At 51.8% G+C, this 57,671-nt stretch carries 55 protein-coding genes and 1 pseudogene (2 of these 56 cut by a window edge); 6 read left to right on the forward strand and 50 right to left on the reverse strand.

What is annotated here, in order from left to right:
• From B4C79_RS09400 to B4C79_RS09530, 27 genes and pseudogenes are all read right to left on the reverse strand, one after another.
• Positions 1-262, reverse strand: partial view of a hypothetical protein gene (locus B4C79_RS09400; RefSeq protein WP_291739098.1) — the beginning only. 332 nt of this gene lie to the left of the window's left edge; only the first 262 of its 594 coding nucleotides appear in the window; the start codon lies at positions 260-262; the stop codon falls past the left edge of the window.
• A gap of 13 nt (positions 263-275) precedes the next feature.
• Positions 276-1,256 carry a type III secretion system translocon subunit SctE gene (locus tag B4C79_RS09405; RefSeq protein WP_291739097.1) on the reverse strand — a complete coding sequence of 327 codons (981 nt, stop codon included), beginning with the start codon at positions 1,254-1,256 and terminating at the stop codon, positions 276-278.
• Positions 1,257-1,266: 10 nt separating this feature from the next.
• Positions 1,267-2,310, reverse strand: coding sequence for a hypothetical protein (locus tag B4C79_RS09410; protein ID WP_291739096.1), 1,044 nt, complete (start codon positions 2,308-2,310; stop codon positions 1,267-1,269).
• Between the two features lie 131 nt (positions 2,311-2,441).
• Positions 2,442-2,660 carry a hypothetical protein gene (locus B4C79_RS09415; RefSeq protein ID WP_105027899.1) on the reverse strand — a complete coding sequence of 73 codons (219 nt, stop codon included), beginning with the start codon at positions 2,658-2,660 and terminating at the stop codon, positions 2,442-2,444.
• Between the two features lie 36 nt (positions 2,661-2,696).
• On the reverse strand, positions 2,697-2,888 hold the full coding sequence (locus B4C79_RS09420; protein WP_105027898.1) for a hypothetical protein: 192 nt from the start codon (positions 2,886-2,888) through the stop codon (positions 2,697-2,699).
• A 12-nt stretch (positions 2,889-2,900) separates the two neighbouring features.
• Positions 2,901-3,119 carry a hypothetical protein gene (locus B4C79_RS09425; protein ID WP_105027897.1) on the reverse strand — a complete coding sequence of 73 codons (219 nt, stop codon included), beginning with the start codon at positions 3,117-3,119 and terminating at the stop codon, positions 2,901-2,903.
• Between the two features lie 5 nt (positions 3,120-3,124).
• Positions 3,125-3,469, reverse strand: coding sequence for a hypothetical protein (locus B4C79_RS09430; protein WP_291739095.1), 345 nt, complete (start codon positions 3,467-3,469; stop codon positions 3,125-3,127).
• Positions 3,457-3,969 (reverse strand): hypothetical protein, encoded by a 513-nt coding sequence (locus tag B4C79_RS09435; RefSeq protein ID WP_291739094.1) that lies wholly within the window; start codon positions 3,967-3,969, stop codon positions 3,457-3,459. Before B4C79_RS09435 ends, B4C79_RS09430 begins: the two co-directional genes overlap by 13 nt.
• Positions 3,962-4,312: a hypothetical protein gene (locus B4C79_RS09440; protein ID WP_291739093.1), complete on the reverse strand. Its 351-nt coding sequence runs from the start codon at positions 4,310-4,312 to the stop codon at positions 3,962-3,964. The genes B4C79_RS09435 and B4C79_RS09440 overlap by 8 nt, the downstream gene beginning before the upstream one ends.
• Positions 4,312-5,511, reverse strand: a complete 1,200-nt coding sequence (locus tag B4C79_RS09445; RefSeq protein ID WP_291752207.1) for a hypothetical protein — start codon at positions 5,509-5,511, stop codon at positions 4,312-4,314. Before B4C79_RS09445 ends, B4C79_RS09440 begins: the two co-directional genes overlap by 1 nt.
• Position 5,512: 1 nt before the next feature.
• Positions 5,513-7,210 (reverse strand): type III secretion system outer membrane ring subunit SctC, encoded by a 1,698-nt coding sequence (gene sctC, locus B4C79_RS09450; RefSeq protein ID WP_291762587.1) that lies wholly within the window; start codon positions 7,208-7,210, stop codon positions 5,513-5,515.
• Between the two features lie 32 nt (positions 7,211-7,242).
• A complete protein-coding gene (locus B4C79_RS09455; protein ID WP_105027891.1) occupies positions 7,243-7,899 on the reverse strand; it encodes an HrpE/YscL family type III secretion apparatus protein in 657 nt (218 codons plus the stop codon).
• Positions 7,900-7,904: 5 nt separating this feature from the next.
• Positions 7,905-8,597 (reverse strand): hypothetical protein, encoded by a 693-nt coding sequence (locus tag B4C79_RS09460; RefSeq protein ID WP_291739090.1) that lies wholly within the window; start codon positions 8,595-8,597, stop codon positions 7,905-7,907.
• Positions 8,590-9,381, reverse strand: coding sequence for a type III secretion system inner membrane ring lipoprotein SctJ (gene sctJ / locus B4C79_RS09465; RefSeq protein WP_291739089.1), 792 nt, complete (start codon positions 9,379-9,381; stop codon positions 8,590-8,592). The genes B4C79_RS09460 and sctJ overlap by 8 nt, the downstream gene beginning before the upstream one ends.
• The gene (locus B4C79_RS09470) at positions 9,378-9,800 is read right to left on the reverse strand and encodes a hypothetical protein (RefSeq protein WP_291762578.1); all 423 of its coding nucleotides are present in this window, start codon (positions 9,798-9,800) and stop codon (positions 9,378-9,380) included. Before B4C79_RS09470 ends, sctJ begins: the two co-directional genes overlap by 4 nt.
• Positions 9,801-9,850: 50 nt before the next feature.
• Entirely contained in the window at positions 9,851-10,897 is a 1,047-nt protein-coding gene (locus tag B4C79_RS09475; protein ID WP_105027887.1) for an EscU/YscU/HrcU family type III secretion system export apparatus switch protein, read from the reverse strand.
• Positions 10,894-11,694: an EscT/YscT/HrcT family type III secretion system export apparatus protein gene (locus B4C79_RS09480; protein WP_291739088.1), complete on the reverse strand. Its 801-nt coding sequence runs from the start codon at positions 11,692-11,694 to the stop codon at positions 10,894-10,896. The genes B4C79_RS09475 and B4C79_RS09480 overlap by 4 nt, the downstream gene beginning before the upstream one ends.
• Entirely contained in the window at positions 11,687-11,950 is a 264-nt protein-coding gene (gene sctS, locus B4C79_RS09485) for a type III secretion system export apparatus subunit SctS (RefSeq protein ID WP_105027885.1), read from the reverse strand. Before sctS ends, B4C79_RS09480 begins: the two co-directional genes overlap by 8 nt.
• A 3-nt stretch (positions 11,951-11,953) precedes the next feature.
• Complete coding sequence (gene sctR / locus B4C79_RS09490; RefSeq protein ID WP_105027884.1) at positions 11,954-12,610, reverse strand: type III secretion system export apparatus subunit SctR; 657 nt, start codon at positions 12,608-12,610, stop codon at positions 11,954-11,956.
• Positions 12,591-13,832 carry a FliM/FliN family flagellar motor C-terminal domain-containing protein gene (locus tag B4C79_RS09495; RefSeq protein WP_291739087.1) on the reverse strand — a complete coding sequence of 414 codons (1,242 nt, stop codon included), beginning with the start codon at positions 13,830-13,832 and terminating at the stop codon, positions 12,591-12,593. The genes sctR and B4C79_RS09495 overlap by 20 nt, the downstream gene beginning before the upstream one ends.
• Positions 13,829-14,239, reverse strand: coding sequence for a hypothetical protein (locus B4C79_RS09500; protein ID WP_291739086.1), 411 nt, complete (start codon positions 14,237-14,239; stop codon positions 13,829-13,831). The genes B4C79_RS09495 and B4C79_RS09500 overlap by 4 nt, the downstream gene beginning before the upstream one ends.
• Positions 14,240-14,243: 4 nt before the next feature.
• Positions 14,244-15,647 carry a FliI/YscN family ATPase gene (locus tag B4C79_RS09505; RefSeq protein WP_291739085.1) on the reverse strand — a complete coding sequence of 468 codons (1,404 nt, stop codon included), beginning with the start codon at positions 15,645-15,647 and terminating at the stop codon, positions 14,244-14,246.
• The gene (locus B4C79_RS09510) at positions 15,644-16,591 is read right to left on the reverse strand and encodes a hypothetical protein (protein WP_291752209.1); all 948 of its coding nucleotides are present in this window, start codon (positions 16,589-16,591) and stop codon (positions 15,644-15,646) included. Before B4C79_RS09510 ends, B4C79_RS09505 begins: the two co-directional genes overlap by 4 nt.
• 2 nt (positions 16,592-16,593) lie before the next feature.
• Positions 16,594-18,720: a flagellar biosynthesis protein FlhA gene (locus B4C79_RS09515; RefSeq protein WP_146106608.1), complete on the reverse strand. Its 2,127-nt coding sequence runs from the start codon at positions 18,718-18,720 to the stop codon at positions 16,594-16,596.
• Positions 18,721-18,823: 103 nt separating this feature from the next.
• Positions 18,824-20,128 carry a hypothetical protein gene (locus B4C79_RS09520; RefSeq protein WP_291739083.1) on the reverse strand — a complete coding sequence of 435 codons (1,305 nt, stop codon included), beginning with the start codon at positions 20,126-20,128 and terminating at the stop codon, positions 18,824-18,826.
• Between the two features lie 134 nt (positions 20,129-20,262).
• Positions 20,263-23,961: pseudogene (metH, locus tag B4C79_RS09525) on the reverse strand (methionine synthase); the annotation flags it as partial.
• 305 nt (positions 23,962-24,266) lie between these two features.
• A complete protein-coding gene (locus B4C79_RS09530) occupies positions 24,267-24,791 on the reverse strand; it encodes a YgjV family protein (protein ID WP_171097080.1) in 525 nt (174 codons plus the stop codon).
• A gap of 197 nt (positions 24,792-24,988) precedes the next feature.
• On the opposite strand from B4C79_RS09530, the gene B4C79_RS09535 reads away from it, so the two are divergent.
• From B4C79_RS09535 to B4C79_RS09550, 4 genes are all read left to right on the forward strand, one after another.
• The gene (locus B4C79_RS09535) at positions 24,989-28,060 is read left to right on the forward strand and encodes an ATP-binding protein (protein ID WP_291740932.1); all 3,072 of its coding nucleotides are present in this window, start codon (positions 24,989-24,991) and stop codon (positions 28,058-28,060) included.
• 80 nt (positions 28,061-28,140) lie between these two features.
• Positions 28,141-28,902 carry a TerC family protein gene (locus B4C79_RS09540; RefSeq protein ID WP_291740930.1) on the forward strand — a complete coding sequence of 254 codons (762 nt, stop codon included), beginning with the start codon at positions 28,141-28,143 and terminating at the stop codon, positions 28,900-28,902.
• A 102-nt stretch (positions 28,903-29,004) separates the two neighbouring features.
• Positions 29,005-29,571 carry a histidine phosphatase family protein gene (locus B4C79_RS09545; RefSeq protein ID WP_291740928.1) on the forward strand — a complete coding sequence of 189 codons (567 nt, stop codon included), beginning with the start codon at positions 29,005-29,007 and terminating at the stop codon, positions 29,569-29,571.
• A gap of 146 nt (positions 29,572-29,717) precedes the next feature.
• A complete protein-coding gene (locus tag B4C79_RS09550) occupies positions 29,718-30,284 on the forward strand; it encodes a fasciclin domain-containing protein (RefSeq protein ID WP_291740926.1) in 567 nt (188 codons plus the stop codon).
• 106 nt (positions 30,285-30,390) lie between these two features.
• Here B4C79_RS09550 and B4C79_RS09555 read toward each other — a convergent pair whose 3' ends face one another.
• Positions 30,391-31,266, reverse strand: coding sequence for a DMT family transporter (locus B4C79_RS09555; RefSeq protein WP_291740924.1), 876 nt, complete (start codon positions 31,264-31,266; stop codon positions 30,391-30,393).
• 74 nt (positions 31,267-31,340) lie between these two features.
• Between B4C79_RS09555 and B4C79_RS09560 the strand changes: the two genes are divergently transcribed.
• Positions 31,341-36,320 (forward strand): PAS domain S-box protein, encoded by a 4,980-nt coding sequence (locus B4C79_RS09560; protein ID WP_291740923.1) that lies wholly within the window; start codon positions 31,341-31,343, stop codon positions 36,318-36,320.
• Positions 36,321-36,404: 84 nt separating this feature from the next.
• Complete coding sequence (locus B4C79_RS09565) at positions 36,405-36,749, forward strand: PepSY domain-containing protein (RefSeq protein ID WP_291740921.1); 345 nt, start codon at positions 36,405-36,407, stop codon at positions 36,747-36,749.
• Here the strand turns inward: B4C79_RS09565 and B4C79_RS09570 are convergent.
• From B4C79_RS09570 to B4C79_RS09675, 22 genes are all read right to left on the reverse strand, one after another.
• Positions 36,746-38,056 (reverse strand): sensor histidine kinase, encoded by a 1,311-nt coding sequence (locus tag B4C79_RS09570; RefSeq protein WP_291740919.1) that lies wholly within the window; start codon positions 38,054-38,056, stop codon positions 36,746-36,748. The genes B4C79_RS09565 and B4C79_RS09570 overlap by 4 nt on opposite strands.
• A complete protein-coding gene (locus tag B4C79_RS09575; protein ID WP_171097067.1) occupies positions 38,053-38,721 on the reverse strand; it encodes a response regulator transcription factor in 669 nt (222 codons plus the stop codon). The genes B4C79_RS09570 and B4C79_RS09575 overlap by 4 nt, the downstream gene beginning before the upstream one ends.
• Before the next feature lie 5 nt (positions 38,722-38,726).
• Entirely contained in the window at positions 38,727-39,035 is a 309-nt protein-coding gene (locus tag B4C79_RS09580; protein ID WP_291740916.1) for a PepSY domain-containing protein, read from the reverse strand.
• A 48-nt stretch (positions 39,036-39,083) separates the two neighbouring features.
• Positions 39,084-39,932, reverse strand: a complete 849-nt coding sequence (locus B4C79_RS09585) for an EamA family transporter (RefSeq protein WP_291740914.1) — start codon at positions 39,930-39,932, stop codon at positions 39,084-39,086.
• Positions 39,929-40,696, reverse strand: coding sequence for a phosphonate metabolism protein PhnP (gene phnP / locus B4C79_RS09590; RefSeq protein ID WP_291752215.1), 768 nt, complete (start codon positions 40,694-40,696; stop codon positions 39,929-39,931). The genes B4C79_RS09585 and phnP overlap by 4 nt, the downstream gene beginning before the upstream one ends.
• Positions 40,687-41,253 (reverse strand): phosphonate metabolism protein/1,5-bisphosphokinase (PRPP-forming) PhnN, encoded by a 567-nt coding sequence (phnN, locus tag B4C79_RS09595; RefSeq protein ID WP_291742522.1) that lies wholly within the window; start codon positions 41,251-41,253, stop codon positions 40,687-40,689. The genes phnP and phnN overlap by 10 nt, the downstream gene beginning before the upstream one ends.
• Positions 41,246-42,445 (reverse strand): alpha-D-ribose 1-methylphosphonate 5-triphosphate diphosphatase, encoded by a 1,200-nt coding sequence (locus tag B4C79_RS09600; protein WP_291742524.1) that lies wholly within the window; start codon positions 42,443-42,445, stop codon positions 41,246-41,248. Before B4C79_RS09600 ends, phnN begins: the two co-directional genes overlap by 8 nt.
• Positions 42,442-43,152: a phosphonate C-P lyase system protein PhnL gene (gene phnL / locus B4C79_RS09605; protein WP_291742527.1), complete on the reverse strand. Its 711-nt coding sequence runs from the start codon at positions 43,150-43,152 to the stop codon at positions 42,442-42,444. The genes B4C79_RS09600 and phnL overlap by 4 nt, the downstream gene beginning before the upstream one ends.
• 15 nt (positions 43,153-43,167) lie before the next feature.
• Positions 43,168-43,998, reverse strand: coding sequence for an ATP-binding cassette domain-containing protein (locus B4C79_RS09610; protein ID WP_291742530.1), 831 nt, complete (start codon positions 43,996-43,998; stop codon positions 43,168-43,170).
• The gene (locus B4C79_RS09615; protein ID WP_291742532.1) at positions 43,995-44,933 is read right to left on the reverse strand and encodes an alpha-D-ribose 1-methylphosphonate 5-phosphate C-P-lyase PhnJ; all 939 of its coding nucleotides are present in this window, start codon (positions 44,931-44,933) and stop codon (positions 43,995-43,997) included. The genes B4C79_RS09610 and B4C79_RS09615 overlap by 4 nt, the downstream gene beginning before the upstream one ends.
• Positions 44,920-46,050, reverse strand: a complete 1,131-nt coding sequence (locus B4C79_RS09620; protein ID WP_291752217.1) for a carbon-phosphorus lyase complex subunit PhnI — start codon at positions 46,048-46,050, stop codon at positions 44,920-44,922. The genes B4C79_RS09615 and B4C79_RS09620 overlap by 14 nt, the downstream gene beginning before the upstream one ends.
• Complete coding sequence (gene phnH, locus B4C79_RS09625) at positions 46,050-46,613, reverse strand: phosphonate C-P lyase system protein PhnH (protein ID WP_291742538.1); 564 nt, start codon at positions 46,611-46,613, stop codon at positions 46,050-46,052. Before phnH ends, B4C79_RS09620 begins: the two co-directional genes overlap by 1 nt.
• Positions 46,606-47,076, reverse strand: coding sequence for a phosphonate C-P lyase system protein PhnG (gene phnG / locus B4C79_RS09630; RefSeq protein ID WP_291742541.1), 471 nt, complete (start codon positions 47,074-47,076; stop codon positions 46,606-46,608). The genes phnH and phnG overlap by 8 nt, the downstream gene beginning before the upstream one ends.
• Before the next feature lie 10 nt (positions 47,077-47,086).
• On the reverse strand, positions 47,087-48,112 hold the full coding sequence (phnE, locus tag B4C79_RS09635; RefSeq protein WP_291742544.1) for a phosphonate ABC transporter, permease protein PhnE: 1,026 nt from the start codon (positions 48,110-48,112) through the stop codon (positions 47,087-47,089).
• A gap of 23 nt (positions 48,113-48,135) precedes the next feature.
• Positions 48,136-48,939, reverse strand: coding sequence for a phosphonate ABC transporter ATP-binding protein (phnC, locus tag B4C79_RS09640; protein ID WP_008248407.1), 804 nt, complete (start codon positions 48,937-48,939; stop codon positions 48,136-48,138).
• A gap of 11 nt (positions 48,940-48,950) precedes the next feature.
• On the reverse strand, positions 48,951-49,895 hold the full coding sequence (locus tag B4C79_RS09645) for a phosphate/phosphite/phosphonate ABC transporter substrate-binding protein (protein WP_291742554.1): 945 nt from the start codon (positions 49,893-49,895) through the stop codon (positions 48,951-48,953).
• A gap of 29 nt (positions 49,896-49,924) precedes the next feature.
• Positions 49,925-50,653, reverse strand: a complete 729-nt coding sequence (phnF, locus tag B4C79_RS09650; protein ID WP_291742557.1) for a phosphonate metabolism transcriptional regulator PhnF — start codon at positions 50,651-50,653, stop codon at positions 49,925-49,927.
• A gap of 154 nt (positions 50,654-50,807) precedes the next feature.
• On the reverse strand, positions 50,808-51,323 hold the full coding sequence (locus B4C79_RS09655; protein WP_291742560.1) for a hypothetical protein: 516 nt from the start codon (positions 51,321-51,323) through the stop codon (positions 50,808-50,810).
• Between the two features lie 96 nt (positions 51,324-51,419).
• Positions 51,420-54,557 carry an efflux RND transporter permease subunit gene (locus tag B4C79_RS09660; RefSeq protein WP_291762581.1) on the reverse strand — a complete coding sequence of 1,046 codons (3,138 nt, stop codon included), beginning with the start codon at positions 54,555-54,557 and terminating at the stop codon, positions 51,420-51,422.
• The gene (locus B4C79_RS09665; RefSeq protein ID WP_291752491.1) at positions 54,554-55,945 is read right to left on the reverse strand and encodes an efflux RND transporter periplasmic adaptor subunit; all 1,392 of its coding nucleotides are present in this window, start codon (positions 55,943-55,945) and stop codon (positions 54,554-54,556) included. The genes B4C79_RS09660 and B4C79_RS09665 overlap by 4 nt, the downstream gene beginning before the upstream one ends.
• Positions 55,942-57,267: a TolC family protein gene (locus tag B4C79_RS09670; RefSeq protein WP_171097059.1), complete on the reverse strand. Its 1,326-nt coding sequence runs from the start codon at positions 57,265-57,267 to the stop codon at positions 55,942-55,944. The genes B4C79_RS09665 and B4C79_RS09670 overlap by 4 nt, the downstream gene beginning before the upstream one ends.
• Before the next feature lie 92 nt (positions 57,268-57,359).
• A protein-coding gene (locus B4C79_RS09675; RefSeq protein WP_171097057.1) for a hypothetical protein crosses the window boundary here: on the reverse strand, positions 57,360-57,671 show its 3' portion. It continues 6 nt past the right edge of the window; 312 of the gene's 318 nt are visible here — the last part of the coding sequence; the start codon falls outside the window, past its right edge; the stop codon is at positions 57,360-57,362.

Raw genomic sequence — 57,671 nt, forward strand, 5'->3', positions numbered from 1 at the left:
TGAATTCAAAAGCACCGGTTTGAGTATCAATACGGTGCAACTCAAGTTTCAACCCTTTTTGTCTTGCACTTTCAAAAAGAGCAATGAACATTGCATTTTCAGGACTGGAAAGAAAACCAATCGCCTTTGCATCCCGATAGGAAATAACTCCAGCATCAATATACTTTTGCACCGTAGGAGGCACTGGCCCATCAGGTATATCGTCCTCTTCATCAAGCGTAATCAAGCCAGAACCTGAACTTTCACCAACACTGGAAACCATAATAATTCCTCCTTTAAACCAAGTTCATTTTTTCGATTTGCTTCACGTAATCGCTGATCAATTTCTTGAATGAGATCGCATCTTCTCTGGAGAGATCCAGACCTTGAACAACCAAATCAATAAATGCCATCAATTTGTCAATTGAAACTTGCGATGTTGACACCTGGTACTTGAGCACCCCGTTGGTCAACTCACCTGCATTCATACCAGCCAATGAAGTCATGTCCGCGGCAAAAACAATCTTGCGCATGTTCTCGGTGACAAAGTTTTTGAGAGCCAACAAGAAATCATCAATGGCCTTTGCAGACACATCCACGGCTTTAACAACTGCACCCGACACGCCGGCACCTTGACCCGCTGCCACATTTGCAGCGCTGGTTCCGCGGAGCATCTGTACAAATTTGCTGCCGACGTCTGCCATTACTCGACCCAGTGCTGCCGCGCCCATGGCAGTGAGCACCATGATTGCAACCACAACCACCGCCATGATGATTGCCGCTGCCCACACAGGAAGGCCCATATCTTTCAGAACATTAAAGATCTCTTTGAATGCCTGACCAACCAGGGACTCGTTGCCTGTCGCATTGGCAATCATGGGCTCCAGAAACATCGCAACCGCAATAACCAACATGGCCACAGCAAAGGGCGTTGGATTGATCAACACCATGATGGCAGACAGGATGAGGGCAAAAACACCGAGAATTTTCAGAAATATTTTCAGGCCCTTCATCCGCTCTTGCTTCTTCAGCTGCTCCAGATTCTTCTCCAGAACCTCCATCATGTGGGCGGCTTTGTTTTTATCGCCGTCTGAAAGGACTTCGAAAAAATTTTTCATGGCCTCCCTGTTGTTCTCCATCATCCACAGCATGATGCGAAGAATTTTGGCAGCGTACTCCTCGGAGCCAACCTCACCTGTTGCTCCCACTTCATCAGTGGAATCAATTGAACCATCAAACTCCAAACCTGAAGAACCAACCCCAGCAGTTGCTGTCATTCGAATCTCCTTAGCCGCGCGCGGCGTCTGTACTCACCTGAGCAAGCATTGAAATCAATGTTTGAGCGATGCGGTTGATTACACCGAGTCGGTCACGTGCCTCAGAGGCCTTTGATTCATAAAGCGCCTTATTGGTATCGTCTTTGTTCGCTGCAGCCAGTGTGGCCATGTCGGTGTAAAACACATCGTCGGCCTTGGCCACATCGGCAAAATAATCGGTTCCAATTCTTACCCTGTCCATCGGACTAACATCACCGTCCAACGCAGTGGCTGCTTTGGTTGCAATTTCCGAACGGGCGTTAAAGTAACCAAGCAGTGGATCATCAGCAATTTTTATGTCAATTTCCTCGGCACTCAACCCTTGTTCGGCATAAAGTTCCCGAAGTTCCGCCTCGCGTCGTGTGGCAAGTTCTTTAAACAAATCTGCTTCAGCTCTCAACGTGGTTGGGTCCAGCGCCTTCAAATCAGCAAAGTTGATTTTTTCCAGGTCTTCCATATTCATCGTGCCAAGGCTGCCCTCGGAATACTTCAGCTTGTCGGCAACATCCGTCAGATAGCTGACCCTGTTCAAATGCATGGTCCGCTCGCTACTACCATCAGCATACGAATCTGCCATTTGCTGTTCGTGGGCTGCAGTAAACCTCAGTCGGCTTTCCAAACTCAGATTAGGGTTGGCAGTTAAAGCTTCATGCTTTTGCGCCAGTGGGGAGCCTTCCGTAGTAACCCCAATGTCCTTGAGATCACTCAGTAACTCACTCAAAGCATTTGGATCTGTCTGTGAGGCACTCATGCACACATCCAAACGTGCTTGCAGATCATTGATCTGAGCACTTACTTTCTTTAATTGTGCCGGCGTGATTGCGCCAACCTGTCCCAGAAACTGAACCTTCAACTCGAGCAAGCGAAGCTGTTGGCCCGGGGAAATATTTCCGGAATTTTGAAGTGACTCCAGGTGTTCAATTTCATCAAGCGTTGCTTGCTGTGAATCCGACCAACCTCGAGCAGGTGGGGTTTGAGTGGCGTTATCGAAAGAAGTGTCGATATCTTCTGCCAAGGGATTGCCCGAATCAGCACCCAAAGGACTGGGCTGAGAATCCGGGGGTGTATTCGGTATTGCCATGATTTATTCTCACAAAAATCGAATAAAAAAACGCCCCGCAGTGATTCGGGGCGCTGCGAGTGTAATTACTTGTTGCCAGCCTGCTGCGCGCCTTGATTAAAGCTTGAGTTGGTTGCAGCAACGGAACCCACGGTGATCACCGTCTCCGTCATAATGCCTTGAGCCTTGAATGCGCCGGCCAGCGTACCTTTCTTTGCAGATTTCACGGCCGCCTTGGCCCCGCCAGCCAAAACCGCGTCTGCTGTTTTACCAAAGCCTGCACTTGATGCAATGATGTAAGCCATAACTTTCTCCAGAAAATAATTAAAAATGACCTTGGATCAACTACCTTGAGTGGATTGAAACGCCTGATTCACTTGCTCGTCAGTCAGCACCTTCATGCCGATAAACTGAGCCTGAAACAATCGATCTTTCGCCCAGTCGGGCAGGTCATCCCAACTCTCAATTCTTCCACCTTCCCCCCCATCGGCAGTAACTGCTGCAGGGGTTGCTCCCACGCCTTCAGCTGGCATTTTCACCTCCCTTCACTTGTTGACAATACTCTTCAAAGGCTCAGAAACATCCTTCACCAAATTGGCTGCCTGGTTCCACAACACAGACATGACCGTGGTCTCCGCCTGCAACATGAAAACGTCTTGCATATTTCCACCAAAATTAGGATCCTCGATACGCTCGATGATCCGCTGCATTCTTCCATCAGCCAGTTTGGCCACTGCTTGCGAGGGTCCGTAGATAGTCGACATAATTGTTATTGCTGCTTGTAAATTTGTTCAAAAGACTCGGAGAGTTTTCCACCCACCTTCCCACTCAACTGAAGCTCAACAGAATGCATGGCACTCACATGTGACGCTTCAATCAACTTAACCAGTTCATCACTCCGATCAAACTTACGCATTTCTTTTGTAACGTCCACTCGGCTTTGTTGATGAGCGTCTTCTGCCTTTTGAACCAGGGTTGTCAGCACGTTACTTTGTGATGCACTTTCCGACTCCACCAACTTCTGAAAAATCTTTCCATTCTCAAGGCTGAAACTATTGGGGCCCTTGCCTCCAGTTCCAGATACCAGTCCTGTCATTGCGCTCAATTCTTGCATGTGATTTGCACCTCAAAATTTTTGCCGAACTGCTGACCCAATCTACTTGCCACGAGCTTTTGGAGAATCGAGATATGCTGAACTGGCAGCGGTTGCTCTACAACCACATGCAACAACACAACATTTGAACTCAGTTTTACTTCGACTTTGGCAGATCCAAAATCATCGGACTTGATGTAAAACTGCTCTTCCAACTCCACATTTTTTTTATTGCCTTCCTGTTTATTAAGTGAAGAATTGGAGTTCAAAGTTCCCTCAAAATCAGTACTTTGCGTAACTGCTTGTTCATCCAACAACATTGAGAAAAATGTATTCTCAAGATCATGTTTCTCAACCATCGATTTCTGTCCTGTGCCTGCTTTTGAGATTCCATTTTTCGAGAACTCAGGCTTAAGCATCCGCTCACTCCACTCGATTCCCTGTTCTCTTCGTGTTTGTCTGTTTCGATTGGGATCTGGTGATGCTGAAGCAGGTGAGGTTTCACTAAACACTTTAATCATCCAGATTCCCCAATTTAAGTTCTTGTAAAAACCGGCTCAGAAACTCGGTGTGCATTGACGTATTGACCAACTCCCAACCCGAGGCAACAGTCACCCGGCATCCACAGCATGGCTCTAGAAACGCCTCCAGTTGATAACCGCGGCCTAGCGACTTCTGGCGATTGATTCTCTCGATGCCTCGAACGAAACTGGTGCGATCCAATGGCAAAGATTCCGAGACCATGAACAGTTGTTGACCGCTTACGATTCCATTCACTTTTTCAGTACCCAACATCCAGGAGTCGATCTGGGCAAGTTCGACAATGTCATCAGTACCAATCTCCGGATCATTTTTTTGAAGCATCACTTCACCTCTGCATCAGCTGCCTTAGTGTGATAGCTGCTTTTAAGTGCAGAATTAATTTGCAGCACCAATTGGGAAAATGTTTTCTCGTTCTGTCTACCCAAAAAAATCATTCCTCGCTGAATAAATCCTCGAAGATTCATGCAATAAATTTGGGTGCCTTTTACCACCGGACTCATCGACTCAAACAGCCTGCTCAGCTTGTTGGCCGATCCCACACCGGTAGATCCGGACAAACCAACCAGTTCCAGCAGTACCTTTGCCGATTCGGGTACTTTTTCAACACCAGCTTTGAGGCAAACGGTTTTGATCCGATCCAGGTCAGCAACGCTGGTGCTGATCAGATCAATCTGTCGAATTCGTGACTGAATGAAGTGCTGACGTTGGGCAGTTAGCTCCAGCGGATACTGCGTGCGCTCCCGATCTGACAACAGTAACCACTGCTCCCTGAGAACCTTCAGTTTCACCAAAAGGCGATTTGGATCGCTGGCAATGAGGCGCGAGAGAAACCCGTAGATCTCCAGAGAGCCCAGGTCTTCATTTTTAGTCAGCATTCTGTTTGCAGCCATCAACTGCCGATGGCCAATTTTCAATGGCCCCGATGCCATGGTGGTTACTGCCATCGTGATGAGAAAATCATCTAACGATTGATTGTGTGCGGCAAGAATCTGATCTCGTTTTGTCTTGATCTGCGAAAGGGTTTCAGAGCCAATCGCGTAGCGCTCCGCATCAAGCAAAGTGATTTGCAGCAGCAGAAATTTAAGGGCTGTTTTTTGATCGGGCGATACCGTACCCAGTTCATCAATAATACTGGTGGTGTGCTGCTCAGTAGCAGCAATCAAGGAATGGATACAAAGCTCAAGAAACTTTTCGTCACCCGTGGTCAACGACTTGAATTGGTCCCTGAACTTTCTAGTTAATTTTTCATCATCAAGTTCACGTCCTTTCAAGGAGAAAGACGCGGCCTGTTCTGCACTCGATATCTGCAATTCAGCAACCGGACGAATTGCACTGGCATGCAAAGCTGCGCCAGATGGCATCGATTCATTCAGTTTTGCCTGGTGTTTAACCGACCTGGACTGGATTGCCTGCTTTAACAGATGCCGTAGAGCCCCGCTTCGCTGCGCCTCGGCGGCATCGACCAGTGGATTGGATTGCCCCTGAGGCAAAGGCCTGATGTGACCAATGTCTACGCTCATTTTACTGCCTCAAGGAAATGGACTGTTGTGGCAAGCGGCCTAGGTTCAACGATGGCGTCATTTTGAGATTCTCATCATTCTCGAGTCGGAAATTTTCCTTAATCGTGTCGATGGCGCGTTTTGTTGAACTTCTCCCATCGGGTGGTAGCTCGATGACGCGAGGCGTGATCAGGAATAACCTCACCATGGTTTGCTTTTGCTTTTCGGTGTAAGAAAATGCCTTTCCAATGAAGGGCAGGTCACCAAGCAAAGGCACCTTGTAGTTGTTCGAATTTTCACTATCGCGGTTGTAGCCACCGATTAACAAGGCTTTCTCAACATTGACCACGGCCTGGGTACTCAACACTGTGTTTCTGACAGTAGGTGAACCCTCACCTGCCTGAGTCAAACTTCCGTCTTGAATGTCTACCCGCAGGAATATTTCCTCTCCGCTGTCTTTCCTGACAAGCCTCGGGGTGACTTGCAGAAGGCTGCCTGCCGTGACCGGCACAATTTGCGCAACACGCTCGCCAGTCACTCTCAAATACTGAGTTTCCGACAGATCAATAAACGCAGGGATGTTGTCTTGAGTGACGATGTTTGGCCTTGCCAATACCTTGGCATTTTGATCTGCGATCAAGGCGCGAATTCTTGCGAGAAAACGCCCAGGGTCTACCACCGAACTCGCACCGCTGTAGAGCGATACGGTTCCAAGCTCAATGTTCTCGCCCGGAAAATCATACTGAACGCCACCAGCGCGAAGTCCAAACTCCATACCGAGTTCATCCAGCGTCGCTTTATCAACCTCGACCAGCATGGCTTCTACTTCCACCATGGCGATAGGCGCATCGAGTTGCTCGATCAGTTTTCGATAGTACTCATATCGAGACCTGGTATCACGTATGACAATTGAGTTTGTTCTTGGATCTGCCGTCACGGAAAACGGGCTTATTTTTGAATCCTCTTTTTGCGCTTTGGAGGGAATATCAGTACGCCTGGTGGATGTCTGATTCTCAACAAAATCCTGTTGACCGATAGACCCCGCTGGCTTTAATGGATCCAGGTGGGTTGTTCGATTGACTGGTGTAGGTACTGTGGTTCCAACCGAAGAGTGATTCTTTAAGCCCAGCAGTTCCAGCAACACTGTAAGCGCGCCTTTTGATACAAAAGTTCGATCCCTCAAGTTGATCTCTCTGTCCTCAACTGAAGCATGCTTTAGCGTAAAAACCATCAGATCAGGCTCATCCTGCCCGGGCTCTGGTCGCTCTCGGCCAAAGGCGGATTCAAGTAGTTTCAGATAAGCCAGTGGGCCTGATGCGATCAGTTCATCGTGTTTCTCGTTGTACACCACACTGAATTGTGGGTAATGAAGGCCTGAGTTTTTGAGAAGATCTTCCCAATCTGTCAAAGGGGGAAAATCACCGACATAGATTTTTCTGGTTTTCCAGTCCCTGGCCCGATACAGATACACCGAGGAACCATTTTGAAACCAGTTCATCTGATAGGCTGCTGTGAAATAACCCATCACATCTTCCACGGAACTCACTTTGAATCGACCGCTAACCGGCGTGGAAGGAAGATCCGAAGTAATCAGTTCTCTCCCAAAGAGCCCCAACAAATACGATATGACGCGTGACGGCCGCTCATCCTTGGCGATGTAAATAACAGGTTCTGTTTTTTGGGCTGTGTTCGCATACGCTGGTAATGTGAACACCGCCATCAAGAAAGCGATCAATATTGCTCTAAGTTGAATCATGACTGACCTTGCTTTAAAGTTGCTTGGGCATCGAAATAGCCTTTAAGCGATAGAAGTTCTTGCCCCAAAATTGCAAGCCAGTTCTCGACTGAAACATCGATATACGACTCACCGGCAGAGTCAACAACCAGCCGATCTGGTGCAACGGTGGAGTCTGGGATAACCTGCCACTTGCTCAATTTCAGTAAAGAAGAAAACTTCTCTGCTATCAAGGTCTCTACCAGCTCAACTTGCCCGGGATGAACTCGAAGGGTAAAACTGGATCGTGACTGGATTTTCCCGAGAAGTAATTCAATCAAAGCGTTGAGCCTGGTTTTCTCGGGAGCCTCTTTGATGAATTGCGCAATGGCCATTCGACTCACCTCCATACATGCCATGGCTGAGTTGGTCTCAAGCTCCATGCGTCTTTTCTCGAATAGGTTTAAGAACTGTTGAAGATCATTCTGGCCACGTTTTGCGACGTCTTCTATGACCTCGGTTCTCTGGGTTTCAATCTCCAATTTCGCGCGATCCCTCATCTCCTGGATATGACGATGCGCTGTTGCGACCAGCGTTTGATAATCAGAAACCTGATCCATCAGCGAACCCTTAATCCAGTTTCCAGTGAACTGAAAATCAACAGGAACATCGATCTCGCGAAGTAAGCCAAGCATGGTGTCTATGCCTCATTCAAATCAAGCAAGGGAATCTCAAACTGCTGAACAAAATTTCCGATAATTTTCTCAATCGCGGGATCAACCCAGGATTCAAATTCCTGAAGAAGATCATCTCTGGACAACAACGGAACTTCATGAATATAGGCAGCGACCTGATCTGAAACACCAAGCAACCAGCGTTGATAGAAAACCGGAGAAAATTTTCGAAGATACAAACCGAGAACAATCAATATGGCCTGATTGATTTTCACAGCCTCACTTTGTACTCGCTGCAACGAAGTCACAATATTGATTCGAATGGTTTCCAGTCCAGGAGAAAGCGTTCGGAAAGTAGAAATCAAGTCACGAATAACTTCGGTATTGTGCACACCATGCAACTGCTCCCAGTCACTGGGTCTTGCTGTCAAGATAGAGTCATCCAGAACCAGGCAGGCGAACTGCGAAAGCTCACTTTCCATCTCAGCGTGATCAACCAAACCCAGGATCAAACGACTGGGTGCAGCAGTCATTTGGCTATCTGGCAAGCAAGAGAGATTCATTAATCGTCGAATCTTGATGATTACCGAAGGCTCATGCCTGTCTGCCCACACGATACCTTGGGCCTTCAGCCATTTGATTTTGTCTGGATGCATGCCTTCACATGGGTTGGTCCACCAACGCCACCACTGTGCAGCGATGTTTTCGTCATCAATCATCGACAGAACCTCGCTTGAAGACATGCAAAAACTTTGGCCAGTTTTTCTGATCTGCCACAGAGAGGTAAACGGCGCCCATCGACAAAAGCCACAAGCCGATGAGTGTGTAGATCACCATGAGAAAAGCCACGCGGTCCTCTGGCATCAAGGCCATCGGGCCATACCAGATCAGGGGCAATCCCTTTTCAAGGTACTCATTGGAGGGAATTGCGACAATTGAAATTCGTTCGGCATTTCCACCACCAACACCCGGAATACTGCTACTGACCAGCTCACGGATTTTGGAAATGTATGCCTGAAACGGCGAGTCTGTTTTGTGCTTTACAAAAACAGCCACCGACGATGGGATCAACTGCTCACCGGGTGCCGGGCGCTCTGGCAGGACCAAGTGGACTCTGGCGGAAATCACGCCATCAATGGTGAGAAGCGTTTGCTCCAACTCTTGTGAAAGGGCAAACAGGTAGCGTGCCTTCTCCTCGAGTGGGGAACTAATCATGCCGTCCTTCTTGAATATCTCACCAATGGTGCCTCGTTTGCTTTTTGGCAAACCTCGAGCTTTCAGGACCAGAAGCGCGTCACCGGACATACGCTGGGGAACACTGATTGAGATACCGTTCTTGCCTTGTTCTTTCTGGGCAGGAATACCCGAGTCAAGAAGGACCGCGTAGATTTCGTTTGCATCTGCCTCGTTGAGATCCTGGAACAGGGCAATTCGAGACCCGCATGCCTGCAAGGTAACAGCCGCCATAATCATCACGAGGAGTTTAATCAGATTGAACCTCATGGGCGCCCCCTGGTCAACGATCCCAACTCTTCGCCAAATTCTGTTGCTCGCTGAGATGCGTAATTGGTTTGCATGAAATAGGTGTCCCCATCCACTTCGAGTCTCAATATGGACTCGGTGAGATTGAACAGATGGTCACCGTTGGACTGAATTTCCTGGCTGTTTAGCTTGGCTGCAACAGCCATGCCTTCAATGATTTGATCCAGTCCGTGAACATCATTCAGAAGTGCTGCACCAATTTCCCCTCGTTCAGGTCCAGGCGTTTTTGTTGTATTCATTCCAGGTTGAGTTGGGCTTGAAGCAACGCGCATGCCTTCCAGCAATAGAGCAAAGTGGGATTGATCTGCGGTACTTGCCACCGACGCCCTTGAGGATGAAAGAACAAACGGCAGTTGCGAGGGTATGTGAAGATCATTCATCTTGTTCTCAAATAGAAGTACTCGTGTTCTAAGTGAGAAAAAAGAGTCTGTTAGTTCCGTGGCTTTGACAAAGAGAAAACCAGTTTGAAAACCGCTGCTGCCAGTTCCAGGTGTGGGCGCTGAATGTATTCATCTTCATCGCAGTCGGAATAGATCATTCGGGCTAACCGTACATTCTCAACGACAGGAATTTTGTGCTTGGCAGCAAGCTCCCGAATGAGTTTTGCGTCTTCATCAGCGCCAATGGCGAGAACATAAGGTAAATCGTGCACGCCTGGCTCGTAGTCAAGTGCAACAGCAAGGTGGGTGGGGTTTGTCACCACCACTTTGGCATTTGGAACCCGCTGTAGCGAGGCATTCAATAATCGCCGATGCCCCTGTTTGATATAGCGCTTAACCTCTGGATTACCGTGAATTTCCTTGTTCTCATCCTTGACTTCGTTTTTACTCATGCGCATTTGCTTGAGATGATCAAAGTAGGTTGCAATCCAATCAATTGCAGAAAGACTGATAAACAAACCCAGAATGATTGTGACCGCCTGCTGCAACAGATCCCACATGAGAGTGAGCATGACATCCAAACCAGCCCTATAGCTGTAGACGATGTCCTGGAGATTGAATATGGCAACGTAGTAAATGACGACTGCAAGCAATATACTTTTAACAACTGAAATCACCAGTTGAACCAACGATTTTTTTGAAAACATATTTTTGATCGTTGGAATTGGATTCAGCTTTTTAAATGACGGCATGGCCGCTTCAGGAGCAATTACCAAACCGGTTTGAGCCCAGGTACCAACAATCCCGACAAGAACTGCTACTGCAACGATTGGCATTACGATTTCAAGAAAAAGATTGATCGCGAGATTGGAGATTTCTGAATTGAGCGTGAATTTTCGGGAGAATCCGGCAGCGATTGTAGAGTCAATTAATTCAAGAAACCCATTGAAGTAATGAACCATGACTGAAAACAACAACATGTAAATGAAAGTCAGCCGAAAAAGTGTCAAGACATCTTTACTAACCGCTACCTGACCTTTCTTTTTACTGTCTTCTTTCTTTTTTTCTGTGGGTAACTCGGTTTTTTCTCCACTCATGGCACCAGCCCCAACAATGTGGACAGCGTTGTTGAGTAATCACCAAAGATTCTAAATATCTCCTCTTCTGCAAATTCAAGCACCAGGATCAATCCAGCAATTCCAAAGACAGACCTAAGCCCAAACTGCAAGCTGTAAACCTGCATCTGCGGCGTGAAACTTGAAAGAATTTCCATGGCAAATTCTACGAGCATGATAATAATCAGAATCGGTCCCGATAGAAGAACGGCAAAGGCCAGATAATCAACAACCAACTGCACCAATGCGACTACCCAGGTATCAAAATTCCCGACTTGAATGAGCCCGGGAGGAAAAGTAGCATAGCTGTACAAAAGGTGTTGTGTAATGGCATGAAGACCTGGACCCGCAAAAATGAGTGCGGTGAAAAGCAAACCAAAGAGATTCTCAAGGGGAAGTTGTTCCCCGGAATCCTGCCCGTTTGCCTGAGCTGCAAAGGTCGCTCCGCGATACACATCGATCAAGGCCCCAAAAGCCATAAAAATGTAATAAGGAAGTGCGATCGTCAGTCCCAACAAAGTGCCCAGCATCACTTCGGTCACCAACGTAAACACCACGAAGTCTTGGGTTGCGGGATGAGGAAAACTGGATGCAAAGGCAATTTGAACCGGGAGCAAAACAATCGCGATTCCAATTGCACTTTTAATCAAGCCACTATTGCTACCCTTTCCAAGCAAGGGCATGAAGGCAACAAACAGCAATGTTCTTGGCAAGTAGTAGGCCAACAGGGCAAGGAAAGCACGAACGGAGTCGGTGTTTGTTGCAAGCAAATCAACCATAGGCGGCAGACATCGAAATGATTTCAAAGATCTGATTGGTGTATTGCATCATCATCCCCGCGATCCAGGGACCCAACATGATTAAACACGCCACACATGCGACCAACTTGATACCAAATGGCAGTGCCTGATCCTGCAACTGAAAAATTGCCTGCAAGAACCCCAAGATGAAACCGAGTACGACAGTTATACCTACTACAGGAAGGGAAACCAGCAAAGAAATCCAGAGCGCCTGACTCACAAAATTGGTAATCAATTGTCAGACTCCGTAGGATGAAATCAAACCCGAAAATACTTTTGCCCAGCCTTCCACGGCTACAAAAAGCAGAATTTTTGCCGGAACTGTCAGTGACATGGGCGACACCATCATCATTCCGAGCGCCATCAATGCACTGGAAACTGCAAGATCAATAATCACAAACGGGAGGTAGAGGTAAAGTCCAAGCCTGAAAGCTTCCGACAATTCGGAGGCGACAAACGCCGGCAACACCACGGTAAGGTCATTTCGATCCAACTCAGGCGCCTGATACTTCTCGGAAATTCGCAACGAGGTTTGGTAGAAACTGTCGTGATAGTCCGGATTTGTGTGCTTCAACATGAACACTTTAAAGGGTGGAATGGCTGACCCGATCGCTGAAATCATTTCCGTACCATTCCCTGGCAAATTGCCTTCTGGAGCAAACTTCTGACTGGCATCCTGTAGAACGGGTCCCATCACCAGCAGTGTGATCACCATCGAGATGCCATAGAGCACCATGTTCGAGGGCACCTGTTGAACACCAATTGCATTGCGTAGTATCAGCAGTACGGCGGATATCTTCAGAAAAGAGGTTGCGGTAACTGCCACCAAAGGCACCAAAGAAAGCGAAGCAACCGTAACAATTAACGATATTGGATTAATCGTCTCTGGACCCATTGCTTATCCTTCGTGTGACTTGAACCATTAAGACTTCCTTGAAGCGTACCAACTCACCTTCCAGAATTGGCACGCCACGCACTGCCAACTTGACCATGGGCAAAGTGTGGGATTGAAGTTCAATCAAACTTCCATCCTGAATATTGCAAAGCTCGTTGAAGTCAACTTGTGTTACGCCCGCGATTACCTCAAGAACCACGTCTTCGGGGCCGCTCACGCCTTCGACGATTCGCTGGCTGGACAACAAAGAGGGGGAAGCCGCATTCGATTCATACTCAAGATCAGAGTCGCTGTGCACACTACCTGAAAGCAAGTTATCCCCATCGTCATCAAATGATTGTTCAACCCTTTCCCAGGAAGTATTTCCAATGTGAATTTTGGCGTCTTTGTCTGTCATTGTGAAATTTACCTCTCTTGTCCATTGAACCGTGCTTGTAGAGCTGCTGATCATTTTCGCTCTCAGCTCAACCAGCCCTTCTCCTCTTCTACGCTGCTGCAAGTACAATAGGTCGCCAGCAGAGACAGAGGAGATTTCCGACAACTTCCAGGCGGTCTTGCTGAGCAGTAAATTGAGTCTTAATTCATAGAAGATTGATTGCCCTAGCCACAGGCAGTTTTTTCTGTAGTCTGTGCTGTAGGCACGAAGAACCAGTTCCGCCCGGTTTAAGGCTGAACTGCTTCCGAAAGCGATCAATTGCGTAGACTTCTCGTCATTGATATACAGCGCGTCCTCGATTGGATTTTCAATTTCCGGGCAAGGGGAACGGCTGATGCCCCGGGGAATCCAGTCAAAAAAGTCAAACAGCTCGATCAACGAGTATTCAATGAAACCAATAATTTCAGGAGCATGGTCGACAGCCCATCTTGATAGCTCAGGCGTAATCAAATGGGCACTCGATTTCCAGACCCAGTCTGGATGTACGGCAAGAATAAATGACTGTCGCTGAGCATCTTCAATCTCAAGCAACAGGTAATCCCTCAGGGACAAAGACAAACTCATGCCCTCGGCGCGACGGATTTCATTTGATCTGAGCTTGGGATGATCCAGTTGGTACAACTGCTGCCGGATTTTGAATGCCGGGCAGGAAATCACTTTGTTCCTGGGCAGTGACGACAAAGACATTAATTCAGATGTTGACCAGAACTCCAGTACCTCGGCGTCATCGAATTGATCGTCCAGGAACTCGCCAGCTTCAGAAATATCACCAAGTTCATTCATCATGTCCAATCCAGCTTGAGATATTCCTCAACCTTAATGCTTGCTTTTTCCAGTTCTTTGTATTTTGTTTTTTCAGCAATCCAATCCACTCTACTTTGTTGGATTTGATCACCAAGCACATCACCCTCACGGGTCATCTGGTTTCTTTTCCAGTCAAAGGTGTTCTCACTGTCTTTCAATTCAAGAAATTCCCGAATGTTTGTCTGCCCACCCTTGAGTTTTTCAAGCTTTGCACGACGTGTTTGAACATGGTTTTCTTGAATGGCGATCAGGTCTCGCTGTAGTTGCTGTTGGGCGGTCAATTGTTGCTTGAGCTTGTTCTCCGACTCAGCCACCATCGCCGCTTGCCTCCGGACCCGAATACTGCGAATTCTCAATACGGTTTGTAGCTGAAAGTGAGTTTGCTTCATCAAATCAAGCCCTCTCAGTCAAGCTTTGAAAAGACGATACGATTCTCGCAAGGCCCTTGAAGGTCTCCTGCGTTGGCGAGTTCTCGTTTCGACCCTGTCGCATCCAGTCCTTGAGACTGGGCACAACCCGAAGTGCCTCATCCACGATCGGATCTGTTCCCGCCTGATATTCATTGAGCCGAACCAGTAACTCCATTTCCTGATGAATCGACAAGATGCGCCGAACGGCTTGGGATAACTTGACATGCTCGGGGGAAACAATATGATCCATCACCCGTGAAAGGCTACGCAGGGGATCAACCGCTGGAAAATGAGCTGACTCCACATATTTCTGGCTGAGCAGAATATGCGCGTCAAGCAGGCTTTTGGCCTCGCTGGCCAGCGGATCGTCTTCAAACTTTTCAGATTCCATCAGGACCGTGAATATCGCGGTAATGGAACCTTGGTTTGTCCTTCCAGCCCGTTCTACAAGTTGGGGAAGCAAACTGTACACAGATGGAGTAAACCCAGCTGAAGTTGCGGGTTCTCCTACCATCAATCCAATTTCACGCTGAGCCCTTGCAAGACGGGTGATTGAGTCGACCAGAAGTAACACCGATTTTCCCTGATCGCGAAAATGTTCAGCAATGGTCATGGCGGTAAATGCTGACCTGACTCGCTCTGTTGGCGATCGATCTGACGTTGCGCAAACAAAAACACTTTTGGATCGGATCTCGGTGCTTATCTCACGGTCCATGAATTCACGCAGCTCTCGGCCCCGTTCGCCCACCAGCGCAAACACAACAATATCCGCGTCTACGCCACGAGCGATCTGTGACAGAAGCGTGGTTTTTCCGCAGCCAGGCGGTGCAAATACGCCCACCCTTTGCCCGACACCAATGCTGTTGAGCCCATCGATGACTCGTACACCAGTCTCCAGGTGACGGCAAACAGGTGGGCGCTCTGCTGCCAGCGGCGCTTGTCGCATTACCGGAACCGAATCTGAAGAGAAAGAAAGTGCCCAAGTTGAGCGATCCGCCGGATGGAGCATGTTCCTGCCCATGCCATCAAGAACCTGGCCAACTATCCCGGCGTGGCTTTCGATGCAATGTCGACGCCCAAACGGTGTCACCTTGGATCCTAGGCGCACGCCATCAACAGAATCTAGGCAAGCGATTGTGGCCTCGTTGCCACTGAAAGCAACAACTTCGCCCAGCACAGTTTTTCCGTTTTCGCAGGAGATCTCACACATTTCTCCCCGAGTGATATCTGGCAGTGTTGCGCGCAGCGTATTCATCACGATTTCATGTACGTGACCAACACGTATTACCGGGTCCAGCGTTTGAATTCTTGCCTTAAAGCGCGCCAGAGGATCTGGTGTGCCGGGTAAGCAACTCGACAAATCAATCAACTCATTCATCGCTGTCATAGGGGCAACTCATAACGGGTGCTTCCGACAAACACAAGACCACTTTCAGACACCTGATCCAATACAACGCCTTGATAGCTGGCTCCTACAAAAAGCCTTGTTCCATCGCGCAACATCAAAGCAGGTTGAGCTCCCAACAACACGCCGGCGACTTCAATGTCATCGACAGCTTTCTGCTCATCGGTCAGGCTTAAAGTGGCAATGATTTCTATCTGCCGGCCATGGTCGGACGATATCCGTTTGATGAGCGACTCAAAAATTTGCAACTGCATTCTGCTCATGGAGCCCCTTGCACTCACCCGAACCTTCTCGTATTCAATATTCACGTCGAAGTCGCTTAATTTCTGCTCCCCTTTGAATTGCAAGAGCTGAAGTTGAACAACCCTGAGCAACTGGTCGGCCACAGGTGGTGCAGGAGGAGGTGGTATCGCCTTTGGATTTTCTATCAAGTTGGCAGCGGGGAATGCTTGAGATTCCGAGAAGTTCGCTGAACCAAAGAAGAGAATGACGGTGGTCGCCATCAGGCCAAACAGGCAAGAGATTGCCATCACAGTCCCTGGCCCGATTGAACGAACCAACTCCAGTGCACCTCCGAAGAAACGGGCTCCATTGTTCGTAAACTTCGACCACAAAAAACCTGATTCGCTGTTCGCAGTGATCGTAAACTGAACCTGGCGGCAGGTTATCGTCATCGACTGACCTGCGTAAATTACCCGGCTTGGCGTTTTGCCGGCTTGGCCCAAGAAGCGAACATCACTTGAGATTTCCTCGAAGGTAATCCTGTTGCCATGTACACGAAGCTTTAGGCACTGATCAGGAATTCCGTCATCACAAAGAAAAACCTCGGAGTTCGCATTTCCTCCAAGTGTCACAATGCCATGATTGAATTTCCACTTGGCACCTGCATGCAAGCCAGAGGTTACTTCAATATTCAATGCAAGCATCTTTAGGCCTCTCTAGTGTCGTGATTGATGCTTATTAGTGAATCGTCGTACTCAATAGACTTCAGCAACTTAATTCCATAGCGATTCGAAATTTCCTGATACGAAAGAACAGGCACTGCGCTTAGCCTGTCCTGGATCAGCATCCTGACATGTGCCCTGCAATCCATTGATGTGATTAGCAGAGGCAACTTTTCGAAATGATAGAACTCGCTGTATTGCACTTCGATCATGTCGACCATCAAGTTCAGGGACGATGCATCGGCATCAATGAATGTTCGACTGCCATCACTTCGTATGCTTTCGCGGATTGACTGCTCGAAGTCTGGCGACAAGGTACAAATGCTGAAGGTTTTGTCCACACAATGCTGAAAACTTATTTGTTCAAACAGCCCCTTGCGCACCTGCTCTGCAATCACAAGGACATCTCGCTCTCTTTGGGCCCAGTCAATAAGACAATTTAGAACCGTTCGAATGTTTTTGACTGAAACCCGCTCAATCAGCAGTTTCTGGAAAACTTCTGTGACCTTGGACAGCGGTAGTACCCGCTCCAATTCCTTGAGTTGCTCACCATTCTTGTCGGACAGTCTTGCGACATGTCTTTGAAAGTCATTCAGATTGAAGTAATCGACCGATCTTGAAACAAAAAGACCAATGATCAAGTTGCTCCATCTCTTCTCAAAGCAACAGTAAGAAATATTGTTTTTATCCAGGCTATTTTTGTTGACGGGCTCGGTCAGGTAGAAATCTCTGCCCAAGATGGGATCTCGTTCTCGGACAACATCGATTCCCAAACTCTCCAGTCGAGAGGGCTCGCAAAATACTGCAATTCTTCGATCAGACGGATCAATCTCAAGCATGGGTACACCGAAGACATGGAATTCAATCTGCGGGGCGGCATGCTCGCTAAAATCAATGGTGGGATAAAGCGCGCCAGATTCTTCAATTAACTGGTTACGTGATGCTTTGCAGATCGACCGAAACATTTGTTTCAGATTCGGCTCAAGGCTTCCAGGAATCTTGACCTCCATCGGCAAGAATGTTTTTGTCAGCGTGATGTCTTCCATATCCTTGCCGATTGCTGCCGCATTTAACGCATCGTCAATGTGCTGCGCCTGAGGCTCGATGTCGTTCTTCTTATTGCCCTTGTCTACAAAAAACGACTTGCCGAGCAAAAGTGCAGATGCCACAAGAAACACCACAGCAGGCATGCCTGGAACCAAGGCGAAGCATGCACAAAAAAGGCCGCTGATTTGTAACGCACGGGCATTGGATGTGAGATCGAGGATCATGTCTTGGGCGGTACTTGATCCATCGGCTTCGCCTTTTGTAACCCTGGTCACAATCAAACCCGCTGCAACAGAAGTTAGCAACGATGGGATGATTCCAATGAGTCCATCACCCACTGTCAACACTGAATAGATCGAACCAGCCTGGGACAGGGTCATGTCTTTTTGCAACATGCCTATTGCGATCCCCCCGATCAGGTTGATCGCTGTAATGATCAAGCCCGCGATCGCATCATTTTTTACAAATTTGATTGCGCCATCCATGGCCCCGAATAATTGCGACTCTTTCTCGAGCATGGCTCTCTTTTGCTTGCCTTCAGCTTGCGTGATGTTGCCCGCGCGAAGGTCGCTGTCAATCGACATTTGTTTACCCGGCATACCATCGAGCGAGAATCGGGCGGCCACCTCGGCCACTCGCTCAGATCCTTTCGTCACTACGAGAAAGTTCACGATAGCCAGAATCAAAAACATGATCAGACCGACGGTGACATTGCCCCCAATCACAAATTCTCCAAACGTCTGGATGATGTGACCGGCGTCCGCCTCCAACAGAATTTGTCTTGTTGTGGAAATGGTAAGAGCCAACCTGAAAAGCGTGGTCATCAGGAGAATGGCGGGAAAAGATGAAAACTTGAGGGGAGTTTCAAGCAACATCGCACTGACTACGAGCACGATGGTGGCGCTGATATTGACGGCGATCAGAATATCCAGAAGTACCGGGCTAAGGGGAATAACCATCATGACGATGATTACCAGAACAAAGCATGCACCCACCAACTCAGATCGGTTTGACGCCAGGCGGGCAAACTCATTAATTGAAGAAAGTAACTTTTTTGTTTGCACGCCTGTCACCGATTAGATTACTGCTGACTACTGTATGTGTTGCTCCCAAGAAGATGGTTCCGAGTTTTCGCTCAATGCGATTGAAAATTGAGGCTTTACGACATTAACCGTTGCTTCGTTGCAGTTGCTGAATCAAAAGGTTAATCATATTGAGGTGCGAGCCCAAACCATTGCCCACTTGGGGATGTCCGTGAAACAAACTGTCGCCAACAGGTATCACTGGAACACCCTGCTGATGCGACCAACCGGAGCCATCGCCAATGTACAAATGTGGAGCCCAAAGAAACGGTGGGTCTACCCTGCATTCGGAGTGATGCCCAACGGCGCCCGAAGCCAGCACATCCACTATGATTTTCCACCTTGGGTCGGACAGCTTTGACAAGTTATCCCATACCTGATCAAGAGAAAGCGGGCCCTTGATTTCGTTTTGAAGCAGCCACGCGTCATCCTGCCTTAAACCAAAAAAGGCGATCCATTCTCCTGAGCTCAAATGCGTGGGCCATACATAAATCCAATTGTCGTGATTAATCGTGCGAATCTTTTCGATCAAAACAGGACCCAGGTGCCGGGGAATGCCTCGAATTTTCAACATCCAGCTGGAGAGAGGTACACCGTTCAAAGTTGGTCGACAGTCCCCGTTGTCGTAAACCGAAACCGCCAGATTGCGCGCATCGCTGGGTGCTATTGCGACGGGATTTACGCCAAAGGCGCAATAACCTTGAACAGTTTCCAGATCTGAACTGCACAAGACCACCTCGCACTCTTTTTTCATTTGACCTTTTGCCCGCCATCGCCCACCTGTTGCATCGAATACGAGATCTGGCTGAAGCTGCAACAACAGGTTTTCAGTTTTTTCATTTGAGTAGACAAACTGACAATCAAGAATTTGCGCGAGTGACAACAGGTGACTTTCCAGTTCGCGAAGTGTCCATGGCAGATACTCGCCCAGAGGAGCCACAGAATTGATTCCTGAAGGGTGATTAAAAAACATGAATTCGCTGACAGGAATGTTGATAGGCCAACTTCTTGTGAAAGCAGTGCCCTGACCTTCGCTGTTGACTCTGTTTTCCAGAACATGAAGCACGATGCGGGAGCCAAATAATTTTTTCAAGGCCACAGCAAGCATAAGTCCCACTGGCCCCCCACCAACGATCACAAAGCGCTCGCTGTTGCGGGGTAGCTGTTGCCTCAGTTCAAGGCGCGTTTTGGTGGAAATAGCCGTGTTTTGAAGGCCGGCAGGTACTACCGGTGTTTGCCGGGAATTTGACCCGAGTACGGCCCATTCTTCGGCACTTAACAGATAGTTGCGGCCGACTGACAGGGCATACAGCCACCCCTGCATGGCAGAGTTCAGACCGACTGCTTGATGTATCGCCAACCAATCGGTAAGCACTTGATTTGCCAGCATGTGCGGACCCAGTCAAGAAAAATGCGGACCTGAGAAGACAGTTCGCTAATCTACTGATGTCTTGTGTGGCAAAAACCGGCGGCAAGTTCCAGACAGCGGATTACCGGCAGGCAATCCATTGACTGGAGGTGTTACACGTTGAAGTACTGGCTCTGGGGATGACTAAAATAAAATCCGCTAACACTGGCCGCAGGCATCATCGCAAAGTTCTCGGTCAGTGACATCCCGATTTCGCCACAGTTCATGACCTCGAACATGGCTTTCTTGATGGTGTGTTCTGGGCAGGCGGGGTAACCAGGGGCAGGACGAATACCCTGATACTTCTCTGCAATGAGTTCTTCATTGCTCAAAGTTTCATCGGCTACATAACCCCAAAGGTCTTTTCGCACACGCTGGTGCATGCACTCCGCAAAGGCTTCAGCCATTCGGTCTGCGATGGCCTTGAACATAATGGAGCTGTAGTCGTCATGGGCTGCCTGGAATTGCGATTCCTTTTTTTCAACCCCGATGCCTGCGGTAACCGCAAAGAGACCGATATAGTCTTGTTTCACACCCTTGGGGGCGATGTAATCGGCCAGTGATTTGTTGAACACGCCTTCTCGCTTCACACCCAGCTGGCGTCCGGGATTGTACGTGAACAAAACTTGGGCTCGGGTGTCGTCGGTGTACACCTCGATGGTGTCATCATCAATGGTATTGGCCGGGTAAAACGCCACTGCCGCGTTGGCTTGCAACCAGCGACCTTCAATGCATTTTTTCAACATGGCTTGGCCGTCTTCAAACACTTTGCGGGCGGCTTCGCCCACCAGTTCGTCTTCCAGCACGCGGGGATAGCCGCCATGTAAATCCCAGGTTTGGAAAAACGGCGTCCAGTCAATGTACTGGGCGATATCAGCCAAATCGTAATTCTTGAAGTAGCGTTTGCCGATGAACTTGGGCTTCGGTGGTGTGTAATCAATCCAATCCAGTTTTGGCTTGTTGGCACGCGCCTCCTCGATACTGAGTACCGGCGCTGCCTTTTTGTTGGCATGCTGTTCGCGTACACGTTCGTATTCAGTTTTCAATTCGGCTTTGAACGTGTCGGCCGATTCATCCGACAACAAATTCGAGGCCACACCCACAGAACGGCTGGCGTCTGAAACGTAGACAGTGGGGCCATCGTAATGCGGTGCAATTTTCACAGCAGTGTGCACGCGGCTGGTGGTGGCGCCACCGATGAGCAAGGGAATACCACGGTCGCGGAAATAGGGGTCGCGTTGCATTTCAGAAGCCACATAGGCCATTTCTTCAAGCGACGGTGTAATAAGGCCCGACAGCCCAATGATGTCGGCATTGATTTCTTTGGCTTTGGCGAGAATTTGCTCGGCCGGCACCATCACGCCCATGTTCTCGACTTCAAAGTTGTTGCACTGAAGAACAACGGTCACGATGTTTTTACCAATGTCGTGCACATCGCCTTTCACGGTGGCAATCAAAATTTTGCCCTTGGCTTTGGCGTCGCCACCGGCGGCCACCAGCTGCTTTTTCTCTTCCTCGATGTAAGGAATAAGGTGCGCCACCGCCTGCTTCATGACACGGGCACTTTTAACAACCTGCGGCAGGAACATTTTGCCGGCACCAAACAGGTCGCCGACCACGTTCATGCCGTCCATCAACGGGCCTTCAATTACGTTGATGGGGCGGCCACCGTTGGCTGCAATTTCAGCGCGGCATTCTTCGGTGTCTTCAACAATGAAGTTGGTGATGCCGTGTACCAGCGCATGGGCCAGACGCTTTTGCACCGGTTGGTTGCGCCACTCCAGGTTTTCTTCCAGCTTCTTGCCACCCGCTTTCAGGGTGCCTGCGAATTCAATCATTCGCTCGGTGGCTGATTTGCCAAAGTCGGGATCGTTGGCTGGCAAATTGGGCTGACGATTCAGCACAATGTCTTCCACGCGGGCCTTCAGTTCAGGTTCCAGTTCATCGTAAACACCCATCATGCCGGCGTTCACAATGCCCATGGTCATGCCGTTTTTAATGGCGTGGTACAGGAACACGGTGTGAATGGCCTCGCGGGCAGGTTCATTGCCGCGGAAACTGAAAGACACGTTGGACACACCACCTGAAATTTTGGCATGCGGCAGGTTTTTCTTGATCCAGCCCGTGGCTTCGATGAAGTCGTTGCCGTAGTTGTCGTGTTCTTCAATGCCGGTGGCAATTGCGAAAATGTTGGGGTCGAAAATAATGTCTTCAGCGGGGAAACCCACTTCATTCACCAGAATGTTGTAGGCGCGCTCGCATATTTCGATTTTGCGGGCGTAGGTATCGGCCTGGCCTTTTTCATCAAAAGCCATCACGATGACTGCCGCACCATAGCGCTTGCACAATTTGGCCTGACGTTTGAATTCCTCAACGCCTTCCTTCATGGAAATTGAGTTGACCACTGACTTGCCCTGAACGCATTTCAAGCCAGCCTCGATCACATCCCATTTCGAGGAGTCGATCATGACTGGTACGCGTGAAATATCGGGCTCAGAGGCCATCAGGTTCAGGAACTTCACCATGGCGGCTTTGGAGTCGAGCATGGCTTCGTCCATGTTCACGTCCACGATTTGCGCGCCGTTTTCAACTTGTTGGCGGGCCACACTCAGCGCTTCGTCGTACTGCTCGTTCAAAATCATGCGGGCAAACGCTTTGGAACCCGTTACGTTGGTCCGCTCGCCCACGTTGATGAACAGGCTGTTGTCATCAATGTTCAGGGGCTCCAGGCCCGACAAGCGGCACTTGGGTTCCACGGTGGGAATGGTGCGTGGCTTTTGGTTTTCCAGTGCCTTGGCAATGGCCGCGATGTGATCAGGCGTGGTGCCGCAGCAACCGCCAGCCACATTCAAAAAGCCTGCTTGCGCAAATTCCTTCACCAGGCTGGAGGTAATTTCCGGTGTTTCATCGAAACCCGTGTCGCTCATTGGGTTGGGCAAACCGGCGTTGGGATACACGCAAATGGGCACGTCGCAAATTTTGGACAGTTCAGCCACATAGGGGCGCATCAGCGAGGCACCCAGCGCACAGTTCAAGCCGATGGTAATGGGCTTGGCATGGCGCACGGAATTCCAGAAAGCTTCCACAGTTTGACCCGACAACACGCGACCGGAGGCATCGGTCACTGTGCCGGAAATCATGATGGGCAATTTATTGCCGGAATCTTCAAAGTACTGGTCGATCGCGAACAAGGCCGCCTTGGCGTTCAGGGTGTCGAAAATAGTTTCAACCAGCAGCAGGTCTACGCCGCCTTCAACCAGCCCTTTGGTTTGCTGGTAGTAAGTGGCCACCAGTTCGTCGAACGTAATATTGCGCGCACCGGGGTCGTTCACATCGGGGCTGATCGACGCGGTTTTGGGCGTGGGGCCCAATGCGCCTGCGGCAAACCGGGGTTTGTCCGGCGTGGAGTACTTGATGCAGGCTTCCTTGCACAGGCGGGCCGCCTCGCGGTTCATTTCGTCCACGAGGTGTTCCATCTCGTAATCGGCCTGCGCCACGGTGGTGGCACCGAAGGTGTTGGTTTCCAAAATGTCAGCGCCAGCGGCCAGGTACTGCTCATGAATCTCGGTCATGATGGCGGGCTGGGTAAGCACCAACAACTCGTTGTTGCCCTTGATGTCGCGGTGAAAATCAGCGAAACGCTCGCCCCGGTATTGGGCTTCCGTGAGCTTGTACTGCTGAATCATGGTGCCGGTTGCACCGTCCAGAATCAGGATGCGTTTTTGAAGGAGTTCACGGAGTTGGGCTTCGACTGCAGCGCCGTTGACAACAAGACTGTTGTGCTCGGCAGGCGAAGAAGCGGGGCGCGTGTTCATCGCGGGGCCTCTATATGGTGCAAGGGTTTGAAAACAGGCTGCATTTTAGCAGGTAAATGGCGTAAAGCGTTGTACTCCGGACGTACGGCGAAGCAAGTGAACCGCGCAATATTGCCTAAGCAATGCTTCTAATTCCGGCTTGACGCTTCTGGCTTGGGGCATGCGAAACGCCTTGGCGTCTTCGCATCGGTTCCTGGCGGAACCGCCCCGCGCTGCGAATCCGCCGGGAAGCCTTGCAAAGCCGGCAAAACAGCGCAGCTCACTTACTCCTCCGTTGTATCCTTGAGTCTCCCACTTTTTCCATTTCACGGCACCACAGTAGCCCCTCGCAGGCGATATAAACCATACAGGTTGGCCACAGTGATCACGATCATGGTCAGGCACAGTTCCCAGGAATCAAACAGGTAACCATGCACCGCCCACAAGGCATTGGTGGCCAAGGTGGCTTTGCGCATGCCCACATTGCCCATCATGAACAAGGCCCAAGTACCCAGCAATGTTGCAAACAGTGGCAAAGAGCTGGCCAGCCAACCTTGCCAGGTGAACACAGCAATAGCAACGGCCATGCCACTGAAACCCAATACCAGCGCCAAACGCAAACGCTGGCCCATGACGTTGGAATAAATGGTGACTGCCTGCCGCACCCCTGTGAGAAGCATGATTAAAAAACCGGTATGCACGCCCAACAAGTAGTATTGAAGCCCCCAAGCCATCGACGACAGTGCAAACAACAGCTTGGTCCCACGTTCTGAAATGACGCAGAACCCTGCAATGCTCAAGCCAAAAGCCACTATACCCACTGCCCGGGTTAACAAGTCCGTTGAGTCCAATTCCGATGAGTCCGATCATGATGAAACATTGATCGCAATACTACCTTTGAATTGTTGATTGCTGAGTGCGCGGCACAATCCATCTGCAATTGATTCAATCCCTTGAAAAACCAGATAAATCGGGCCCGTTTAACGATTGAGCCTTGCCGCTGCCTGAGTTACAGTGAGCCATCCACCATTCCTTTACATTTCGCTTCATGCTTAATTTCAATATTCGCTCAAGCTTCACTACCCGCTTGATTGTGGGCAGCTTGATTGCGCTGTTTTTGCTGTCCATTCCCGTGGCCATCACAGCGCACTGGATATTGCGCAACAACACGATCAATCAGGCAGGTGCGAATGCTCTGGCTCAAACCGAGCAAATTGCCCAATCGGTGGACCGCCATTTGAAAGAGCACTTGCGGGACCTGGTCTACACCAGCCGCATTGAGCAGTCATTTGGAAATTACACAGCCGAAGAACAAACCAAGCTGTTGCAGATTATGCGTGAGCACACGCCGGGCTATTTGTGGATTGGTGTGGCCGCCCCGGACGGTACTGTGCTGGCGGCACTTGATGATTTGCTGGTTGGAAAGAGCGTGGCCTCGCGCCCGTGGTTCAAACAAGGCTTGATCGCGCCCGCAATTATGGATGTGCATGAGGCAGCGTTGCTGGCTGCATTGCTACCCGCTCGAGCTGAAGAAAAGTATCGGTTTATTGATTTCACGACTCCGCTAAAAAACCAGCAAGATGAAATCATCGGTGTGATTGGCATTCACCTGGACTGGAAATATTTTATTGCTGAAATCGAAAAGGACGTGTTCAACACCATCAATCCGTCTGCACCCACAGTGATTTTGGCCAAAGACGGCAGCCTGAGAATGGGCAACCGACTTGATTCGGCCGATTTTCAAGACAGCACCGCCTGGACAGCCATGGCAGGCTTCCAAAAAGCTGTGGCGGGAGAAAACAACTGGTCGATAGAAACCTTGAGCGATGGTGAAAGCTACCTGGTCGCTTTTGCACCCAACAACAGCCCTGAAACCAGCAGTTTGGGCTGGATTTCAGCCACGGTGACGCCCTTGAACGCAGTGGCTTCGCCTATTTCCAAAGCATTGATTGGTGCCATTGTGGCCTTGATCATCGGTACAGTGGCCACCCTGCTGCTGGTGCTTGCTTTGGGCCGAAGCCTTTCTGCCAAGGCCAGTGCTTATCTTGACCTGGTGCGCAAAAATGACCCCAAAGCGCTCGAGGCCTCTATGAAAGAGCTGCCCACCGAGCTGCAACCCATTTCCCGAGACATTCTGGATTTGACCCGTGGACTGACCCAAAAAAGCCTGTCTCTTGAAACTGCGCTGAAATCGGCCAAGGAAAGTTATTGGGTGGTTGAAGCGCTGATTGTGCAAGCACCCATCCCAATTGCCATGTTTGACACAGAAATGAACTATGTGGCGGCCTCCTCGCGCTGGGTGCAAACCTTTGCAAACGGCCACAAAGGCAGCCTGGTGGGCAAAAACCACTACGATGTAGTGCCCAACCTGCACGAGCGCTGGCGTCAGGCACATAGGGCAGGGCTTGCTGGGGAAAGCCTGTCAGCAACATCGGACCCTTGGACCAGTCCTGACGGATACACCATTTGGCTGGACTGGGCCATTGAGCCGTGGCTGAAACCCGATGGGCACCGGGGTGGCATAATTTTGATGTGCAAGGATGTGACCGAGGAACGTTTGATTCGGGACAGCCTGGCCGAGAGTGAAGAACGATTCAAACTGGCCATGGAAGGCTCACACGACGGCCTATGGGATTGGCAAGTGGGGACCAACAAGGTTTACTTTTCACCCAGCTGGAAACGCTTGCTCGGCTACGAAGACCATGAACTGAGCAATGACTTTGGTACTTGGGAGCGCCTGACTGCACCCGACGACCTGGAAGTGGCCAAGAAAGCACTTGCCGACGCCTTGGACAATCCCGAAAAGGATTCTTACGAAGCCGAATTTTGCATGGCGCACAAAAACGGTCATTGGGTGCATATTTTGGCCAAGGCACTGATCGTGCGTGATGAACACGGCAAGCCAACCCGGGTGGTGGGTACTCACCTGGACCGGACCGTCCAGCTAGAACTGGAAAGCCGGCTTCGTGAAACAGCCATTGCAGCCAAGGCGGAGAAAGACTCCAACGCAGAAAAAAGCCGCTTTTTAGCCACCATGAGCCATGAAATCCGCACGCCTTTGAACGGAATCATGGGTTTTGCACGGTTGCTGGAGATGGATTTGCCACCCGGTGAGCTAAAGGAACAAGCAGGTTATCTTGTGCAGTCCTCCGAAACACTGTCGGCGATTCTCAATGACATTCTTGACTTCTCGAAACTGGAGTCGGGCATGGTCAAGCTTGTAGATTCGCCATTTTTGATGGAGCAACTGCTCAAAGGCAGCACAGAATTGCCTCGTCTGACCTGTGAATCCAAAGGTGTGAAGTTTGAACTGAACAACAAACTAGGCGAGCATCAGATTTATTCCGGTGACATGGGTCGCCTGCGCCAAATACTCCAAAACCTTTTATCTAACGCGATCAAGTTCACTTCTCACGGCAAAGTTAGCTTAACTGTCAGCAGCACACAATTAAATCCAAACGAAGACCTAGTTACTTTTGAGGTCAGTGACACCGGCCTTGGCATTCCAAAAGAGAAACAATCACTGTTGTTCAAACCCTTTTCGCAGGTACATACAGACCGTGAAAACAGGTTTGGCGGTACAGGACTGGGCTTGTCGATCGTGAAAAGCCTGATCAATGCCATGGACGGGGAAATCCAGTTGGAGTCAGAGCCAGGCCAAGGCACGCAAGTGATGTTCTCGGTCACCTTGAAGCGCGAGCATCAACTGGACAGCCAGGGCCAGGAGCGAATTTTACCTGTTCGACCTTTGCGCGTGCTGGTGGCCGACGACACGCCACTGAACATCAAGTTGATTCAGACTTTCCTGCAAAAAGACGCTCATTGGGTTGATGTGGCCAAAGATGGCAAAGAAGCCCTGAACAAAGCGATGACAGAACCCTATGACTTTATTTTGCTGGACATCGACATGCCCAAGCTGTCGGGTTATGAGGTGGTCGAGAAAATTCGATCCACAACTGGTCCGAACCAGCAATGCGAAATTGCCGCATTGACAGGCTACGCTTTCGACAGTGATATTGAGCGGGCTGTGGCCGCGGGCTTTAACTACCATTTCGCAAAACCGATTCAGTTCAATTTGTTGTTAAATCGCTTGGCGATAAGCAGTCAGAATACGAAATGATCACCCACCATGCGAAATGTGGTGCAAAATAGCGGGCTGTTGAAATTGACTAAAAAACGGGGTGTTTTATGGAATTATTAATGGATCCAAACGTTTGGATCGCTTTTGCGATTTTGACGGCCTTGGAAATCGTGCTGGGTATCGACAACATTGTGTTCATTACAGTGCTGGTGTCGAAACTGCCCGCAGACATTCGCGACCGCGTGCGTCAGTTCGGTTTGATGTTCGCAATGGCGACCCGAGTGGGCCTGCTGTTTTCGCTCTCCTGGATTATTGGTTTGACCGAACCCATGTTCGAGGTGGCTGGCAAAGCAATCACTGGGCGAGACTTGGTACTCTTCTTCGGGGGTTTATTCCTGTTGTGGAAGGCCTCAAAGGAAATTTACCTCGAAGTGGAAGCACCACACCAGGTTGAAGAAGAACTGGAAGCAGGTGCCGCCATTCAGAAAACCGGTGCCAAGCTGTTTTGGTACTCCATCATTCAGATCGGTATTTTGGATATCGTGTTCAGCTTGGATTCCGTGATTACTGCGGTGGGCATGGCTGACGACATCGAGGTGATGATTGCTGCCGTGATGGTGGCTGTGGGTGTGATGATGCTGTTTGCCAAATCAATTGGCGAGTTTGTTGAGGCGCACACCTCTGTGAAAGTATTGGCACTGGCCTTCTTAATGATGGTCGGTATGTTGCTGATCGCAGAAAGTTTTGGCCAACACGTGCCCAAGGCTTACCTGTACAGCGCAATGGGCTTCTCGCTGCTGGTTGAATTGCTGAACCTGCGATCAAAAGCCAAACGTCAGCGGCTTGAAGAAATGGCACGTGCCAAAACCAACGCTGCCTGATAAAACCCGGTAGTAAATTGCAAAAAAGCCAGTGTAAACTGGCTTTTTTGTTTTGTGGGCCAAGCAAACAGCCCCACAGCCTCAAACCCAGAGGGTGAATTCATGCAGCACCGAATTGCTCAGTTTCTTGTTCTTTTCCCGCTCATTTTGTTTTCAACTTCGGGGCGTACCGAACCCGATGCCTGGAACCTTTGGAAGCAGCCCGGGGTTCATGCAATTATGCGCCACGCCAGTGCGCCCGGTTTTGGCGACCCGGAGGGTTTCACCTTGAGCGACTGCAAAACACAACGCAACTTGAGTACGGCAGGGCGAGAAGAAGCCCGGGTATTGGGTAAGGCCATTCAAAGCAAGGGGATCAAGTTAACCGCGATTTATTCCAGTCAATGGTGCCGCTGTTTGCACACCGCAGAGGAATTAAGATTGGGCAAGGTGCAGGCTTTGCCTGCCTTGAATTCATTTTTCCAGGGGCGGGGCAGCAGCACTGAGCAAACCACGGCTTTGAAGAAACACCTTGCCACGCTTAAACCCACCGACAAGGTGTTGTATGTCACCCATCAGGTCAATACCACCGCCCTGACCGGTATTTATCCAGACTCCGGTGAAGTGGTGTTGTTCAAGTTCAGCCCAGAAGGCGAAATTACGGTACTTGGCCGAGTACAGACCCCATGACACCGCCTTGCGAACCTTAACAAAACTTAACCCAGGGACACTGAACTTCGCCGGCACAACTGCCTCGAACAGTTAACGATTTCGGTTCAACAGCCGGGACGTGTGGAAAATCTTGTAGCTTGAAATTCCAACTGGAGGTAGTAAACATGTTGAAATCAAAACTCACGACAGCAAGCCTGATTGGTTCAATTGCACTTTCAGCAGCCGCTTTTAGCCTGCCTGCCCAAGCAGAAATCATGGTGGGTGGTGCGCCCATGCTGCCAAGCAAAGACATTGTCGACAACGCTGTCAATTCAAAAGATCACACCACTTTGGTGACTGCCGTACAAGCCGCAGGCCTGGTGGATACCTTGAAAGGCAAGGGACCATTCACAGTATTTGCGCCAACCAATGATGCATTTGCAGCACTGCCGAGCGGCACCGTGGACACTCTTCTGAAACCAGAAAACAAATCGGCCCTGCAAGGTGTGCTGACCTACCACGTGGTGCCTGGGAAAATTACAGCCGCCGATTTGAGTAATCAGATTGTTCAAGCTGGTGGCATGGCCACCCTGAAAACAGCATCAGGTGCTTCGCTTGGAGCAAAGCTGCAGGGCGATAAGGTGGTGCTGGTTGACGAAAAAGGTGGTACAGCCGAGGTCACCATTGCCAACGTTACCCAATCCAACGGCGTGATTCACGTGGTGGACAGCGTATTGCTACCCAACTCCTGATTCCAGAGTTTCCCCTGACGGGCGCTCAGCAAGCCTGTCGTCATCTCCGACCTTAAAATTGCTGTTTTGGCGAGCCCACGCGGTTCGCCTTTTTTTATGCAGCTTTCTAACGCGCCCGGGTCACCAACACAATGCCCAACACCACGGGAACAATGCCAATGAAATCGATCCAGTTCAAAGGCTCGTTCAGCAGCCATGCGCCTGCCAACAAGCCCAAGGGTGGTGTTAAGAAAAACCACACACTGGCTGCGCTGGCACTGCCACGCTCCAACAGGTTAAACCACAACTGATAACCGGTAATCGACACCACCAACACCAGCCATGCAAATGCGCCAGCAAACGAGGGAGTCCAGACGATTGCGGACCAGTCTTCCATGAACAAGGCAACAGGCAACAACAAAAGGCCACTGAGAATGATCTGAAAACCGGTTCCGGTGGCGATGTCGGTGCGCACAGGCCATTTTTTGTACAGCACCGTGCCAAAGGCCAGGGTTAGTAAAGCGGCCAGTACCAGCAGGAAGCCTTCAAGCGAGTCTGTAGTAGAGCCGATTCGGTTGCGAACAATAAAGGCCACACCCAGAAAACCCAAAGCCAAACCCAGCACCTTTTGGCGTGTGAGGGGTTCGCGCAACAAAAACGAAGACAACACTGCAACCACAATAGGGTTTGCACTAATAAGAATGGTGGACAAACCCGAGGACAGGCTGCCCATGCCGGTCCAGCTTAAACCCAGATAAAGCGCATGGTTCAACAATCCCAAGGCGCTTAACACGCCCAACTCTTGGAGGGTTAATTTGCGCAGTGTTCCGCGCCAATGCGCCCAGGCCAGCATCAAGGCCCCAGCCACGAGAAAACGCAAAGTTAGAAACAACAGGGGTGGACTGTCGATCAAACCAATTTTCGCAGCAGGAAATGCGCTGGTCCAGATCAGGACGAATGGAAACGCCAATGAAGCGTTTCTCAAAAGGGGGTATTGATTCATTCAAGGAAATCCAGTAATTGTGAGACATTGTAATCAGCGAATCTGCTAAACCTAGCCGACGACCGGAGTTTTAGATGCTCGAGCAGTTCCGATTAATCGTCGTGGATGATGAAAAACCCCAACTTGAAGCACTGTGTTCACTGCTTCAAGATGCGGGATTTGAAGTCAAAGGATTTCCTGAACCAGTCCAGGCGCTGGAACACTTGAAGCGCCAAAGCTTTGATGTGCTGCTCACCGACCTGCGACTTCCCGGCATGGACGGCATCGAGTTGGTGCAACGTGCACGCCAACTGGACCCCGATTTAAGCGCTGTGCTGATGACCGGCCACGGCAGCATTAAAACTGCGGTAGACGCCATGAAGCTTGGGGTGCTGGATTACATCCTGAAACCCTTCAAGGTCAGCGAGTTGATGCCGGTAGTGAACCGGGCCATCGAAGTGCGTAAATTAAAGCTGCAAAACTCGCAGCTGATCCGCGACCTTTCCAGCAGCAATTCACGCTTGCTGGAAATGAACCATGAACTGGACCACTTTGCCGGGCGCGTTGCTCACGATCTGAATTCGCTTTGCCACATTATTCAGGGATTCGCAGGCAGCCTGACACGCCGGGCCCACAGCAAACTGGACGAGCAAGAGCAGCGCTACCTGCTGCGTATCAATGAGGCCAGCGCGCGCGGCGGTCAACTGGTGTCTGATCTGCTGGCTTTTGCGCGGCTTGGCTCAGGCGAATTGAAGTTCAACCAGGTGGTGTTGAATGAAGTGGTGGAAAAAGCCAGAGCCATGGTGGAATCGACCGAAGGCCTGCGACTGGCTGACTGGAGCATTGCCAAACTGCCCGACATCGAAGGTGATGAATCGCTGTTGGAGCAGGTGTTTGTCAACCTGTTTTCGAATGCTTTGAAATTCAGCCAGATCCGGGAACTGCCGACGATTGTGGTTGAAGCCAATGTTCTGAACGATGCCGTCGAAATCAAGGTTATCGACAACGGTGCAGGCTTCGACCCTGACCGGGCCGATGGTCTTTTCAAGCCTTTTCATCGCCTGCACAACGCTCATGATTTTGAAGGCCACGGCATGGGCCTGGCCAATGTAAAAAGAATCATTGAACGGCACGGCGGTCAAATCACCGCTGTGTCTGCTCCCGACAAGGGAGCTGTGTTTACCCTGATTTTGCCGATACACCAACACAGCAGCATCACACCACGACAGGCAAACGTTGTAGCAGAAACCCCAAGCCTTGAGTTGACCAGCACAATCGACGAGAAAATTGACCCGCAACGCTCAGAATTATTGAGCGCGTGTGTAGAACGGCTCAACGACATCGTGATGATTACCGAGGCCTCGCCAATCGACGCGCCCGGCCCGCGCATCATTTACGTGAACTCGGCATTTGAAAAGGTAACTGGTTACAGCCGGGATGAAGTAATCGGCAAAAGCCCACGCCTGCTGCAAGGCCCTGAAACTGACAAAACCGAACTACAGAAAGTTCGGGCCGCCCTTGTAAACAAGGAATCTGTGCATGTCGAACTGGTGAATTACGGCAAGAGTGGCAAACCCCACTGGCTTGAAATGGACATTGTGCCGGTGTTGGGCTCGAACGGGGAGGTACCCTATTTTGCGTCCATTCAACGCGATGTAACCGAGCGCCGCCGGGCGGAGGACAAACTCAAACGCAATGAAGCGCTGCAGCGTATTGGGGGGCGCCTTGCCAAACTGGGTGCATGGGCCATTGAACTGGGCCCGGTGCCCCGCCTTTACTGGTCGGAAGAAGTATTCGACATTCTGGAGATTGGCAAAGGCCAACTGCCCACCAGTTATGACGATGCCCTGCGTTATTACCATGGCAAATGGAAAAAGATGGTGGAGGCTGCGCTGGCCCGCTGTTCAACCGAGGGGCTCGCATTTGAACTGGAGCCTGAAATGCGCTCCAACAATGGCCGGCGAATATGGGCTCGCGTGGTGGGCGAAGCGGTGCGCAACGAGAAAGGCGAGATTGTTCGAGTGCAAGGTGCTTTTCAAGAGATCACCGACTCCAAACTGGCGGTGCTTACGCTGATGCACATGAATCGACTGCTTGAAGCCCAGCAACGCGTGAATGACATTACCACCACCCTGGACAAGCCCGAAAAACTGTTGCAAGAGGTATGCAGCGTATTCTGCTCATTGGGTGGCCTGCCTTTGGCGTGGGTTTGTCAATTTGGCAAAGACTTGAGCGATTTGAAAGTAACGGCTGCCGATGGTTCTCAGCAAGAGTTTGTTTCTCAAATCATGAAGACCACCACCTTGCCGCGTGATCATGAACTGGTGGACCGCTTGCGCGCCGGGAAAATGCACATTTGCCAGAATGTGGCAGAGGAACCGCAAGCCAAAATGTGGCATAAACAGGCCATTGAAGAGGGTCTTGAGTCTTTTGCCATACTGCCCATTCATGCGCAAGGCAAACTGCGTGCAAGCCTGGTGTTGTTTGGGGCGGGCATTCACTTTTTCACCAACGAAGTGCGACAGCTGTTGAAAACCTTGGCGAAAAATTTGTCTTTTGCATTTGAAAACCTGTTGTTTGCCGAGGAGCGAAGCCGCAATGCAGAGCGCCTCAAATTGCTCGAAACATGCGTGGAACGCCTGAACGACATTGTGCTGATTACCGAGGCCGAACCAATCGATGGCGATGGTCCGAAAATACTCTATGTGAATGACGCCTTCGTCAGACGCACTGGATACTCACGCGAAGAAGCCATTGGAAAAACACCCCGAATTTTGCAAGGTGAGCGGACGCAGCGCGATGCATTGGACCGCATCCGCAACGCTTTAAAGGACTGGAAACCGGTTCGTGAAGAGTTGATCAACTACACCAAGAGCGGCGAAATGTTTTGGCTGGAACTGGAGATCGTTCCTGTGGCCGATGAGACAGGATGGTACACCCACTGGGTGGCGATTGAACGTGACATCACCGAGAGAAAACAGGCTGAAGCCGCATTGAAAGAGGGATCTGAGCGATTCCGGCTTTTGGCTAGCGCATCAAGAGACTGTATCTGGGACTGGAATTTGATCACCGATGAAATTTGGTGGAATGAAGGGTTCGAGAAATTGTTTGGGTTCGACCGAAAAAAAATTGAACCCAGCAATGATTCCTGGATTAATCGCATTCACCCGGAAGATCGTGAACGCGTGGTCAAAAGTATTTTTGAAGCCATCAATTCCAGTGAGGAAAGTTGGCAAAATGAATATCGATTTGCACATTTCAGTGGTCGCTGGCTGGATGTTCTGGACCGAGGTTACGTGATTCGGGATGAACAGGGAAAAGGCATTCGCATGATAGGCGGAATGACCGACATGACCCATATCCGGCAGTCTGAACGGCGCAGTCAAGCGCAATTGATACGGATGAACCTGCTCAACGAAATTACGCGCGCCATTGGCAATCGACATGATCTGGACAGTATTTATCAGGTGGTGACCAACAGCATTGAACACGAACTTCCTGCAGACTTTTGCCTTACCGCCTCCTACTCGGAACTCGAGAAAACCATTACCTTCAGGTCATTGGGCAATGCGACAGAAGTTTCTGCAAACCGCATCGGGTTTTACTTGCATGCGTCCATTCCGGCAAAAGGTATTCATCTGGACCGGGCACTTCAAGGCGAATTTGTGTATCAACCCAACCTCGGGGGCAGCATGTGCCTGACAGGCGAGGGCATGCACGAACTGGCGGGACTGGACAGCATGGTGATTGCTCCCCTGATGCATGAGAGCAAAGTACTGGGCATTATTACCACCGCACGAAAGGGGCTGGATGCCTTCTCGCCCGATGAGCTTGAATTTCTTCGTCAGTTGGCCGAACACGTGGGATTGGCCCTTGCACAAACCGAACTGCTTCGGGAATTGCAGGAAGCCTATCAGAACCTTCAACGCACACAGCAACTGGTGTTGCAACAAGAACGCCTGCGAGCGTTGGCGGAAATGGCAGGGGGTATTGCACACGACATCAACAATGCAATTTCGCCTGTGGCTTTGTACACCGATGCCCTGCTGAGCTCGGAAAGCAACTTGAGCGAACGTGGCCGCAAGCAGTTGCAAACCATTCAACTGGCCATTGACGATGTGGCCCGAACTGTGGACCGCATGGGGCAGTTTTCCAGACGACAGGAGGACGGCGTAGAACTGACCAGCGTGAACCTGGCCAAGGTGTGCGAACAATCCATGGAATTGACCAAGGCCCGCTGGCACGACATTCCCCTGCGCAATGGTATTTCAATTGAATTCAGTGTAGAACTTGGCCAGGATGTACCCGAGATAGATGCATCGGAACCCGAGTTGCGAGAAGCGCTCACCAATCTGATTTTCAATGCGGTAGATGCCATGCCCAGGGGCGGCACCATAACGCTGTCGACCCGACTGGAGAAAAAAAGCGACCATGACCAGGTGGTAATTGAAATACGCGACACCGGCCTGGGTATGAACGAAGAAACGCTGAAGCGATGCCTGGAGCCCTTTTACACGACCAAAGGTGAACGTGGCACAGGCTTGGGCCTGGCCATGGTGTATGGCATTGTGAAACGGATGCGTGGCCAGATTGAAATTGACAGTCAGGAGAATAAGGGGTGCACCGTTCGAATTTTGCTACCCACCGGTTGTCGTCAAAACAAATTACAAACCCGCGAAACGGGCGATCAAAAACCCCACCCTTCCTTCCACATTTTATTGATTGACGATGACACCAAAGTTCTGGGAGCACTGAAGGATGGTTTAAGCGCAAGCGGCCACAGGGTTCAAATTGCCAATTCAGGACCACACGGCATTGAGTTGTTTACCAAGGCCATCGCCGAGGGTGCGCCATTTGATGCGGTGATTACAGATTTGGGCATGCCTGGCATGGATGGGCGGCAGGTGGCCGAGGCTTTGAAAAACATCAACAAAGATTGCCCGGTGACCTTACTGACTGGCTGGGGCAAACAACTGGATGCCCAAACCACAGTGATACCTCACATTGATGCTGTGTTGGCCAAACCACCGAAAATATCCGAGATTCAGGCATTGCTGCGAACCCAAATTCAATAAAAGAATGAGGCCCTGAATTTTCAGCTTCAATTCATCTTGTTTTTCTAGACTGTGTACACATTGAACCCACACAGGAGAAACAACATGATTCGTCGCCCTACCCCTACACTGTCTGCCTTGGCTGTTGCTTTGCTGCTTGCCACTTTGATTGCTTTGCCCAAGGCATCGCATGCCGATGACGACCGATCAAATGCAACACGAGACACAGAGATCGTCAAAGCGTTTGGTTTGATCAGCGCTGAACAAGCCCGCGAAATTGCGCTAAAAGAAGCCCCTGGCGTGGTGACTGAACTTGAACTGGATGACCGCGACTATGCCAAAGGATGGAAGTGGGAAGTGGAGGTGGTCAACGCCGATGGCCGCGAAGTGGAAGTAGACCTGGATGCAAAAACCGGCAAGGTGTTGAAGGTTGACAAAGACTGGTTCTAAACCAGTGCACCGGGCTTGAAGTTGACACGCACCGCAAGCCCTGGCGCATTGTTTGCAAATTCAAGCACTGCGCCATAAGTACCTGCAATGTCTTGCGCAATCGCCAAGCCCAAACCGCTGCCCGGTGTGTTTTCATCAGCCCGAAAACCTCGCTGCGTGATTTCTGCCAGCGAGTCGGCGGGGCAACCCGGACCATCGTCACGAATTTCAAGTGTGGTGCCTTGAAGTGAAATGATGACTTGGTTGTTGGCCCACTTCGATGCATTGTCGATTAAATTGCCAAACAGCTCGAACAAATCTTCGCGATCACCCAGCAAGGTGGCGCCATGGGGTACCTGAACCACAAAGTTCAATGCCTTGTCGCGGTAAAGCGCTTTGCAACTGCCCACCAAGGCATTCAGTATTTCAAGCAAGTCAATGCGCTGGCCTGGGCGCAAATCACCCACCACCCGCACACGGGCTGTTTCCCGATCAATCAAGCGGGCCACCTCCGCGGTCAAGGTGTGAACCTCTTGGATGAACTGGCGGCGGTCTGATTCATCGCTGAGTTGTGAGAGCCGGGCGAGCCGGGTTTTCAAGGCGTGGGCCAAATTGCCCATGCCCTCGCGGGATCGTTTCAAGCGCTGATCAATCGCAGTGAGCAAACGATTCAACTCATCAACCAAGGGTTTGATTTCATCGGGGCCCTGAAATTCAAGCTGCTTGATTTCGCCTTGTTGCAAACGGGCCAAGGCTGCTTGCACTGCATTTAGGGGCTTTAAGGTTTTAATCACGATCAAGCGCTGAATCAACACCAGTGCCAACAAAAAAAGCGCCGAGAAACCCGCGTTGGCCAGCTGGTATTGCTTCAGGTTATTGCGCAATGGGGTGATGTCGCGCGCAATTGCAATGGTGAACTGTTGATTGTCTTTCTCGTAGTTGCGCGCATGCACCAAGAGGTATTGGCCATCGGGCCCGGATTGTCGAGTGATCAATGCCTGCGGTCCGCCCGGTGTTGGCAGTGTGAAATCAGCATCCCACAGCGAACGGGAGTAGCGAATTTCCGCTTGGTGTTGCAAGGCAAAGTAAGTGCCGGAATAAGGCTGTTGATAGGCGGGCACCAAACCGGTGGTACTCAGGGCAAGGGCATCTGCGGTATCAAACTCAACACCGGCCAGCAAGGCTTCACTGTCTTGCTGTAGTTGGTCGAGCAATTGTTTCTCCAGCAGGTTTTCAATGGCACTGGAGGAAAGCCACCACTGTGCCAGCAGCAACACCATGAGGCTAACGATCAAACCAAACGACAAGCGGTTGCGCAATGAATTCATGGTGCGGGCTCGCCAAATACATAGCCTTGCCCTTTGCGGGTTTGTATCCACTGCGCACCGATTTTCTTGCGCAGGCGGTTCACATACACCTCCATCACATTGCTGTCTTTGTCCGCATCGTATTCATACACATGCTCGGTCAACCTTGTTTTGCTCAAGGGCTGCCCGGGGTGCAACATGAAATAGCGCAGCAAGCGAAATTCTGTAGCGGTGAGTTGTTGGGGTTCTTCATCATTGACCTGAACGGTTTGCAAGGTTTCATCCAGCAGCAGGCCTTTGGCTTTCAGTGACTCAGGCGCTGTACCCACAGCACGCTTGAGTACGGCACCAATGCGCGCCAGCAATTCTTCAGTTTGAAAGGGTTTGGGTACATAGTCATCGGCACCCGCATTGAAACCTTCCACTTTTTCCTGCCAGGTTCCCCGCGCAGTCAGCACAATGACCGGCAATTTCAGACCTTGCTTACGCCAGGTTCTCAACACATCCAAACCTGGTTTGCCGGGCAGGCCCAAGTCGAGCACCACCAAATCATACGGTTCAATACAACCCTGCGCTTCGGCCTCAATGCCATCTTGCACCCAATCAGCCGCATACCCTGCCTTGCCCAGTTGTTTGTGCAACTGCGCGCCCAGTACCGGGTCATCCTCTACCAACAGCAGTCGCATGGCGCTTAATCGTCCTGTTCAAGTTGCAGCAGTTCGCCGGTGCGGGCATCGAACTCCATTTCCCACACTTTGCCGCTGCTTTCAAGCAATTCTATTTCATAGATGTACCGTCCATCGTCTTTGTCGAGATCGACATCGACAATGCGCCCCGGCTTGACCTTTCGGGCACGATCGAAAATTTGCTCAAGCGAGAGAATTTCGCCGCTGCGCTGAAGCTGGCGAATGCGTTTGTCGTCGTCTGCATAGGCAAACGGCGGTAAGACCGAAGCAAAGCAGAGCAGAACAAGCAGAAAAGTGAGGGCACGGGCTTTCATGATGAAAGTAATGTACCCGATTCACCTGAATTGAAGCTTAAAAAATGCCTAGAAGCGCAACACCACCAAACCACCGACGATGGTTGCTGCGGCGGCCAAACGCATTTTCCAGTGTGCGTTTTCCTTGAAAAGGAAGATGGACGCCAAAGTGGCCAGCACGATGCCTGCATTGGTGAAGGCCACCACCACAGCAGCAGGCATGCTGCGCATGGCCGCGATAACCAGCACATAAGCCAGGCCCACACACAGGCCACCCACTGCAATCATCCACAGTGGAGGACGCTCCGCAGGCACCCAACGACCTGTGCTGTGTTTCAGTTCAAGGGTAAGCACCAACCATGCAGCAAAGTAGCCAAACGACACAAAGCCCAAAAGGCCCGCAAAGCTGTCGATGTGTGCCGTGGCGAACTTGTCGCTGAGCGAATACACGCTGGTGCAGAGCATGGCGAGAAACGCCCAAGGCAATGCTGATTTGTTGGCACTGCCGCGCCCGGTGTCGGCGAGCAAGGCCAAACCCAACACACTGATGGCGATGCCCACCCAGGCGGCCATGCTGAGTTGCTGATCAAACAGCCACAAGCCCCACAAGGCAATCAGCAAGGGCGAGCTGCGCACCAAGGGATACACCAAAGCGACAGGCGCATGGTCATAGGCCTTTTTCAAACCCAGAAAGTACAAGGCGTTGGCTGTGGCTGAGATGGCGGCGAGGGCAAGAAATTCAGGCGTGAAACGGGTGTGTTGAAACAACGTGTAAAGCCCCCATGGAGCAAGAAGCACCAAGTGACCGATTAACACCCACCACAGCACATAACGCGCTTTGGGCTGCTGGCGGGCCATGAGGTTCCACACCACATGCATGCACACCGAAAGGCCAATGAACAGGGCGGCCTGGGTCATTGAAGTTCGATGATGGCATTGTCGCAGGCCACCTGCACCCCTTGCGGCAACACCGGGTTATTCAACATTTGCCAGGTGTCGCTGCGGTGATTCAGGTGGGTTAGCCATGCACGCACTGGTTTGATTTGTTCAATCAAGGCCAGCGCCTGATTCCAGTCGTTGTGATTGCCGCCAGGCGCACCGACGTTGTTGCTGGGCGGGTCGGTGGCATCAATCGCCAAACCTTGCGGTTTGCTCTGTTGAAGCAATTCCAGTGTTTTGGGTGGCAGGCCCACTGTATCGGTAAGGTATGCAAAGCGAACACCCTGGCGATTTTCAATCAAGTAACCGAAAGTGACTTTGGAATGAATCAAGGGCAAAGGTGTGAAAGTCAAAGACCCGACTTGAAAAGGCTCGAACTTGGTTTGAGGTTTGAACTCGAGAATGTCTGGATGCTTGAACAGATCGGCACATCCTTCAGAATCGGGTGGACAGTACACAGGCACCTGACCCGACACACCCCAACGCAGGTGAAACAAACCCTGCACGTGATCGGGATGAAAGTGGGTCAGCACGATTGCGCTGTAGCTGCCCAGTGGAAAACGATCGTGCAGATTCATTAAACCGGCATCGAGTACCACGCGTGTGTCTTCATCTTCGATCAGGGCAGAACAGGGCCTGCGCACAAACACACGGTTGTTTTCGGCACGCTCGCAGGCCGCGCAGTTACAACCGTAACGCGGCACACCACCGGCTGCGCCGGTTCCCAGATAAGTTATTCGCACAAGGTCACCTTGCTGTGTTGTTCGATCAAATTGACCAATGCTGCGCCTGCATCTTCAAGTGATCCATTGTTGGACACAGTGATGCCCGCCGGGTGGCTAAGCTGCAGAATCATGTTGCGGCTGATTCGCGCATCAATCTCGGCTTCAGATTCGCGAGCGCGTTGCATCAAACGCGCTTTCAAAACATCATGCGCCACCTCGATGGTGACCGGCAACAGTTCGGGGTAGTTCTGCATGGCCTGGGGCAGGTATTCACGTGATCCATTCACCACCACGGTAATGCCCTTGCTCAGCCATTGATTGATTTCAGCGCCAATGCCGTAGCTGTTGCCGTGGCTGTGCCAATGCATGGCAAACAAGCCAGCCTGAATGCGGGCATTGAATTCAGCCTGCGACAGGGCAATGTGATTTTCACCCCCTGAATTGGCTGGTCGGGTGATGTAGCGGTGCGCAAACTGCACCATGGGCTGCCCGGCAAGCTGCGCACGGGCATGGGCCATGATGGAATCTTTCCCGCTTCCGCTGGGCCCCACCACATAAAGCAGGCGGTTAGACAAGCGAATGCTCCGCACTGGGTACTGGGTTGACTACGGGGTGCAGGTTGGCGAACTGTGCGCTGAATACGGGTTTGCCGGCCACCCACACGCGTTCTACTTGCGGCAAGTTATCGGGGTGGGCCACTGCAATCAAATCGGCCCGCTTGCCCACTGCAATTTGCCCGCGGTCATTCAGGCCTGCCGCGCGCGCGGGGTTCAATGTAACCAATGCCACGGCTTCGCTGATTGAAATACCCGCCAGTGCAGGCAAGGCCAAAGCCGCTGGTAGCAAGGCTGCAGGTGAGTAATCGCCACACAAACAATCGGCCACCTTGTTGATGACTGCATCGAGTGCGCGCATGGAACCCGATTGCGATTTGCCTCGCAGAATATTGGGCGCACCAAACAGGGTGGCCAGGCCTTTGGCTTTGGCTGCCTGCGCAGTTTCCAGATTGATTGGAAATTCGGAAATAACCGCACCCAGGCTGTGAACAATGCTGACCTTCTCAGGGCTGTCGTCGTCGTGGCTGGCAATGGAAACACCGTGGGCTTTTGCCACACTGGCCAATGCTTCCATGCGGGCCGTTGCACCCTGTGCTGCTTTCAATTTTTGTTGCAGTATGGCGTCGAATTCTTCATCGCTTTTTTTGTAGGTTTTGCCCAGGTAATTGCGATAGGCCTCCACGCTTTTGAACTGACCCTGACCAGGTGTATGGTCCATGAAAGAAATCAAATGTGCATCGCCATGCACCAGCAAATCGGTGAGCACTGGCACCGCAGTTTCGTCGGTGACTTCATAACGGGCGTGCACGCGATTGTCGACCAAGGCATACTTTTGCCAGGCATGCACGGCGCGAGCCAGTTCAGCCGCGAAGGTGTTGTTGCGCACCCCCAGCTCGTGATTGGCAAACGACAGGGAATGGTAAATGGTGGTGACACCGGCTGCGGCATTGCGCTTGTCGGCTTGTGCACAGGCAAAATTCACTGGAAAGTGCACACCCGGGCGTGGCTCCACTTCTTTTTCAAGTGCGTCGCAGTGCAAATCGACCAGACCAGGCATCAGCATGGCGCCTTTCAGGTCGATGGTTTGTGCGCCGCTTGTGGAATCAGGATCCAGGGCAGTAATCACCCCGTTTTCAATCAACACGGCCATGTTGTTTAATACACCGTGTGGCAGCACCACGCGGGCGTTGATTAAAAGTTGCTTGTTCATGCGTGTAACTCCAGTGTGTGTTTGGCCATGGCCAGTTCAACCACGTTGTCGGCCAGGCGTTCAACCAGTGCCGGGTGGTGAAAAATTGCCAACATGGCCACGCCTTGTTGTTTGATGCTGTTCAGTAAATCGACCACACGGTCGGTGGTGTCGGGGTCCAGGCTGGCCGTGGGCTCATCCAGCAACAACAAGCGTGGCTTGGCAATCAAACCACGGGCCAGGTTGACGCGCTGTTTTTCTCCACCCGAAAACGTGGCCGGTGGTACGTTCCACAGCCTTTCCGGCACATTCAGTGTGCTGAGTAATTCGCATGCCTTGTTGCGTGCACTGCTCGCGCTTTCGCCCTGCCGCACCAGTGGTGCTGCCACAATGTCAACAGCAGCCTTGCGCGGCAGGCAGTGCAGAAACTGGGTGACAAAACCAATGTCACGTTCGCGAAGCTGAAGCATTTCACTTTCGCTGGCACCGCTTAAATCGATGGTGCTGCCATCTTCTTGCGTAAAAAGCATGCTGCCGCTGCTGGGCAAATAGGTTCGGTATACGCACTTCAACACCGACGACTTGCCGGCGCCTGTGGGGCCCACCAAGGCGGTCAACTGCCCTGGCGTTGCGCTTAAATTCACCTGGCTGCACGAGGGTATTTGCGTACCCTGTTCATGCAAGGTGAAGTGCTTGCTGAGGTTTTGAATGTCAAGAATCGGATTCATGTGTATTGCCAACCTTTACAAGGCAGAAGCCACCAGGCGTTGCGTATACGCATGCTGGGGGTCTTCAAGAATTTGATCGGTCAGCCCGGTTTCAATCACGCGGCCGTACTTCATGACCATGGCCCGGCTGGTCAAAAGGCGGATCACGCCCAAATCGTGAGTCACCACTACCATGGCGGTTTTCAGTTCCTGCTGAATTTCAAGAATCAAGTCGAGAATTCGGGCTTGAACAGAAAGATCCAGACCTGTGGTGACTTCGTCGAGAAACAGCAGGGGCGGTTGTGTGGCCAGGGCTTTGGCAATTTGCACACGCTGCTGCATGCCACCTGAAAACTTCTTCGGTGAATCGTCTATACGGTCGGCCAGCACTTCGGTGCGGGACAGCAAATCGAGCGCGCGTTCGCGAATCGCCTTGTAGTTCACCAAGTCGCTCATCAACAGGCGCTCGGCAATATTCCCGCCAGCAGACACGTTGAAATTCAGGCCGAGGTGAGGGTTTTGGTACACCATACCGAAGCGGTGGTTGCGCAGCCAACGACGCTGTGCGGCGTTCAGATCGAACAGGTTCCACGCATGGTCATGCTCAAAAAATTGAGCTGAACCCCGGGTGGGTTCTTCATCGAAGAACAGGGTTTTCACCACGGTGGATTTACCACTGCCCGACTCGCCCATGATGCCCAGAATTTCACCCGGGTGAAGCTCGAAGCTGACATCGTGCGCCGCCACCACCGAGCCACACCAACTGCAAATATTGGTCTCTTGCTCGGGGCCTGTGGTCTCGATGCATTTGGAGCAACCACGGCCGTGAACTTTGCTTAAGCCTTGAACACTGAGAATTGGCTTCATGCATTGACCCCTTCAGCCTGATTCAACTTGAGCACCGCCAGTTGATCGTTGCAGTAATCGCTGTCAGAACATTGGTACTGACGCTCGCCCTGTTCACTGATCACCTCATCCAGAAAACTGTGTGTACAGCCACACCGCATGCAAGCATGGCGATTGCCCTGCGAATCCAGAAAGTTTTCCGTGCGGAACGGCACGTCTTCGAATGCCAAAGGCACTGCGCTTGTGTAAGGCGGCACTGCGTATATTTTCTTTTCGCGGCCAGCGCCCAGCAAAACCAGATTGGGGCAATGGTGCAAACGCGGCACGTCGTATCGCGGAATCGGGCTGGGATCGATGACGTAATGGCCATTGATTTTGGTTGGGTAGCGGTGCGAAATCGTGATCTCGTTGAACTGCACAATGTCTTCGTACAGCTTGGTCAACAGGCGCGAGTAATCACCCTCGCCGTGCATGGTTTTGCGTTTTTCTTCCGAAGGCTCAACCACCACCAGTGGGTCGGGGTAAGGCACTTGCAACACCAGCACCTGGTCTTCGCGCAACATCACCTCGGGTATGCGATGGCGCGATTGAATAATGGTGGCTTCCACAGTGCGCTCGGTGGTTGAAACACCGGGACAGGTCAGTTCTACAAAATGCCGCAGGTTCACTGCATTGACGGAATCGTCTGCGCCTTGATCGATTACTTTTAAATTGTCGTTTTGCCCGATCAGCGACAAGGTGAGCTGCAAGCCGCCGGTACCAAACCCACGCCCCATTGGCATTTCACGACTGGCGTAAGGTGTCTGGTAACCAGGAATGGCAATGGCCTTCAGAATGGTGCGGCGTACTTCACGCTTGGCATACTCATCCAGAAAACCAAAGTTGTAGGCAGTGCCCTCATGAAGGTCGCTGTCTGCCTCTTGCTCGTCAATCGCGGGCAGTTCATAGTGGCGCATCGTGCAGGTCTCCTCTTGCTTTCATCTGTGTGGCGCGCAGGCGGTCCATGTCACTTTGGAAGGTGACGTAGTGCGGCATTTTGTAGTGGTTGGCAAAACCCATGGAGTCCACACCATCGATGTGAAGCAGCACAAACTCCGGGTCTTCCGACGGGTTGGATGGGCCATCGCGCATGCCTTTTTGCAAGGCACGGTCCAGAATAGCCATGGAAATGGCCTTGGTTTCGTTGTGACCCAGGCAAGCGCCGTAACCCAGTGTAAAAGTGGGCAGTTCGCCCGGCTCGGCACCTTCGTACATGGCCACCACTTCGCATTCGGTGATCAGCACTTCGCCCGCCTCGGTGGGCTCTCCAGTGACCGGGTGGGGCAGCAACACGGGCAGATAGCCCACGCGCAGCTCGGCAATGGTGGGGTGAATGTCGCCATATCCCCGCATATTGGAATAAGCCATGGCCAGCAGTGAACCTGTTTCTGCACGCGCCATGGTCGCCAACGCAGCAGAGCGATTAACAGGAAACACCAAAGGTTCGCGCGTAATGTCGAACGCCTGTTCAGGCCTGTTTTTTGAAGCAGCACTGATTCCTGGAATCAGTCCTTCGGCGCGCAATGAATCGAGCACTTTGGGAAACGTGTCGGGCAGGCTTGTGTGGGCTGCATGGTTTTTCAAAAACCGGCGTGCCATGTTCTGAAACACCTCGGCGCTTTCATCCACCAGATCAAGGCGCATCAGGCGCAAAGCATAATCGGTTGTGGGGCCCAACATTTGGCCACCTGGAATGTCTTTGAACGCGCTGGAGATTCGGCGAATCAATCGCATATTGCCCGTGCTTTGAACCGGTGTTTCAAGCACGCGCGGTTTCGTCGAACGGTAGGCGCGCAACGCAAATGCGGCCTCCAGCGTATCGCCCTGCATTTGCTTGATGGCCAATGCAGCCAGACGCGGGTGGTACAAGCCACCTTCAGACACAATGCGACTGGTCAACAGGCGCAGCTGGTTTTCAATGGCATTCAGGCTGATTGGTGTGCCTTGTTCGCCTTCGGCGGTGCGCAGTGCCTCAAAAGCAAGTTCTGCACCTTCAATGGCTTTTGCGCCACCTTTAATGGCCACATAACCCATCAGAATTCTCCTTGAACTTGTGTGGTGCGTGGCAAGGCCACCACCTGGTTTTCACTGACCAGAATGAAATCCACACCGGTGGGAAATGCGGCATTCCAGAATGCTCTGCGTTGCAGCCAGGTCTCATTCAAGCCAGTCACGTGCAGTGTGTTTTCCTGCTCAATGCCGGGGCCTTTCAACACCATGGGGAGGGCCGCATCCGAGTTGTCAAAACCGTGCACCTGCAAAACTAGGGTGGCACCGTATTCGGGTTCTTCCAGCGTGCCCAGCATGGGCTGAAATGCCGGCGACTTACCGCCGTTGCAAACCACAAAATTTGCGTGGTCTGCCACAACCATTCTGGCCTCCAGCCGCATGCGAACATCCCCATTCAGCAAGGCATCGGGATCGGCCAAACCAACTTCGCCGTCAATCAAGGTGGCCAGCACCTGTTCCAGCGCTGGGCCTTGGCCATGCAGGTTTTGAATGCGGCCCGGATAGGCAAAAGCATTCATCAAGGCTTTGAAATTGAGCTGCTGCAGTTGAGGTGTGTAGGTTTTCAAAGCATCCGGATTTTCAAACATGCTCGTCCTCGTCCAGGGTGCTTAACAATGAAAAGTCCACCTTGGTGGCACTCAAATTGGCACGGCGAAGTGCCGCATCGGCCTGTACCTGGGTTGCGCCTACCTGCAGGCTGTGTTCAACCAGTTCCCAGCCGGGTAGTTGTGCCGCCAATACACCATCGAGAATTGCCATGGCGCGGGTCAGGCCCACACGGTCGTCCATGCAAATGGCCGCACCTTCTGCCACTTTGCCGTTCGGGCTGTGAATGCGGACATGCGCTTTGGTCACCGGAATTTCGCCCAGAAAATAAGCATCGCCCATGGCGCTGTCGCGCAGCTGTAGCAAGCCCAAACCTGCTTTCGGAATGTGAAGGTCGGTGATGGTGCAAGCGGCACTCACTTCTTTGGCCAAAGCCTTGATGCGTGCAGGCTCGCTGGCCTGCCACATGCGCAACCACTGGCTGCGGGGAATGTTGTTCGTCATGTCGCTTCCCTTAAATCAACTTGGCGCGAATGCGTGCCGACAATTGATCGAGCACAAACACGAAGATGAAAATTGCAATCAAAATGGTCATGACATGACCATACTGGAACAGATCAAATCGGCCTTTCAGTTCCTGACCAATACCGCCGGCACCCACCAAGCCAATTACAGTGGCCATGCGCAAATTGCGATCCAGAATGTAGGCGGTGTAGGCGATGTACTGTGGAAACACTTGTGGAATCACGCCGTACCACAAGGTTTTCAACTTGCCGGAACCAATCGCCTCGAGCGCTTCCTGAGGTTTACGGTCTGCATTTTCAATGTCTTCTGCGTAAAACTTGCCCAAAAAACCCGCTGCATGAAAACCCAGGGCCAGTACCCCGGCGATAGGGCCGAACCCGTAAGCCAGCACCAAAAAAAGCGCCACAATGAGTTCGGGCATTGATCGCAACAAACTGATCAGGCCACGTGTTGCGGTGTATGTGAATTTGTTGGGGCTGTAATTCACCGCCGCGAAATAAGCCAGTGGGATGGACAGCACCACTGAAATAATCGTGCCCCAAAACGCAATTTCCAGTGTTTGAATCATTTTCACAAACACGTCCCACACATAACCCAGTGGGCGCACCAGCACCTCTCGGGTTTCTGTCACGCTTTCCATTTCCAGCGTGTCGGTGTTCATGCGTTGCGTGGTAACTTCCTGCGTTTCGATGTAGGCCAGAGCAGGTAAATCCTCACGGTCCAATTCGGGCATTCGATTGGTTTCTTCTTGCGTGGCCACCACGGGTGGCCACATCACCTCACCCACACGGGAGAAGCCGCGCACCACTTGGGAATCGTCGTTGAATCCCATCAAATTGCCAAAAGCCTGGCTGGTCATGCTGACCATTTTGTCCATCTCGGTGCGGTGGCCGGTCACCAACAACAAAGCGAACACACAAATTAAAATCAACAGGTGTTTGGCGCTGTAGGGGGCTTCAAGCCGCCAACGCAGCTCCGTACCCGGGGGCGGCATGGGAATGGGTTTGCTACTCATGGTTGTTTTTCCGTATGGGGTATTCAAGCAGTGGCCAGGCGCAAACCCGGAACTTGCAATTCAATTTCTTCATCATCGGCAGGGGTGTCTTCCCAACGCGCGCCGTGGTACAGGTCGTTCACTTTGGCATCGGTAAATTCGGCCGGGGTGCCATCAAACACCACCTTGCCGTTGCGCATGCCCACAATTCGATCGCCAAACTCACGTGCCAAATCCACTTGGTGCAAGCTGCACAACACCGTGGCACCGCGCTCGCGTGCAGCGTCCCGAATCAGGCCAAGGATGTCGGCAGAAATTTTCGGATCCAGACTGGCCACGGGTTCATCGGCCAATACCACTTCGGGATCCAGCATGAAGGCGCGGGCAATGCCCACGCGCTGCTGCTGCCCGCCCGACAAATCGCCTGCACGGCGGGTCAGGTGTTCAGGCCTTAAGCCGACTTGCTCAACCAGTGCGCACGCCTTGTCGCGTTGTTCAGGTTCAAACCAACCCGACAATGCACGCGCCATGCTGACCTTGGGCAACATACCTGCCAACACATTGGAGGCCACGCTTAAACGGGGCGACAAATTGAAGTGCTGGTGAATCATGGCCACACGTTGGCGCAACATTTTTTCCGTACTTGAGTTCAACACCTCGCCATCAATTTTCACAAAACCCTCTGTGGGCTTGACCAAGCCGTTGACTGCACGCAGCAAAGTGGATTTGCCTGCGCCTGAAGGGCCGAGAATGACGCAAAACTGACCTTTTGGAATCTGCAAGGAAATATTGCTCAGTGCATGCGTGCCATCGACCCACTGCTTGGAAATGGTGTTGAACTCAATCATGGTGTACTCCTTTATCGCTTGCTGGCCTTGGCCATCAGGTCTTGCTTCACGTTCTCGGTAACCAGGTCGAACAACTTGCCGGCGTTGGCCATGTCTTCTTCGCTCACCTTCGAGGTGTAAGCATCCACACGCGTGCCGCCGTAACCGCGGATTTGGTCTTTGGTAATGCCGGGCATGGTGTGCACGGTGTCAAATGCGGTGCGAAGCTTGGCCTTCACATCGGCATTCACCTTCGGGTGAATGGCCAGTGGCGGGTAAGGAATGGGCGCGCTTTTGGCGACCACCTTAAATTTGTTGGGGTCGATGGCCTTGGCGTTCACCGCTTTTTCGAATGAATCAAAAGAAGCACCACCCACATCGGAAAGACCTTCATTCAAGGCATTCAACACATTGGCGTGGCTGCCCGCCATGTTCACGGTTTTCGCATCCAACCAAGGCTTCACGCCACCTTGCATCATCATGGCCACTGGCACGTTAAAGCTTGAAGTACTGTTCACATCACCCAGCGCAATGCGTTTTCCTTTGATGTCGGTGATGCTGTTCACATTGGCGTCTTTGCGCGCGAAAATGCCGCTGTAGTACACCGATCCACCGCCACGTACAGCGAGTGCCAACAACTCGGCGCAACCGCGTGCCTTGGCTTGCAGGTAAGTGGCTGGGCCATAAAAGGCAATGTCGGCCGCGCCACTGCACATGGCCTCTACAGCAGCGGAATAGCTTTGCCCCACCTTGATGTCAAAGTTGATGCCAGTGGCCTGTGTAATTGCGCTGAACACGGGTTGGAAATCTTTTTTGGTGCCGTCTTCAGTGCCGCCATCGGCGGGAATCAAAACCACGCGCAGGGGTTTGTTGGCGCTGCCGTCGTTTTGAACCTGGGCCATGGCCAAGCCAGGTGCAAAGGTTGCTGCAACAGCCAGCGCGGTGAGTGTTTTCAGGGTGTTGCGTTTTGAAATCATGAAAGTTCTCCGGGTTCGATAAGGAGTGATTAAGGATTAATGCGCAGTTGAATTCGATCCGCGCGGAATCGCGTGATGGCGTACTCCACGGGTTCACCGGTTTTGCTACACAGGTTCAGGCTTTTCACGCGAAGCACTGGGCGGTTTTGCGGCATGCTTAACAGCCGTGCGTCATCGCCTTGGGGCAACACGGAAGTCACCAAACTTTCCGTGCGGCGTGGCGTGCAGCCGTACTCTTTTTTCAGCAGGGCATGCAGCGACCCGCCCTCGTACAGGTTTTCAAGATTCGGAAATCTTGCGGCGGGCAAAAAATGTGAAATCACACACAGCGGGCGCCCTTCACCAGTGCGGACAGATTCAATCCACACCACTGGGTCGGCCACTGCGATATTCAAACGCTCGGCGACACGATGAATAGCGGGAATCACTTGCCGTTTGTGAACAATGTCCTCGGCCTGCATGCCATGCGCCGCCAGGTTCTCGGTAAACCGGGTGCCCTGCCCAATTTGGTAATCAAGATAGGTGTCGAGCACAAAAACGCCCTTGCCATGGCGACGCTCCAGAAGACCCGAATCAACCAGTTCATCAATGGCACGGCGCAGGGTATGGCGGTTGACGCCGTAGTTTTTTGCCAGCTCGCCCTCGGCGGGCAAACCATCACCGGGTTGGTAGTTGCGCAGCACTTCCTGCTCCAGTTGGCGGGCAATCTGGAAGTAAAGGGCTTCACCGGTATCTCGGGCAAGGGCGTACAGGGTCATGGCAGTGATCTAGACATGTAGACAATGCACGCAGTGTACGAAGAGGCTGTGAAGTTTTTATGACGCTGGCTGTAACAAGCCGAAGCAAGGGCGTAGAACTACGCCGAAAGGCCCATGAAACGGACCTTCCGAAGATTATTTAAATTATTGTGACTCAAGATTTATTGGATGCACTGCTGCTTTCCACCAGGCGCGGTTGCTCATCACGGGGCCATTCAAAACTGTAAAAACCCTGCTTGCCATTGATGGTGTAATCAAACTGGCCACTGATGGCACGGGGCTTCATTTCCAGATTGAACACGCACTGGTTGGGGGCTTCACAACCGTGCTGGCTCACCAGGGTGCTAACTTCGGGATCGATCAACGGCGCAGTGTGCAAGCCCTGTGGGGTCATGAAATACACCCCGGCGTTGTTGCCGCAGTGGTTTTCTATCAGGGTATGGCCGACGCCCTCAAACCGGAATTCGCAATTGTTTTTCGATGCGTACGACAGTACCTGCTGGGCCGCCGCTTTTTCCTGGCAGGAAGAGACACCAAACAAAGTGAGTGCGGTGACGACCATCAAACTGAACAACACAAAAAGAAATTTACTGGCTTTGCCCAGAAACGAGCCCTGCCGTCGATTTGAATCGAACGACAGGGAGCGCGACCTGCTGCGTTGGTTGAACATGGCTGGTGACCTTCTGTGAGTGAGGTTGGGATATTGGCAATGAAGCTGCCCTTTCCCAACGTCTCAACTCCACCAGCGTTTACACAGAACAAACAGTTATTTTTCCCTTTTCAGAGTTTGTTTACGCCGCATGAGCAGGAACACTGCTGGCACCACGAACATCGACAACAAAGGTGCGCTGATCATACCGCCTACCATGGGTGCGGCAATGCGCTGCATGACCTCACTTCCTGTACCGGTACCCCACATAATGGGTATCAGCCCGGCAAGAATGGTGAGCACGGTCATGGCTTTGGGGCGCACCCGCAGCACAGCGCCTTCGCGGATCGCATCCAGCAAATCGCCCTCTTCAGTGTTTCCCCGTTTAACGCGGTTGGCCCAGCTTTGATTCAAATAAAGCAGCATGATGACGCCGAATTCAGCCGCCACACCCGCCAGTGCAATAAAGCCCACAGCACCCGCCACTGACAAATTGAACTCAAGAAGCCACAGCAGCCATGCGCCACCAATCAGTGCAAAAGGCAGAGTGGCCATGATCAGCAAGGCTTCATCCACTTGCTTGAAGGTCATGTACAACAGCACAAATATGATCAGCAAAGTGAATGGCACCACCAATTTTAATTTCTCGGTGGCACGCTCCAGGTATTCAAACTGCCCCGACCATGAAATGGAATAGCCGGCCGGCAGCTTTACTTGCTCAGCTACGACACGTTGCATGTCCAGCACGGCAGAACGCAAATCGCGCCCGCGAATATCAATGTACACATAGCCAGCCAGGCGGGAGTTTTCGCTGCGCAACATGGGTGGCCCATCGGTGATGCTGATTTTGGCCACATCACTCAACACAATGCGCTGGCCTGAACCGGTGTAAATTGGCAAGGCACGCAGGCGGGTCAGCGAATCGCGCAATTCACGCGGGTAGCGCACATTGATGGGAAAACGCTGCAAACCTTCCACTGTTTCACCAATGTTCATGCCACCCACTGCGCTTGAGATAATCGATTGAATGTCAGATATATTCATGCCGTAGCGCGCAGCCAAGTCACGGTCAATGTCCACATCCACATAACGCCCACCGGTAAGGCGTTCGGCGAACGCGCTGCTGACCCCATCCATGTTTTTCACCGCTTGCTCGATGCTCACGGCCACATCGTTGATGGTGCCCAGGTTTGGGCCGGTCACCTTCACACCCACCGGGCTTTTGATGCCTGTGGCCAGCATGTCGATGCGATTGCGTATGGGCGGCACCCAAATATTCGTTAAGCCGGGTACCCGTACAATTTTGTCGAGTTCATCAACCAGCATGTCGGCAGTCATGCCATCTCGCCATTCGCTTTTGGGTTTGAACTGAATGGTGGTTTCAAACATCTCCATGGGTGCGGGGTCAGTGGCTGTCTCTGCGCGGCCAGCCTTGCCGTACACACTTTCTACTTCAGGCAGGGTTTTGATTAAGCGGTCAGTTTGCTGCAGCAACTCGGCAGCCTTGCCTGCCGACAGGCCCGGTAAAGCGGTGGGCATGTAAAGCAAATCGCCTTCATCAAGCGGCGGCATGAATTCAGTGCCCAGCTGGCTTAAGGGGTAAAAGCTGAGGCCCAGTAACACCATGGCCACCGCCACCGTAGTTTTTGGAAACTTCAACACGGCATCAAGCGCGGGGCGATAAGCTGCAATCAAACCCCGGTTGATGGGGTTGGCTGTTTCACTTGGAATTTTGCCGCGAATCAAGTAGCCCATCAACACCGGAATCAGCGTAATGGCCAGGCCCGCAGAGGCCGCCATGGCATAGGTTTTGGTGTAGGCCAGGGGCGCAAACAAGCGCCCTTCCTGAGCTTCCAGTGTGAACACCGGAATGAAGCTGAGCGTGATCACCAGCAAGGAGGAAAACAATGCAGGGCCAACTTCGACCGCAGCATCGCCAATAACCTGCCAACGCGCTGCACCTTCAAGTTTTTGGCCCGGGTTGTCGTGCTCCCACTGTTCAAGGTGCTTGTGCGCGTTTTCAATCATGACCAGTGCAGCGTCCACCATGGCACCAATGGCGATTGCAATGCCGCCCAACGACATCACATTGGCATTCACCCCTTGCTGCTCCATCACAATGAAGGACACCAACACGCCCAAAGGCAGGGAGACAATCGCCACAAAGGCCGAGCGAAAGTGCAACAGAAACACAAAACACACCAGCGCTACCACAATGAATTCTTCAAGCAGTTTGAAACTGAGGTTGTCGATTGCATTGTTGATCAGTGTAGAGCGGTCGTACACCTCCACCACCTCCACGCCTTCAGGCAAACCCAGTTTCAGGCTTTCCAGCTTGGCCTTCACCGCTTCAATGGTGTTCAGAGCATTTTTACCCGAACGCATCACCACAATGCCGCCCACGGACTCGCCACTGCCATTTAATTCGCCGATGCCACGGCGCATTTCAGGGCCGATCTGGATGCGGGCTACATCTGCCAGCTGCACAGCAATGCCGGTGTCACTGCTTTTTAGGGGAACAGAACGAAAATCGTCCAGATTCTCCAGGTACCCGGTGGCGCGCACCATGTATTCGGCTTCACCCAGTTCAATCACCGAGCCACCCGCTTCCTGATTGGCGTTGTTAATTGCCATGACCACTTCATCGAGCGTAATGCCGTAGCCCGCCAACTTTTGAGGGTCGAGCACCACCTGGTACTGCTTCACGAAACCGCCTACTGAGGCCACTTCGGCAACGTCTTCCACGGTTTTCAATTCATAGCGCAGAAACCAGTCTTGCAAAGCCCGCAGTTGCGACACATCCAGGTTGCCGGTGGTGTCTTGCAGGGCGTATTGGTAAATCCAGCCCACGCCTGTGGCATCTGGCCCCAAGGCGCTTTTGGCACCAGCTGGAAGGCTGCTTTGCGCCTGGTTTAAATACTCCAGTACCCGCGAACGCGCCCAGTACAAGTCCACACCATCTTCAAAAATAATGTAGACAAAACTGTCGCCAAAAAACGAGAAGCCGCGCACGTCTTTCGCGCCGGGCACGGAAAGCATGGTGGTGGTAAGCGGGTAGGTCACCTGATTTTCAATAATTTGAGGGGCCTGCCCCGGAAAGCTGGTGCGCACAATCACCTGCACATCGGATAAATCGGGCAGCGCATCAAGCGGGGTTTTGTAGACCGACACCACACCCCAGGCACTGATCATGAGTGTTGCGATCAACACCAGCAAACGGTTTGCAATGGACCAGCGAATAATGAAAGCAATCATGGTTGCTCTCCGGTATTCAAACGCGCTTCAAGCCCTCGCAAACTGGCTTCAGAGTCAATCAGGAACTGACCAGAAAGCACCACCTCCTGGCCGGGTTGCAGGCCTTCCAGCACCTCGGTTTTTCCATCAAATTCAATGCCAGTTTTGATTTCAACTGGCGTGAAGCGGCCTTCCTCATTGGCCAACATGACCACCGCACGGCGGCCGGTTTGTATTACTGCCTCCGAAGGAACAATCAATGTTTCTGGTCGGCTTGAATCCATGAAACGGGTTTGTACAAACATGCCGGGCAGCAGTTTCTGCTCCGGATTCTTCAACACAATGCGGGCCAACACGGTGCGGGTATTGCTGTTCAACTGCGGCAGCACAGCCTGCACCGTGCCCTCAAAACTACGCCCTGGCACAGCTTGGGCCTTGGCCACTACATTGACACCAGGCCGCACGTAAACGGCCTGCCCCTCGGGCACCTCGGCTTGCACCCACACGGTGGACAGTCCGTTGATTTCCATCAGGGTCATGCCGGGCTGCACTGTCATGCCTTCACGCACCATCAGCTCAGTGATCACACCGCTGCGGGGTGCAACAATGGCCACACGGGGTTGTGTTCGCCCACTTTGCTCAACCTGCCGAATTTGTGCATTGCTCATGCCCACTTGCAACATGCGCTGTCGCGCAGCATCAACCAAGGGCTGCAAGTTCTCACCTTTCATTTTTTGCAGTGACAAGAATTCCTCTTGCGCGGCAATCCAGTCGGGTACATACACCGTCAACAGGGTTTGGCCTTGTTGGACCGAATCGAGTGTGGCAGTCACATTCAGCTTTTCCACGTAACCCATGGCACGGGATTGAATCACCACCCGCTCACGCTCGTTCCACTGCACAGAGCCACTGGCGCTGATTTCAGGGGCCAACATACCCATGGCCACCGCCGCTGTGCGTATGCCCAGGTTTTGCTGAATGCGCGGACTTACCTTCACGCTGCTGTTGTCGGCTGAATCGGCGCCTGAGTACGCGGGCACCAGCATCATGTCCATGAAGGGGCTTTTGCCGGGTGAATCAAATTTGCGACCTGGCACCATGGGGTCGTGGTAATACTGCACGGCCAGCCCGGTTTCAGGATCAACATCACCAGCCTTGATACCGCTTTCCATGTGTCTGCGGGTGGCGGCTTCACCTTGCGGAATGTTCCAGGTGGAGGGGTCTACCTTCCCACCATCTAAACCACCCTCAACGGCGCCACCCTCAACTGCGCCACCCTCATTTGCACCACCAATAGGGGCCGACATCATTTCCATGCCCTGGTTCATGCCCAGTGCCCACAAACCATAACCCCCGCCAGCCAGCGCTGCCAATGCGAACACGCCAACTGCAATATGCGTCTTTTTCATTGTTGTACCTCTACAGGAATCAGGTATTCCAGTTGCGCCCAAAGTTGAGCGGTGTCCATTTGAATGCGCAGTTTTTCCATGCGCATGTCGATCTCCATTCGGCGCGCAGCCAACACCTCGGCCAAATTACCCGTGGCCCCTTGGTAAGCTGCAAGCGCAGCTTGCGTGCGCTGTTGGGTCAGCGGAATCAGGCTGCGATCAAAGTCGCCGATTCGCTTCAAATTGCTTTTCCAGGTTTGCTGCCAGCGTTGTGTTTGCACCAAGTGTTCGCGGTGCAGTTCAATGCGCTCCGCCTTTGCTTTGGCGGCCATGGCGTTGGCTGAGGCCAGTGCCTGGTTCTGCCGGTTGTCCTGGTCCACAAACAGCGGGCGTGACGCGCCAAATGACAGCATTTCCGAGAACTCGGGCCCACGTCCGGCATACATCACCGACAAGGTCCAGTCTGCTGACTTTTCCTGTTGCTTTACTTGAACCTCGGCAAGTGCAGTGGCTTCGGCTTTTTCAAGAGCCAACACCTCGGGGTGACGGTGAAGCCTTTCAAACAGGTCTGATGCCTGCAAGCGCGATTGCGTCAAGTCCACAGGGCCAGCAAGGGTTGCATCGGCTTGCTCACCCACCCAGCGCTGCAGTTCCGCTTGAGCATTGTCCAGCAAGGTTTGTGTGTCCTGAATTTTCAGGTCCATCAAACCCAGTTCTGTACGTGCCGCAAACACATCGGTTTGCGCAGTCTTGCCTGACCGGTACTGGGCATCGGCAGCCTCAATTTGCAACGCCAGTTCATTGCGCTGCGATTGCAGCAGAACCAACATTTCCTGTAGATAAAAGCGGTCCAGATACGCCTGCGCTGTGGCGGTGCGCAGTTTACTCAATGCCTGAAACTTTCCGGCTTGAGCAAACTCGGCGCTTTTGTTGAACACGTTGGCCTGAGCGTTGCGCTTGTCCTTGCGGGTAAATGTTTGGGAAACACCTACCCCCCGCATGGTCATGAAATCAGCCGCGAGGCTGAACTGGTCTGGCCCGTTGGCAGGAATGTTGATTACTTCCAGGTTCAACATGGGATCGGGCAGTTCACCTGCGGCAATCGCCTGGCTTTGTGCCGCTTTCGTGGCTGCGTCTTGTGCACGCAGTGCCTCTGATCGCTGCTCTGCCAAGGCAAGGGCTTTCGACAGGCTCAACACCCCTCGCTCTTGCTGAGTCAACGCCTGTGCCAAGGTGTACTCGGTGGTGGCTGTATCTTGGGCCATGACATTGCCCATGAAAAATACTGCCGCCAAAGCCACTGCAACCAACGCCAATTTAATAAAGGTTGTTTTGCCCAACATGGGGGCCTCCTGCATGGTGTTCAAACCATGAGAAAAACGATAGAAACCGCAAGCAGTCAAGCATTGCGGCAGTTCGGGGGTTTCAACAGAAGTCAGGCCCGGGGCGGGCGATCGAGAGGAATTTGAAGCTGGGAGAGCAGCAGTGTTTTCACTGTTGGCACGTGCACGGGTGAAACACCCTGAGAGTCGAGAATTACTGCCTCATAGGCCAGCGAAGGAACCACACAACACACGGGCGAGCCTGCAAAACAACCTTCCTCCACATGTTGCGCCATCTCGTCCATTATGGCTGATGGCGTAGTGTCCGATTGCAATGCATCCATCTCGGCGCAGCATGGCAACGCGTGCGCCAGGCTTTGAAAAAGCAGCGCAAACAACAATGCAGCGTGGATCAGCGATTGACG

Origin of the sequence: Limnobacter sp. UBA7229, assembly GCF_002473065.1 — a bacterium.
Classification (GTDB): domain Bacteria; phylum Pseudomonadota; class Gammaproteobacteria; order Burkholderiales; family Burkholderiaceae_B; genus Limnobacter; species Limnobacter profundi.

What these genes read in the sequence shown, in the direction of transcription:
- B4C79_RS09405 (WP_291739097.1), bottom strand. Translation starts at nt 1,256, where the DNA reads ATGACAGCAACTGCTGGGGTTGGTTCTTCAGGTTTGGAGTTTGATGGT.
- B4C79_RS09655 (WP_291742560.1), bottom strand. Translation starts at nt 51,323, where the DNA reads ATGTTCAACCAACGCAGCAGGTCGCGCTCCCTGTCGTTCGATTCAAAT.
- B4C79_RS09430 (WP_291739095.1), bottom strand. Translation starts at nt 3,469, where the DNA reads ATGCAAGAATTGAGCGCAATGACAGGACTGGTATCTGGAACTGGAGGC.
- B4C79_RS09435 (WP_291739094.1), bottom strand. Translation starts at nt 3,969, where the DNA reads ATGATTAAAGTGTTTAGTGAAACCTCACCTGCTTCAGCATCACCAGAT.
- B4C79_RS09575 (WP_171097067.1), bottom strand. Translation starts at nt 38,721, where the DNA reads ATGCGACTGCTGTTGGTAGAGGATGACCCGGTACTGGGCGCGCAGTTG.
- B4C79_RS09500 (WP_291739086.1), bottom strand. Translation starts at nt 14,239, where the DNA reads ATGAAGCAAACTCACTTTCAGCTACAAACCGTATTGAGAATTCGCAGT.
- B4C79_RS09470 (WP_291762578.1), bottom strand. Translation starts at nt 9,800, where the DNA reads ATGAATGATCTTCACATACCCTCGCAACTGCCGTTTGTTCTTTCATCC.
- phnE (WP_291742544.1), bottom strand. Translation starts at nt 48,112, where the DNA reads ATGAGTAGCAAACCCATTCCCATGCCGCCCCCGGGTACGGAGCTGCGT.
- B4C79_RS09425 (WP_105027897.1), bottom strand. Translation starts at nt 3,119, where the DNA reads ATGTCGACTATCTACGGACCCTCGCAAGCAGTGGCCAAACTGGCTGAT.
- B4C79_RS09600 (WP_291742524.1), bottom strand. Translation starts at nt 42,445, where the DNA reads ATGAACAAGCAACTTTTAATCAACGCCCGCGTGGTGCTGCCACACGGT.
- B4C79_RS09545 (WP_291740928.1), top strand. Translation starts at nt 29,005, where the DNA reads ATGCAGCACCGAATTGCTCAGTTTCTTGTTCTTTTCCCGCTCATTTTG.
- phnL (WP_291742527.1), bottom strand. Translation starts at nt 43,152, where the DNA reads ATGAATCCGATTCTTGACATTCAAAACCTCAGCAAGCACTTCACCTTG.
- B4C79_RS09570 (WP_291740919.1), bottom strand. Translation starts at nt 38,056, where the DNA reads ATGAATTCATTGCGCAACCGCTTGTCGTTTGGTTTGATCGTTAGCCTC.
- B4C79_RS09540 (WP_291740930.1), top strand. Translation starts at nt 28,141, where the DNA reads ATGGATCCAAACGTTTGGATCGCTTTTGCGATTTTGACGGCCTTGGAA.
- B4C79_RS09610 (WP_291742530.1), bottom strand. Translation starts at nt 43,998, where the DNA reads ATGAAGCCAATTCTCAGTGTTCAAGGCTTAAGCAAAGTTCACGGCCGT.
- B4C79_RS09455 (WP_105027891.1), bottom strand. Translation starts at nt 7,899, where the DNA reads ATGCTTGGCTTACTTCGCGAGATCGATGTTCCTGTTGATTTTCAGTTC.
- sctR (WP_105027884.1), bottom strand. Translation starts at nt 12,610, where the DNA reads ATGGGTCCAGAGACGATTAATCCAATATCGTTAATTGTTACGGTTGCT.
- B4C79_RS09565 (WP_291740921.1), top strand. Translation starts at nt 36,405, where the DNA reads ATGATTCGTCGCCCTACCCCTACACTGTCTGCCTTGGCTGTTGCTTTG.
- B4C79_RS09615 (WP_291742532.1), bottom strand. Translation starts at nt 44,933, where the DNA reads ATGCGCCACTATGAACTGCCCGCGATTGACGAGCAAGAGGCAGACAGC.
- phnF (WP_291742557.1), bottom strand. Translation starts at nt 50,653, where the DNA reads ATGACCCTGTACGCCCTTGCCCGAGATACCGGTGAAGCCCTTTACTTC.
- B4C79_RS09580 (WP_291740916.1), bottom strand. Translation starts at nt 39,035, where the DNA reads ATGAAAGCCCGTGCCCTCACTTTTCTGCTTGTTCTGCTCTGCTTTGCT.
- B4C79_RS09420 (WP_105027898.1), bottom strand. Translation starts at nt 2,888, where the DNA reads ATGCCAGCTGAAGGCGTGGGAGCAACCCCTGCAGCAGTTACTGCCGAT.
- B4C79_RS09535 (WP_291740932.1), top strand. Translation starts at nt 24,989, where the DNA reads ATGCTTAATTTCAATATTCGCTCAAGCTTCACTACCCGCTTGATTGTG.
- B4C79_RS09670 (WP_171097059.1), bottom strand. Translation starts at nt 57,267, where the DNA reads ATGTTGGGCAAAACAACCTTTATTAAATTGGCGTTGGTTGCAGTGGCT.
- phnH (WP_291742538.1), bottom strand. Translation starts at nt 46,613, where the DNA reads ATGTTTGAAAATCCGGATGCTTTGAAAACCTACACACCTCAACTGCAG.
- B4C79_RS09505 (WP_291739085.1), bottom strand. Translation starts at nt 15,647, where the DNA reads ATGACAGCGATGAATGAGTTGATTGATTTGTCGAGTTGCTTACCCGGC.
- B4C79_RS09645 (WP_291742554.1), bottom strand. Translation starts at nt 49,895, where the DNA reads ATGATTTCAAAACGCAACACCCTGAAAACACTCACCGCGCTGGCTGTT.
- B4C79_RS09520 (WP_291739083.1), bottom strand. Translation starts at nt 20,128, where the DNA reads ATGCTGGCAAATCAAGTGCTTACCGATTGGTTGGCGATACATCAAGCA.
- B4C79_RS09480 (WP_291739088.1), bottom strand. Translation starts at nt 11,694, where the DNA reads ATGGTTGATTTGCTTGCAACAAACACCGACTCCGTTCGTGCTTTCCTT.
- B4C79_RS09560 (WP_291740923.1), top strand. Translation starts at nt 31,341, where the DNA reads ATGCTCGAGCAGTTCCGATTAATCGTCGTGGATGATGAAAAACCCCAA.
- B4C79_RS09475 (WP_105027887.1), bottom strand. Translation starts at nt 10,897, where the DNA reads ATGAGTGGAGAAAAAACCGAGTTACCCACAGAAAAAAAGAAAGAAGAC.
- B4C79_RS09660 (WP_291762581.1), bottom strand. Translation starts at nt 54,557, where the DNA reads ATGATTGCTTTCATTATTCGCTGGTCCATTGCAAACCGTTTGCTGGTG.
- B4C79_RS09665 (WP_291752491.1), bottom strand. Translation starts at nt 55,945, where the DNA reads ATGAAAAAGACGCATATTGCAGTTGGCGTGTTCGCATTGGCAGCGCTG.
- B4C79_RS09415 (WP_105027899.1), bottom strand. Translation starts at nt 2,660, where the DNA reads ATGGCTTACATCATTGCATCAAGTGCAGGCTTTGGTAAAACAGCAGAC.
- B4C79_RS09620 (WP_291752217.1), bottom strand. Translation starts at nt 46,050, where the DNA reads ATGGGTTATGTGGCCATTAAAGGTGGCGCAAAAGCCATTGAAGGTGCA.
- B4C79_RS09555 (WP_291740924.1), bottom strand. Translation starts at nt 31,266, where the DNA reads ATGAATCAATACCCCCTTTTGAGAAACGCTTCATTGGCGTTTCCATTC.
- B4C79_RS09445 (WP_291752207.1), bottom strand. Translation starts at nt 5,511, where the DNA reads ATGAGCGTAGACATTGGTCACATCAGGCCTTTGCCTCAGGGGCAATCC.
- B4C79_RS09510 (WP_291752209.1), bottom strand. Translation starts at nt 16,591, where the DNA reads ATGCTTGCATTGAATATTGAAGTAACCTCTGGCTTGCATGCAGGTGCC.
- B4C79_RS09495 (WP_291739087.1), bottom strand. Translation starts at nt 13,832, where the DNA reads ATGATGAATGAACTTGGTGATATTTCTGAAGCTGGCGAGTTCCTGGAC.
- B4C79_RS09460 (WP_291739090.1), bottom strand. Translation starts at nt 8,597, where the DNA reads ATGATTGATGACGAAAACATCGCTGCACAGTGGTGGCGTTGGTGGACC.
- B4C79_RS09440 (WP_291739093.1), bottom strand. Translation starts at nt 4,312, where the DNA reads ATGCTTCAAAAAAATGATCCGGAGATTGGTACTGATGACATTGTCGAA.
- phnC (WP_008248407.1), bottom strand. Translation starts at nt 48,939, where the DNA reads ATGATTGAGTTCAACACCATTTCCAAGCAGTGGGTCGATGGCACGCAT.
- sctC (WP_291762587.1), bottom strand. Translation starts at nt 7,210, where the DNA reads ATGGCGGTGTTCACATTACCAGCGTATGCGAACACAGCCCAAAAAACA.
- sctJ (WP_291739089.1), bottom strand. Translation starts at nt 9,381, where the DNA reads ATGAGGTTCAATCTGATTAAACTCCTCGTGATGATTATGGCGGCTGTT.
- phnG (WP_291742541.1), bottom strand. Translation starts at nt 47,076, where the DNA reads ATGACGAACAACATTCCCCGCAGCCAGTGGTTGCGCATGTGGCAGGCC.
- B4C79_RS09585 (WP_291740914.1), bottom strand. Translation starts at nt 39,932, where the DNA reads ATGACCCAGGCCGCCCTGTTCATTGGCCTTTCGGTGTGCATGCATGTG.
- B4C79_RS09550 (WP_291740926.1), top strand. Translation starts at nt 29,718, where the DNA reads ATGTTGAAATCAAAACTCACGACAGCAAGCCTGATTGGTTCAATTGCA.